Genomic DNA, 56137 nt, shown 5'->3' on the forward strand with positions numbered 1-56137 from the left:
CCCCTACCTCTTTGAATCTCAACTCGTTCCCGCTGTCCAATGCTAAGTTAGCGCCTATGGGCGTCCCGCCCGCATCACCGGCGAAAGCTTTGCTTTCGCCGGCGCGTAGCGCCAAGACATGAGCGGGCGGTACGCCCGCGCTCCCAGGGTCAGCGCAGTTCGAGCGCCATCTGCGATGGCTCGGTCGCATCGGGCGCGCTGAGGTTGGACAGCGACACGCCCAGCAGCCGCACGTGCTTCTGCAGCGGGAAGATGCTGCGTACCAGGTCGAGGCTGATGCGCTCGGCCGTCGGCTTGTCGGCGATCGGCGCCAGGCTGCTGTGGCTGCGGGTCACGATCTGGAAGTCGGCGTACTTGATCTTCACCGTCACCGTGCGGCCGACGATCTTGGTGCGCTCGCAATAGGCCCATACATCGTCGAGCATGGCTTTGACGCCGGCTTCGACGTCGGCCGATTGGTTGAGGTCCTGGGCGAACGTCGTCTCCGAGCCGACCGATTTGCGCGGCCGGTCGGCCACCACGGGCCGTTCGTCGATACCGCGCGAGATGGCGTGGTACCAGGGCCCGGCCTTGCCGAAGTGCTCCTGCAGGAAGGCAAGAGTCTGGTTGCGCAGGTCGGCGCCGGTGAAGATGCCCAGTCCGTTCATCTTGGCGGCGGTGACCGGGCCGATGCCGTGGAACTTGCCGACGGCGAGGTTCTCGACGAAGGCGGCGCCCATCGCAGGCGTGATCACGTACTGGCCGTTAGGCTTGTTCTGGTCGGAGGCCAGCTTGGCCAGGAACTTGTTGTAGGAGATGCCAGCCGATGCCGTGAGACCGGTCTGCGCCAGGATGTGGGCGCGAATTTCCTGCGCCACCTGTGTCGCGGAGGCGATGTTCTTCAGGTTGGTAGTGACGTCGAGATAGGCCTCGTCGAGCGACAGCGGCTCGATCTGCGGCGTGTACTGGGCGAAGATGTTACGGATCTCGCGCGACACCGCCTTGTAGACCTCCATGCGCGGCGGCACGAAGATCAATGTCGCGCATTTGCGGCGCGCCGTGACCGAGGGCATCGCCGAGCGCACGCCGAACTTGCGCGCCTCGTAGCTCGCCGCCATCACCACGCCACGCTCGCGCGAGCCGCCCACCGCCACCGGCTGGCCGCGCAGGTTGGGATTGTCGCGCTGCTCCACGGACGCGTAGAACGCATCCATGTCCAGGTGAATGATTTTCCTGACGTCTTTCTCGGCCATCAGACCGCCTGGTGAAAGGAGCGCGGTAGCGCGCCGATTATTATCAACTAAACCCTGAGGGGAGGAAGCTGTCATCCCGAGCGCAGCGAGGGATCTTTCCGCGACGTGTGGGCCTGTCAGCGCTGAAAGATTCCTCGCTGCGCTCGGAATGACAGCCAGGAGGACGAGAGATGACCGATCGCCTGTTCGACTTCAGCGGCAAGGTGGCCCTGATCACCGGTGGCAGCCGCGGCATGGGCCGGGAGATGGCCAAGGCCTTCGCCGAGCGCGGCGCTGACATCGTCATCACCAGCCGCAAGCTCGATTCCTGCCGCGAGGTGGCCGCCGAGGTCGAGAAGCTGGGCCGCCGCGCATTGCCCTATGCCTGCAACGTGGCGCACTGGCAGGAACTCGAGGGGCTGGCCGATGCCGCGTACGCTGCCTTCGGCAAGGTCGACATCCTGGTCAACAATGCCGGCAGCTCGCCGCTGGCGCCCTCGTCGCTGGAGACCAGCGAGCAGCTGTTCGACCGCATCGTGCACCTGAACTTCAAGGGGCCGTTCCGGCTGATGTCCCTGGTCGGCAGCCGCATGGCGGCGGGCAACGGCGGCTCCATCATCAACATCAGCAGCGTCGGCGCCATCCGGCCACGACCCTCGATCGCGCCCTATGCCGGCGCCAAGGCGGCGCTGAACGCCATCACCACGGCCTTCGCCTTCGAGTACGGACCCAAGGTTAGGGTCAACGCCATCATGCCGGGGCGTTTCCTGACCGACATTTCCAAGGCGTGGACAGAAGAGGCACGCCAGAACACCGGCGTCGCCCTGCAACGCAGCGGCAAGCCGGAGGAGATCGTCACCGCCGCGCTCTATCTTGCCAGCGAGCATTCGGGCTTCACCACGGGCTCGGTGATCCAGGTCGATGGCGGGATAGCGTAATCGCCACACTGTCATCCGGAGCGTAGCGGTCATCCCGAACGCAGCGAGGGACCCCCTGGAAACAGAGTCTCCTCTCGCGGGAGATCCCTCGCTGCGCTCGGGATGACGGCCGCTGTGCTCGGGACGACAAGAAGCGGCGTGCAGTGACGACAGGGCTGCCCTGTCAGCGAACCTCCGCACACGGCGGCGCCCATCCACTACAGTGCGCCCAGGAGTAGACGCGCCCGCAATGCACGGGCGTGCTGGATGGGAGCGGGCGTGGCGCCGGAGAGTGGTGGACTGCGGGCGTTGATGGCCGACAGTGCGTTCCGGCGGCTGTGGCTGATCGGCGCGGTGACCGGCATCATGCGGTGGCTCGACGTCGTCGTGGCCGGCATCTACGTCTTTGACGTGACCGGCTCGCCGACCTGGGTGGCGGCCGTCACCTTCATCCGCGCCGTGCCCATGATCGTGGGCGTGATGTTCGGCGCCATGGCGGCCCGCTTGCCGCTGGGCGGCCTGATGCGGGTCGGCATTGGTACCGTAGCGCTGAGCTACACGATCCTGGCCGTGCTGGCTGTCTTCGATGCCCTGGCGGTATGGCACGTCGCGATCGGCGTCTGGATCGTGGGCACCTACTGGAGCTCCGAGAACTCGGTGCGCCGCACGATGATGTGCGCCGTCGCCGGGTTGGCCAACACCGGCACCGCGATCAGCTTCGACTGGGCCACCATCAACGCCCTGCGGTTGGCCGGGCCGTTCCTCGGCGGCGTGCTGTACGATGCCTACGGCATGGCGGCGCCCTGTGCCTTGGGCGTCGTGTGCTTCGCGGCGGCACTGTTCCTGGCGCTGGGCATGACCAGCGGCAGCGCGCCGGCGCTGTCGGGGCGGCGGCGCCTGTGGGAGGATATCGCTGACAGCCTCGCCATCGCGCGCCGCAGCGCGGCGATCAAAGGTGTGCTGGGCGTCAGCATCTGCCTCAACTTCTTCGGCTTTCCCTATTCGAGCATGATCCCCGTCATCGGCAAGGACGTGCTGCGCGCCACACCGGCCGATGTCGGTTTTCTGTCCTCGATGGAAGGCCTGGGTGCGATGGTGGGTGCGGTGACGCTGACCGCCTTCGTGCGGCCGTCATGGTTCGGCCGCGTGTTCATGATCGGCTCGTTCGGTGTTGCTGCCGGTGCCATCGCGTTCGGGTTGTCGCACATCTACGCTCTCTCGGCCGTGGCGCTGGTGGTGGCCGGCGCCGGCATGTCGTGGTTCGCCTCGATGCAGAGCACCCAGGTGCTGGCGCAGACGCCGGCGGATCGGCGCTCGGGCATCATGGGCGTGCTCACCACCACGATCGGAATCGGCCAGTTGGGTGCCCTGCCCATCGGCTGGCTGGCCGCGCAACTGACGGCACCCACCGCCGTCGTCATCTACGGCAGCTGCGCGGTGGTGACCCTGGCGGTGTGCGCCTGGCGTTGGCCGGCGATGTGGCGACCAGGCTGAATCCGGGGAGCGCGGGCGTCCCGCCCGCTCATGGCCTGGCGCTACGCGCCAGTGCGGCGGGACGCCCGCGCTCCCAGGTCTCCCGTAACCGCACGATCTCGTCGTCGCTGTAGCCCGCCTCGCGCAGGATCTCGTGCGTATGCTCGCCCAGCAGCGGGGCGCCGTGGCGGTACTCGGGCTGGGTGCCGCTGAAGCGGGCGGCGTTGCGGGTCTGGCGCAGGCGGCCGGCTTGCGGATGGTCGTTCTCGACGATAATGCCGGTGGCCGTGACCTGCGGATGGTCGATCATCTGGCCGCGGGTCAGCACCGGTACGCAGGGCACGCCTTCGGCCTCGAGCCGGCGCATCCACTCGTCGGTGGTGCGCTCGATCAGCGCCGACTGGATCAGCTCCAGCCGCGCATCGATGTTGACGTCGCGCAGTTCGGTGGTGGCGAAGCGCGGATCGTCGAGCCACTGCGGGCGTTCCGCGGCACGGGCGAGCGCCTCCCACTGGTCGTTGGTCATGACAGCGACACTCATGTAGCCGTCCTTGGTCTCATAGATCAGGTCGATGAAGCTTGCCGCCCGCTGGGCGCTGACCTCGCGCCCGACATAGGTCTGCGCGCCCATGTCGGACGACCACAGGAAGGCGACGATGGCGTCCAGCATCGACAACCGTACGTGCTGGCCCTCGCCGGTGCGCTCGCGCGCCAGCAATGCCGCCGTGATCGCCTGCGCCGACGTGACGGCAGTCAGCTTGTCCGGCAGGATCGTGCGCACCAGCCGCGGGCGCGCCGAGTCGGAACCGCCCTGCACCGAGGCCAGGCCGGACAGCGCCTGGATGATGGGATCATAGACCGGCTTGTGCGCGAACGGACCGCTTTCGCCGAAACCGCTGAGCGAGACGTAGATGATCTTGGGTGCCACGGCGCGGATCGCCGCTTCACCGACGCCCAGGCGGTCGACCACGCCGGGCCGGAAGTTCTGCACGAACACGTCGCAGGTGCGCGCCAGTCGCTTCACGACCTCGACGCCCTCGGGTCGGCGCAGGTCGACGGTGATGGAGCGCTTGTTGCGGTTGTTGTTGAGGAAGCTCGCCGACAGGCCGCCGCTCTTGTTGCCGGCGCTGCGTGTGAAGTCGCCGGTGCCCGGCGGCTCGACCTTGATCACGTCGGCGCCCTGGTCGGCCAGGATCATGGTGCCGTAGGGGCCGGAAATCACGGCGCTGAGGTCGAGGATGCGATAGCCGTGCAGCGGTCCGGGCATGGGGGCGAGTCCTCTCGTTTCATCTTGAATACCTTCCCCCGCTTGCGGGGGAAGGTGGCGCGTAGCGCCGGATGGGGGTTGCCCCGAACAGATGAGGTGTTCGGCGTCCCCCCATCCGCCCTTCGGGCACCTTCCCCCGCAAGCGGGGGAAGGTAGAAACTAAGGCCTGTACGTGAAGCTCGTCGGGCCCCGCTGCTGGTCGAGCAGGGGCCAGGTGAGCTCGATCCAGTCGCAGAGCTTGGCGCGCGTCTCGCGCGGATCGATGAGGTCGTGCACCGCCAGCGCCTCGGCGCGCGGGAAGGGCGAGCGGCGGGCGGCGAACTGCTCCTCGAGCTCGCGCCGTCGCGCTGCCGGATCAGGCGCCGCCGCGATCTCGCGACCGAAGGCGACGGCGACACCGCCCTCGACCGGCAGCGCGCCGGACTCGGCCGACGGCCAGGCGAGGATGTAGCTGTTGGGGGCGTAGTGCGCGGCGGCACCCAGCCCCATGCTCTTGCGCACCATGATCGAGGCCCACGGGATGCTGGCCATCGCCACCGCCAGCACGGCGGCAGCGCCGGCCCGCACGGTGCCTTCCGCCTCGGCTTCGGCGCCGATCATGAAGCCGGGCTCGTCGACGAAGTTCAGCACCGGCAGGTGGAAGGTCTGGCAGAACTCGACGAAGCGGCGCACCTTGCGCGCGCCCGCCGCCGTCATCGATCCGGCGAGCTGGCGGCAATCGTTGGCCAGCACGCCCACCGGATGACCGAGCAGGCGCGCCAGCCCGGTGATCTGGCCCGGACCGTAGCGGCGGCCGATTTCGAAGAACGAGTCCTGATCGACGATGGCGCGCACCACGGCGCGCATGTCGAAGACACGACGGCGATCGACCGGCACGATATCGGCCAGCCGCTCGTCAGCGCGGTTGCGGTCGTCGGTGCACGGCAGCGACGGCGGCAGCTCCCAGACATGCTGCGGCAGGTAGCTCAGGAAGCGGCGGATGGCGGCGAAGGCAGCGGCCTCGTCATCGACGACGTCGTCGATCACGCCGCTCTTCTCGTGCAGGTCGGCGCCGCCCAGCTCATCCTTGGAGACCGACCGGCCCAGCGCGCGCTCGACCAGCGCCGGACCGCCCACCAGCACCTGCGATGTCTCGCGCGTCATGACGCAGTAGTGCGCCGACACCAGCCGCACCGCGGGCAGGCCGGCGACGGCGCCCAGCGCCGCGGTGGCGACTGGCACGGTGGCCAGCGCGCGGCCGACCGAGGCGAAACGGTGCGGCGCATAGACCGGCTCGGGTGGCATGGGTGCCGCACCCTTGCCGGCGCTGCCGGTCACGCTGCCGCCCGAGCCTTCGTGCAGGCGCACCAGCGGCAGGCGGTACTGGCAGGCGACGTCCTCGGTGTAGATGCTCTTGCGCAGGCCGCCGATGTTGGGCGAGCCGGCCGCGATCGTGAAATCCTCGCCGCCGGCAATACAGGGGCGGCCGGCGATCTTGCCGAAACCGAGCACGAAATTGGCCGGCGTGAAGTGCACCGTCTCGCCGGCGTCATTGCGCTCGGACGCGCCGGCGATGGGACCGATCTCGCGGAAGCTGCCGGGATCGAGCAGCGCATCGATGCGCTCACGGATAGTCAGCCGGCCCTTGGCGTGTTGACGCGCGACGGCAGACTCGCCACCCAGTCTCTTGGCGGCCTGCCGGCGCGTGGCGATCTCGTCGCGCTCCTTGTCCCAGCCCATGCGCATCCCTGCAGATATTACCGCAGGCTTGTATCACGATCGCGGCGGTGGCGGCGGGGTGCTGGCATGAGAAGTTCCAATGCGATCATCAGGGAAATGCGTGGAATGCGGGTCGCCCAAACGTCCGCTGCCGATCCTATTGGTCGTGCATGGTCTGCATCAGGATTTTCCAGGCACCGTCGCGCCTGTACAGGTTGTAGGAATAAGTGCTGTGCCAGAGCGCTTGCTCCTCTGGATTCTTGTAGGCCCAGCGCAGTGTCGCCAGACCGCCGTTGGTGCCGAAGCCTTGCCAGTCGAACGAGACGTAGTCCGTGTGGGTGTAGCCGCGGCTGCGGTACTGCTGGTCAAGCGCCACGAACAGCGCGGCCAGGTCAGCGTGCGACGCATGGAGGCGCACGACGCCCGCCCGTGCCGTGATGCATGGTTCTGCGTAGAACGTCGCGGCGATGGCTGGCGTCTTGGCAAACGCATCCCCGTAAGCGCTGAAGAGCGATTTGATCTCGGCTTCCGTTGCTGAACGGTCGTCCGGCATGAATGCCTCCGTGTGACGGTAGTGGACAGCACCGTACCGGCGGGCCTGCTCTTGCGGAAGGGGTGGGGAATCGCACTTTCATATACGCGCCGGGGAGACCAAGCCCAGGGCCTCTCGGCATCCTGACAGGAACTGTCACCAGCGGGCACCACACTTCATTAAGGTGACGCAGGAGAATCCGAATGAACCTTCATGATGAATCGTTCGTCCAGAAGATGCTGGCGGCGTGGAACGCCCATGACGTGGATGGCGCCATGGCGCTGATGATGGAGGACTGTGTTTGGGAGATTCCCAGAGGTTCGGCGCCGCATGGCACGCTCTTCCAGGGCGCGAACGAGGTTCGTGCCGCCATCGCCGATGCCTTCCGCGCGATCCCCGATATCCAGTATCAATCGCTTCGCAGCTGCTTCGGCTCGGGGCATGTGGTGATGGAATTGCTGGTGACCGGAACGCTCGCCGATGGCACCGCGGCAAGATTTCACGCATGCGACATCCTCACCATGGTGGACGGCAAGATTGCCGCCAAACGATCGTACCGGAAGGTCGCCGGCTAGGGCGGATCTCGATTCATGGAAGCAGGTGTCATCCCTCGCTGCGCGCGGGATGAGGTCTGCTACCGTGGGATGGCTCGCGGCGTTCGACATGACGGTCTGAGCGCCCCAGCACCGCCGTCAGGCGTCGCGCACCCGCTGTCCGAGCAGCACGTTCCGCGCGTCGCGCGTCATGGTGGGCTTGCCCTCGCGCAGTGCGTTGCCGGCACGAAAGCCCGTGTTGACGGCCGGGCGGGCGGCGATGGCGTCGAACCAGCGCCGCAGGTGCGGGAAGGTGGCGAGGTCCTGTTCGTGATGGCGCCACAGCCTGATCCAGACCCAGCAGGCGATATCGGCGATCGAGTAGTCATCGGCAAGCCACGCGTGGTCGCGCAGCCTGGCATTCATCACGCCGTAGAGCCGATTGATCTCGTTCGTGAAGCGCTCGATCGCATAGGGAATGACCTCGGATGCATATTCGCGGAAATGATGAACCTGACCGGCCGTCGGCCCCAACGCTGCGATCTGCCATGCCAGCCATTGGTGGACCGTGTGCCGTTCTCGCAACACCGTCGGCAGGAACCGTCCATGCTTCTCGGCGAGATAAGCCAGAATGGCCGCCGATTCGAACAGCGCGTAAGGTGCGCCGCCGTCGACCGGCGCGTGATCGACGATGGCCGGGATCTTGTTGTTCGGGCTGATGGCCAGGAATGCCGGGTCGAACTGGGCGCCCTTGCGGATGTCGACGGGCACCAGGTTGTAGGGCTCGCCGAGCTCCTCGAGCAGGATCGTGATTTTCCAGCCGTTGGGCGTCGGCCAGTAATAGACATCGAGGGCCGCCGGCCCGTGCCGTCGCGGCGGCGCGGTCATATCCCGAACGCCGCGCCGCAGCCGGTCTCGCGCAGCAGCGCCATGGTCTGCGCCCGCGCCGCCCCCGATAACGCCTCGAATTCCTGCCGCAGCCACCGCAGGCACTTGGCCTGGTAGCGGAACGGCGCCTGGGCGTAGGGCATTCCCAGCATCGTCAGCGACACCTTCTCCCGGCCGTGTTCGATGGCTGCTTCGTTGGCGAGCAGGAACGGCAGGTAGGTTTCGCCCGCCAGGCGCAGCAGATCGGTGGTGGCGCCGCTCAGGTCGTCGGTCGAAGCTACCCAGGCGCCGTCGACGCCGGACGCCTCGTCGAGCGTCTGGATCCAGTCCAGGGAGGCCGGCGATCGATCGCGCATGATGGCGCCCGGCGTCGGGTCATTGCGGCAGGTGAAGAGGGCGCCGAACACGCCGAAGTCTCCCAGCGACGGACGCGTGCCGAACAGGAACGATGATGAGGCGCGCAGATCGGTCATCGCATCGAGCACCCGGCGATAGACCTCGGCAATTAGGGGCGCGTTCTGAGGCGTGCAGCCGACCAGGGGCATTCGCGCGATCTGGCGGTCGCGGAAGGCGCGGGACGCGGCCTCGATCCGATCCTGAGGGACGCCGCCACCGAGGACTTCGCTCATGACCAGCCGGTTGGTGAAGTTGCGGTCGACCTCGTTCGACCAGCGATAGTGGAACGCGACCTTCAGGAGCCACTCGTCACCCATGTCCTCGAGCAGATGAGAGAGGAAGGCGAGTCCGGGGTTGTCGGGAACGATCGACCGTGCCGGGTGATGGCGCTCCAGCCTGTAGGCGATGGCGGTGGAGTCGACGTGATAGGACTCGTCGCCGGGAAACCACACCACCGGAATGATCCGCGGCGTGACCTGCGCCAGCTCGGGCCGCACGAGGTCCATACCCGGCACCCAGTCGAAGCTGGCCGGTATCCAACTGAACGGAATATGGCGATAGCGAAAGATGGCCCTGAGCTTGGCGGCGTAGGGCGAACCCAACACGCCGTACAGACGATATCGGCTGTCCATGAAATGCCTCTCCTGCGGCCGTGCCCTGGCCGACATGCGCCTGCCGGCCCACACGCGGCAGCACCGGAGTCATTCTAAGGATTGGTGGTGGTGCTGCTTGCGGGCGCCGGCCAACCGATATCGCAAACGCGACGATCGCGTGGTTGCGCCCACCCCCCTTCTCCCCGCGCAGGCGGGGAGAAGGGGAAGACTCTAATGGTGCAGGGCGTCGTCGGCGAAGTATTGGCCGGGGGTCTGGCCGACGGTGCGCTTGAAGGCATCGATGAAGGCGCTGGGGCTGTTGTAGCCGACCTCGAGCGCGGCGGCGGTGACCGATTGCCGGGACCCCAGCAACACCATCGCCGACATCAGTCGCAACTGGCGCCGCCAGTGGGCGAAGGACACGCCGGTTTCCTTGACGAAGCGGCGGGTCAGCGTGCGGCTGCTGGCGCACGCGATGTCGGCCCAGTCGTCCAGGGTCCGTGGATCGGCCGGGTTCGCCTTCAACGCGATGCAGATGCGCTGCAGCCGGACGTCCCTGGGCATCGGCAGATTGACTGGCGCCGCCGTGCAGATCTCCATCTCGTCGAAGATCAGCTCGGCGATGCGCCGGCGATGGGCGTCGGATTTGTACACCGACGGCTGTTCGACGACGCGCAGGATCAGCTCGCGCAGTAGCGGCGTTACCCGCACCAGGCAGCAGCACGCCGGTAGCGGCAGGCGGATGCCGGGCTGGACCAGGATGTTGCGCAGGGAAATGCCGGTCACCGGCGTGAATTTGTGCTCGACATGCTGCGGCACCCACAGTGCGCGCTGCGGCGGCACCACCCAGGACGCGCCGCCGCTTTCGATGACCATGACTCCTTCGTTGGCGAACATGAGCTGGCCGCGCAGATGGCTGTGGGTCTCGACCACGGCGCCCGCGGGTACGTCCATCGCCAGCCCAACAAGGGGATGGCGCGCCATGCCAGCTTCGATCTGCTCGATCTCTCTGGCCGAAAGGACGGTTCTTTCCATCGTACGCCCTCCGCCACCCCTGGGGTGGGACATGTGAGCGTAGTGTGCACCGGCTGTTGGTTCGAGCGCTATCCCGGCGGCGCGCCGCGTTCAGTCGCCCTGGGCGTCGCCGAAGATCTGCCAGGATTCGCCGTCAAACCGCATCAGATACAGCTGTTTGATGGGTACGTGGCTGTCTGCACTCGTGTTGAGTGTGACGCCCGGCAGAAGCATCGGCAGTGCGACGTCGCGCAGGCTGGCCGCCTGCCGGCGCACGTTCTCGGTGGTCAGATCATCGCCGCTGCGCCGCAGCACCTCGACCAGCGTCTGTGCCGACAGATAGCCATAGACGGCGAAGATGTCGGCCTTGTCGCCACCGGGATAGTACTTATCCATCCACGCCGACCATTGCTTGTAGCCGTCGTCGTGGCGCCATTTCGGGTCGGTCGGATCCTTCTGGAACTGGGTCGAAATGATGCCCTTGGCGCTCTCCAGGCCGGCCGGGCGCAGCACCGCGCCCACCGAGCTCGAGTAGTTGCTGAGAAACTGCAGCGGATGCCAGCCCAGATCATGGGCCTTGCGGATCGCCTGTGCCGCGAACTTGCCGCTGGCCGTGTTGAAGAACACATCCACGCCTGACGCCTTCAGGTCGATGATCTGCGAATCCACCGTGGCATCGGTGGTGGCGTAGCTGACCTCGCGCACGATCATGTGCTGCGCGGCGGCGCCCAGGCCTTCCTTCAGGCCCTTCAGGTTGTCCTTACCGACATCGTCATCCTGGTAGAGGATGCCGATGCGGGCCTTGGGCTTCTCCTTCAGGACGAACCGCACATACGCCTTCATTTCGGCGTTGTAGTTGGGCTGCCACCCGAACGTCCACGGATAGGCGGTCGGGTTGTCCCACTGGGTGGCGCCACCGGTCGGAAAGAGGTGCGGGATCTTCTTGGCGTTCAGGTACTTGCGGATCACAGCGTTGGTCGGCGTCCCGAAGGTGCCGAAGATGGCGAGCACCTTGTCCTGCTCGACCAGTCGGCGCGTCTGTTCGACCGTCTTGGGCGGGCTGTAGCCGTCATCCAGCGAGAGCAGGTTGATCTTGCGTCCGTTGACTCCGCCTTCGGCGTTCAGCATGGCGAAGTAGGCGAGCTCGGCCTTGCCGATGACGCCGTACGACGACGCCGGCCCGCTGTAGGGCATCGTCTGGCCGACGGTGATCTCGGTGTCGCTGGCGCCCGGGCTGTAGCGCTTTTGCGCCAGCGCCGCCGGACAGGCGGCCATCAGCGCCAACACCGGTACCAGCCGCAGCAGCGGTAGAATGCCGTTCATGCAACGCCTCCCGTGCGGCCCACGCGACGACAGTCGGCATCGGGCCACGATTGATTGTCGACGATCATAGAGATGGCTGTCCGCCGGCGCTCTTGGTCGCCCGCCAATCGATATCGGGAAAAGGACAACGGCTGCCGGGGCGTCGGATGTCCGGCCCGAGATACCGATTGGCCCGCAGCCGGGAGAGCCGCCGCCGGTCGCCTCGTATCATCCCGGTAAGAACGAAGCCACAGCCAGCGAGGTGCACCCGTCATGGTCAGCGATGCCGTTCACTTTCCCACGACCTACGCCGACATGATGGTCACCGGTCTCGACCGCTTTCCCGACCGCGTAGCCCTGATCGAAGACACCGAACGCCTGACCTATCGCGCGCTCAAGGCGCAGGTCAGTCGGACATGCCAGGCGCTGCAGGAGCTGGGCCTGCGCCGCGGCGATGGACTGGCACAGCTGTCGAACAACCGCATCGCCGCGGTGGTGACCCAGCTCGCCGCCTATGTGCTGGGCCTGCGTTACACGCCGCTGCACCCGCTGGGATCGCCGGATGACCATGCCTACATCCTGCAGGACGCCGGCATCGCGGCCTTCGTCTACGACCCGGCAGCCTTCGAGACGCACGTGCAGACGCTGCTCGCCCAGAGCGTTCGGCCGCGGCACATTCTGGCCCATGGGTCCAGCGCCATCGCGATGGACTTGGCGGCGGACGCCCGGTTACGGCCGCCGGCGGAACTGATCGTCCAGGCCGGGCCACACGATGTCGTCGCGCTGCTCTACACGGGCGGCACCAGCGGCCGGTCGAAGGGCGTGACACTGTCGAACCGCGCGATGATCATGAACGTGTTCCTGACATTGACCGAATGGGAGTGGCCGACGTCGATCCGGTTCCTCTGCAGCACGCCGATCACGCACGCGACCGGCTGCATGCTGGTACCGATCTTCCTGCGCGGTGGAACGATCGTGCTGCAATCCGGCTTTAATGCCGCCGACTTTCTGACCGCGATCGACACGCACCGGATCACCGCGACGTTTCTCGTGCCGACGATGATCTATGGGCTGATCGAAGAGCAGAAGCGCCAGCCGCGCACCGTGTCGAGCCTGGAGACCGTCATCTACGGCGGCGCCCCGATCTCGCCGGCCCGGCTCAAGGAAGCGATCGAGACGTTCGGTCCCGTCTTCCAGCAGATCTACTCCCAGTCGGAAGCCCCGAACTGCGCCACCGTGCTGCGCAAGAGCGAGCACGATCCGGTGAAGCCGGGGCGTCTGGCGTCCTGCGGCCGGCCGATGGCCGGCATCACCGTGGCCATCCTCGACGAGGATGGCCAGCCGGTGCCGCGTGGACAGGTCGGCGAGATCTGCTTTCGCGGACCATCCCTGATGGAGGGCTACTGGCAGAAATCGCAGGAGACGGCGGATGCGTTCAGCGGCGGCTGGCTGCATACCGGCGACCTCGCCCACCAGGACGACGAGGGCTTCTTCCACATCGTCGATCGCCGCAAGGACATGATCGTAACCGGTGGCTTCAACATCTATCCGCGGGAGATCGAAGACGTACTGACGGCGCATCCGGCCGTCGCCGCGGCGGCCGTGATCGGGATTCCCGACGACAAGTGGGGAGAAGCCGTCAAGGCCGTCGTGATCAGGCGCGCCGGCGCCACCGTCGCCGACCGCGACCTGATCGCTTTCGTCAAGGAGAAGAAGGGCTCGGTGGCGGCGCCGAAATCGGTCGATTTCGTGCCGCGGCTGCCGACGACGTCCCTGGGCAAGCCGGACAAAAAAGCGATCCGTGCCCGCTACTGGGGCGACCAGCAGCGGCAGGTCAACTGACCGAGTTCACGTGAGGCTGCGCAGGCGCCGCCGGACGCGCTATCCTGGCGGGCATGACGCACAGCGGGCTTAACATCGCCATCATTGGCGCTGGCATGGGCGGGCTGACCGCCGCGGCGGCATTACGCCGGGCCGGCATCACCGTGACGGTCTACGAGCAGGCCCGGCAGTTCACGCGGCTGGGCGCCGGCATCCAGATCGGCTGCAATGCCATGCATGTGCTGCGCAGGCTGGGGCTGGAGGCGCGGCTGCGCGCCCAGACGTTCTATCCGCGGTCGTGGAACAACCGCGACGGGCGGACCGGCGAGGGGCTGTTCGATATGATCTTCGGCGAGCAGGCCGAGGACAAGTACGGTGCGCCTTATCTGCTGGCCCATCGCGGCGATCTGCACGCGGCGCTGGCGAGCCTGGTGCCGGCCGACGACCTGAGGCTCAACCATCGCCTGGTCGGGCTGACGCCGCTGGCCAGCGGCCGTGTCCGGCTGGCCTTCGCCGACGGCGGCAGCGCCGAGGCTGATGCGGTGGTGGGCGCCGACGGCGTCAATTCTGTCGTGCGCCACGCGCTGTTCGGCGCCTCCGAGCCGCGCTTCGCGGGGCGTATCGCCTATCGCACGGTCTTCCCGGCGCAGCTTCTGCAGGGCGTGGCCATCGACGACTGCGTGAAGTGGTGGGGTGAGGATCGCCACATCGTCATGTATCCGGTGAAGCCGGATCGCAGCGAAGTCTATTTCGTCACCAGCCAGCCCGAGCCCGCATTCAGCGCCGAGTCGTGGTCGGCCGAGGGTGATGTCGACGTGCTGCGCGCGGCGTTCGACGGCTTCCATCCGATCGTGCGTGGTGTGCTGGCGGCCTGTCCGTCGGTGCACAAGCGCACCCTGGTCGATCGCGACCCGCTGCAACACTGGGGCGAGGGCACCGTCGTGCTGCTGGGCGATTCGTGCCATCCCATGACGCCCTACATGGCGCAAGGCGCCGCCATGGCGATCGAGGACGCCGCCATCCTGGCGCGCTGTCTGGAGGGGATCGAACGCGCAGGCATCGCCCCGGCGCTGGCGCGCTATGTGGCGACGCGCCAGGCGCGCACGGCGCAGGTGCAGCTGACGTCGCGCCAGAACCGCTGGGGCAAGGGCGCGACCGACACCGACTGGGTCTACAGCTACAACGCCTGGACTGCGCCGCTGGCACCCACGCCAGCCTAGAATGGCTTCCCGTCGAGTTGTCGCGAGGATCCGCGGTGCGTCGATCGCCCGCGGGCTTGACCGGGATGGGGAATGCTGCTCGGTGTCACAACGTCCGCCCGATTGAGAGGAGACGCAGCATGGAGCGATTCACCGGCGGTTGCCTGTGCGGCAATGTTCGACTTGTGGCGTCAGGACGCCCCTACCGGGTCGGCCTGTGTCACTGTCTCGATTGCCGCAAGCATCATGGGGCGCTTTTTCACGCCTCCGCGGCGTTTCCTCAGGACGCGGTGACGATCGAGGGCGAAGCACGGGATTACGCCGGGCGGTTCTTCTGTCCCCGCTGCGGTTCGCCCGTTTTCGGGCGTGGCGAGGGCGTCGTCTACGTTAACCTTGGGTGCCTCGATGCGCCCGACCAGCTGACGCCGACCTACGAACTGTGGACCGTCCGTCGCGAGGCTTGGTTGCCGCCGTTTCCGGACACGAAGCGATACGACCGCGATCGTGACGCCACGAGCCGCACCGAGCCGTAGATCGCACTTGGAGCGGTTCATCGATTTACGGAATCGGCCATGGCTGTCGTCCTGAGTGCAGCGAAGGACCTTGCGGTGGATCGCTCAAGGAGCGCTGGCTCTGATGAAGATCAGCGCCGGCGGTGTTGATACCAAGACCGCAAGATCCTTCGCTACGCTCAGGATGACGGGGGCAGCCGACTTGGCGTCTTCATCAATCGATGAGTGGCTCTCGTCAGGGTGCTGTCGGGGCTTTGCTGTCGCTTATGGTCTCGTATTTCAAGCGCTAGAGCGCCTGGCCGAAGGTGATCCAGAACCGGTTGAGGTCGCGGATGATGAATTCACGCATGCCGTACTCGACGTCGTGCAGATCCTCGACGATCTCGACATGCTCGCCCAACTGGCGCCGGACGGCTTCGACGTCGTTGACGTGAACATAGAGATCGACATCGCGGCGGAAGGCGGCGCGAGACCGTCCGCCGGCATTGAACATGATCTGGCTGGCACCGCAGGACAGCAGCGCCCAGTTCAGCACGCCGGCGTTCGCGTTCACCCGTTCCAGGACAAAGCCGATGGAGACGTACCACTGGGCTGCCTTGCGCACGTCGGGGACATGGATCATCGAGACAACGCTGCGAAACACGGCTTTCTCCGGAACTGGCGTTTGTGCTTGCGCCTTGGGTGGGCCGGCGGCTGCCGACCCGGTGTGGGTATACGGTATCGACAACAAACAAAAATATCGACATTGTTTGATTCCCATCGATAATAAGAGCCAAGCCGTCGTCGAGCGGCGCCATACGGGAGAAAACGATGCGCAAGACTGGAGCCGTCAAACGGCGTTCCGTCCTGAAAGGCATGGCTGCGGCCGCCGCCACAGCGCCGATGCCGCTGGGGGCTGCGTTTGCGGCGCCGCGGACCTTGAAAATCGGGCTGGTGGCGCCACAGACCGGACCGATCAGCCTGTTTTCGGAGCACATCCCCTTCGTCCTGGAGCAGGTGAAGCGGGCGACTGGCGGCAACCTCGATATCGGCGGCACCAAGCGGCCGTTCGAGATCGTGGTCAAGGACAGCCAGTCCAACCCCAATCGCGCGGCGGAGGTGGCGAGCGAGCTGATCCTGCGCGACAAGATCGACATCATGTGCGCCTTCGCCACGCCGGAGACGGTGAACCCGGTCTCCGACCAGTGCGAGCTCAACGGCGTGCCCTGCGTGTCCAACGATGCGCCGCTGGAACCCTGGTTCTTCGGCCGCCACGGCGATCCCAAGAAGGGCTTCGAGTGGACTTACAACTACTTCTTCTCGGCCGACGCCGTGATCCGCGCCATGTTGGCGCTGTGGAACAAGGTGCCGACCAACAAGAAGCTAGGCGTGCTGTGGCCCAACGATGACGACGGCAACGCGTTCTCCAAAGTCATGCCGCCGCCGATCAAGGAAGCTGGCTTCTCCATCATCGATCCCGGCCGTTTCGATCTGCCGGCCAACAACTTCGACGCCCAGATCGCGGCCTTCAAGGCGGCGGGCGCCGAAGGCGTGTTCACCGTCACGCCAGCTGCGGAATTCACGGTGTTCTGGAATGCCTGTGCCCAGCAGGGCTACAAGCCCAAGATCGTCACGCCGGGCAAGGTCGGCGAGTTCCCGCCCGGCGTCTATCCCTACGGCGATCGCGGCATCAACATCAGCATCGAGGTGTGGTGGTCGCGCCACCACCCGTTCTCCTCGGGCATGACCGGCCAGAGCTCGGCCGAACTGGCCGACGAGTACGAGAAGGCGAGCGGCCGGCAGGCGTCGATGGGACTGGGCTTCCGCCACGCCCTGTTCGAGACGGCGTTCGACACGCTGCGCCGCGCCAAGGACCTCGACAAGCGTGAGTCGATCCGCGATGCCCTGCGCGACATGGACTACAAGTCGATCGTCGGGCCGGTGAACTTCAAGAAGGGCCCGTTCCCCAACACCAGCCTTACGCCCGTCGTGGGCGGACAGTGGCGCAAGAGCGCGAAGTGGCCGCTGGAGCTGGTGATCGTCGATAACACGCTGGCCCCGATGGTGCCGCTCGGCGGACAGCCCGAGGCGATGAGCTGAGTGTTGATAGAACTTCCTCCCCAGCTTTGCTGGGGAGGTGCCCGAAGGGCGGAGGGGAGCTGACGTGGTCTCAATAATGCAAACCACGTCGGGTCCCCCTCCGGCCTTCGGCCACCTCCCCCACCTACGGTGGGGGAGTGTATGACCAACATCCTCGAGATCGCCGGCCTGGGGCGGCGGTTTGGTGGGCTGGCCGTGATCAACGACCTGGACCTCGCGGTGGATGACCGCGAGATCCTGGGCATCATCGGTCCCAACGGTGCCGGCAAGACCACGCTGTTCAACCTTGTGGCGGGTGTGCTGCTGCCGTCGGCGGGCTCGATCCGCTACCAGGGCCGCGAGATCTCGCGGCTGTCGACCTGGGACCGTTGCCGCCTGGGCATCGGCCGCACCTATCAGATCCCGCGGCCGTTCGTGCACATGAGCGTGTTCGAGAATGTCCTGACGGCGGCGGTGCATGGCGGCGGGCAGAGTATCGCGCAGGCGCGCACGCAGGCCGAAACCATGCTCGAACTCACCGGGCTGGCCCGCGATCACAACAGGCCGGCGGGTGCGCTCACCTTGCTGGACTTGAAGCGGCTAGAGCTGTGCCGGGCGCTCGCGATCGGACCGCGCCTGCTGCTGCTCGACGAGATCGCAGGCGGCCTGACCGACGCCGAGGTCGACACGCTGTTGGCCATCATTCAGCGCGTGCACGCGGCGGGCACGGCGATCGTGTGGATCGAGCATGTGATCCGCGCGCTGCGGCGCTCCTGCCATCGCATCGCCGTGCTGCACGACGGCGCCTTCATCGCCGTCGGTGCGCCGGAAGACGTCCTGAGCAATGCCCACGTCAAGACCATCTATCTCGGCGAGTAACGCGGCCATGGCATCGACCGCCGCACCGCCGCTGCTCACCATCGAAGGCTTGTCGGTCCACTATGCGCAGTTCCGCGCCCTGCACGGCATCGATATCGCGGTCGGTGTCGGCGAGATCGTGTCGATCATCGGTGCCAACGGCGCCGGCAAGTCATCGCTGCTGAAGGCCATCGTCGCGCAGGCCGGGCCGCGCGTCGAAGGCCGCATCGCGTTCGACGGCATCGACATCCGCGGTCGCGCCACGCCCGCCATCGTCGCCGGCGGCATCGCGCTGGTGCCCGAGGGGCGGCGGCTGTTCGCCAGCCTGACGGTGGAAGAGAACCTGATGATCGGCTGGCACATCGGCCGTCGCGGCGGCCTGGACCTGGCCGGCATCTTCGATCTCTTTCCGGCGCTGCGCGACAAACGGCACCAGCCGGCGGGCCAGCTGTCGGGCGGCCAGCAGCAGATGGTGGCGCTGGGACGCGCGTTGATGGCCGATCCGCGCCTGCTGCTGTGCGACGAGATCAGCCTCGGGCTGGCGCCCACCATCGTCAACGATCTCTACGAATTGCTGTTGTCGATCAACCGCCAGGGTATCGGCATCCTGCTGGTCGAGCAGGACATCCGTCGCTCGCTCGCCGTGGCGCATCGCTTCTATTGCCTGCTGGAAGGCCGCGTTTCGCTCGGCGGCCGGCCCGATGATTTCGACCGGGACACCATCACACGCCACTATTTCGGGTCGTGAGCCTCATGGTCGGCACCTACCTCAACCTCATCGTTCAGGGCGCGCTGCTGGGCGGCCTCTATGCGATCTTCGCACTGGGCTTGTCGCTGTCGGTGGGCGTGATGCGCTTCGTCAACATCGCGCACGGTGACTTCATCGTGCTGATGTCGTTCCTGCTGCTGGTGTTGAGTTCGGTGCTGAAGCTCAACGTGCTACTGGTCCTGCCGCTGGTGATCCCGCTGGCCTTCGCCGCCGGCTACGTGCTGCAGCGCCTGCTGCTGCAGCGCGTGATCGGTGACAATGCGCTGCTGCCGCTGCTGGTCACCTTCGGGCTGTCGATCATCGTGCAAAACGGACTGCTGCAAGGCGTCGGCGCCGATACCCGCACCCTGTCGGCCGGTGCGCTTGATGTCGCCAGTGTGCAGATCGGCGGCCTCAGTATCGGCGTGCTGCCGCTGCTGACCTTCGCCGTCGCGGTGGCGCTGGCATTCGGGCTCGACTGGCTGCTCTATCGATCGCGCCTGGGCGCCCATATCCGCGCCGTCACGCTCGACGTTGCGGCGGCCGACCTGATCGGCCTGTCGTCGGTGCGGGTCTATGCCATCGCCATGGGCATCGTCGGCATCACGGTGGCGATCGCGGCCTGCTTCATGGGACTGCGCATGAACTTCGACCCGACCAGCGGTCCCAGCCGCCTGCTGATCGCCTTCGAGGTGGTGGTGCTGGGCGGGCTGGGCAGCCTGCGCGGCTCGCTGCTGGGCGGCATCATCCTGGGCATCGCCCAGACGATCGGTGGCCAGATCGACGGTGCCTGGCAGACGCTGGCCGGCCATATCGTCTTCCTGACCATCTTCCTGCTGCGCCCGCAGGGCCTGCTGCCGCGATACTAGGGGGCCGTCGCATGGCGTGGATTCACCTCCTGGGAGCGCGGGCGTCCCGCCCGCATCTCCGGCGAAAGCTTAAGCTTTCGCCTCTGCGTGTAGCGCCGACGTATGAGCGGGCGAGACGCCCGCGCCCCCAGGAGAGACCAGGTGCAACACGTGCCCGCTAATCAGCCTCTCATCATTGCGGTGAGCCGGATCGTGCTGCTGGGCGGTGCGTTGGCGCTGATGGTGGCGCCGCGATTCCTCGACCCCGGCGGGCTCACCATGCTGACTGAGTTCCTGTGTCTGCTGGTGCTGGCGCTGATGTGGAACCTGCTGGCGGGTTATGCCGACATCGTGACGGTGGGGCAGCACGCGTTTGTCGGCATCGGTGCCTACGCCTTCTATGGCGCTGCCGTGCTGCTGCGGCTCGATCCGTACCTTGCCATCGCCGCCGCGGGCGTGGTGGCACTGATCATCGCGCTGCCGGCGATGCTGATCGTCTTTCGTCTGCGCGCCGCCTATCTCGCGGTCGGCACCTGGGTGGTGGCCGAGGTGCTGATGCTGGCGGCCGGCAAGCTGCCCAATTTCGGTTTCGGGTCCGGCGTCAGCCTGCCGGTGGCCGTGGCGCGCGAGTTCGGCGCCCGGCCGGCCGAGCGCTTCGCCACCATCTACTGGCTGGCGCTGGCATTGGCGATCGCCGCGTTCCTCAGCACGTGGCTGCTGCTGCGCTCGCGCGTTGGACTGGGCCTGACAGCGATGCGCGACAATGAGGAGGCGGCGGGCGCCATGGGCGTCAACCTGCTGCGCTCGCGCATCGTGTGCTTTCTGTGGACGGCACCGTTCCTCGGCCTGGCCGGTGCGATCATCACCCTGCAGAAGCTGCGCATCTCGCCGGCGGCATCGTTCAGCATCATCGACTGGACGGTGTTCGTGATCTTCATCGTGGTGATCGGCGGCATCGGCAGCCTCGAGGGGCCGATCCTGGGCACGATCCTGTTCTTCGTGCTGCGCGAGCACCTGGCCACGCTGGGCACCTGGCACCTGATCATTCTGGGCACGCTGTCGATCGTCGTCATCCTGATCGAGCCGCGCGGGCTGTGGGGATTGCTGCGCAAGGCCTTGGGCGGCGACGTCATCCCCGTCTCGCACGCCGCGCGCGCCGACTTCGGCAAGGCCGAGGCACCGTAGTGTCTGGCCGCTGTTGCTGCGTCTGGCTCCGCGATTCCTCTCGCATGGAGACGTGATTTTTTTGCGCGTCCTCACCCGCCCGGATGACGGCACCGGGCGTCGCATCGACGTAGTCTCTGTGGAGCATCGCGGCACGCGCTGCGCACCAGTGCCTGCCTGGCGCGACCGCGCCGGTGGCCTGGTCAGCCCACGCGCAAGGCGTCCTCGTCACTGCGCGCAACGATCGAGCGGAAAGCGACAACCCTGTCGAGCAGCAGCTGCCGGTAGGCCTTGATCGAGAGCGTGCGGTCATCGACCCGGGTGAGGCCGCGCGACACCGGCACCAGCAGGTCGCCGACCGTGTTGCCCCGCAAGACGCGGATGATGTTCGCATCGCCGCCTTGAGCGCCCAGGCCCGGTGCGAGAATGATGGCGTTGGGCAGCAGCCGGCGCAGACGGTTGGCCTCCTGCGGCGCCGTCGCGCCGATCACGGCACCGATCGGGCTGAGGCCCGGTGCCGTGGGATCTGGCGTGCCCAGCGTGGTGATCAGTTCGGCCAGCCGGTCGGCGATGGAACGGTTGCCGGCGATCCTGTCCTGTAGCCAGCCGGCGCTCGGGTTGGAGGTCCGGCACAGTACGAAGATGCCCTTGCCGTACTGACGGACGCAGTCCGTGAAGGGTTCTAGTGTGTCGGGCCCCAGCAGTGGATTGACGGTCAGGCAATCGGCCTCGAAGTCGCCGCTGCCGCCGGCGGCCTGCGGCGTGAGATAGGCGCGGGCGTAGGCGGCCGCCGTAGCGCCGATATCGCCGCGCTTGGCGTCGAGGATGACCCCCAAGCCGGCGGCCTTCGCGCGCTTGATGGCGGCGGATAGTGCCGTCAGGCCGGGCAGGCCGCAGGCCTCGAAATAAGCCGACTGGAATTTGACGAATCCGACCTGCCCTTCAAGGGTATCGAGGACGACATCGACGTAGCGCGCAATCCAGTTGTCCGTCCCGGCCTCGAACGCTGCCGGGATATCGGGCAGATGGGGGTCGATCCCCGCGACGAGTTCGCCGAACCGGGCGGCATTCGCCGCGACCAGGGCGCACCAGGTCCGATCCGACATCGCCTCTCTCCTCGTCTGCGCAGGCTGACCGCGGCAGGAGATAACGTGGATAGGGTGGCGAGACAAATGCCGATGAGCCGGGCCTGTGAACAGGTCTCGACGACAGCCGCGCCTAGTAGGTCGCCCGGCCGCCCGAGATGTCGAAGGTGGCGCCGGTCGAGAAGGAACAGGCCGGAGAGGCGAGCCACAAGGCGAGTTCGGCGACTTCCTCGGGCTGCACCATGCGCGCCATCGGCACATTGGCGAGCAGCCGCTGCCGATAGGCATCCGTCAGCGGGCCGAAAATCGCGGTTTCCGACGCCGACGGCGCGATGGCGTTGACCAGCACGCCGCGCTGCGCCAGCTCCTTGCCCATGGATTTGGTGAGTCCGATCACCGCCGCCTTCGAGGCGACATAGCCCGCGACATAGGGATTGCCATCCTTGCCGGCGATCGATGCGATGTTGACGATGCGGCCGTAGCCGGCGGCAACCATGTCCGGCACGGCCGCCTGGCAGCAGCGGAACGTGCCGTTGAGGTTGATGTCGAGCACGCGCTGCCATTCGTCTTCCGGATAGTCGGCGAAGGCGGCAGAGCGGCCCAGGATGCCGGCGCTGTTGATCAGGATCGCGGGAGTGCCCAACACCGCCTTGGTGGCCGCCCAGCCGGTGCGTACCGACACGGTATCGGTGACGTCGACCGTGATGGCGCACGCCGCATCGCCCAGCCGGGACGCCGCGCGCGTCGCGCCCTCGGTATCGCGATCCCACAGTGCCACGCGCACGCCCTCGGTGGCCAGCCGCTGGGCCATCGCCAGGCCCAGGCCGCTCGCCGCACCGGTGACGACGGCGACCTGGCCTGCGAGACGGGGCGCTTCGGGTAGGGACATGTGGTCTCCGTTATTGCGGGTGAAGCGGCGTACGTCAGTGACGCGCGGTTGCACGCTTTGCGGCTAGAAAGCTTCACCACGGAGGCACAGAGAGCACAGAGGATCACAGAGAAGAGGAAGGGCGCGCCTTGGCGCGCAGTCTTTTCATCCTCTGTGTCCTCTGTGCCTCGGTGGTGATGTCTTCCTCTCAGATCCGCCGGATCGGATCGCTGCCGTCCCAGCTTTCGGCTTCGCGGGCGATCTTGTCGAAGAACTTGCCTTTGTTGCCCGAGATCTCCGACAGCTCGATCACCGTGCCGGGTGGGCCGTCGCTCTCGAAGTAGAGGAAGCGGCCGCGGGCGCCGATCTGGCCGCGATGGCCGATGCGCCAACCGCGCGCCAGGCACGTCGCCAAGGTCGTATCGAAATCGGTGGTCCAGTAGGCGATGTGCTGCAGGCCCTCGTGGCCGGCCTGCAGGAAGTCGCGATACATCGAGGGTTCGTCGTTGCGCTGCTGGATCAGTTCGATCTGCAGCGGCCCGGAGTTGGCGAGTGCGATCGAAATGTCGGGTTGCGAGGGCTGGCCCTTGTACTCGAATGCCTCGATCGGCGGCTTCGCGATGTAGTACCACGGTCCGACGCCCATGACGTCGGACCAGTAGGCCATGGCTTTCTCGATGTCGTGCACGACGTAGCCGTTCTGGCGCACCGGACCCAGCACGCGGCTCATGGCCGGATCCCTGACTGGCGTGCGAGCTTGGTCAGCGCCGCCACGTCGCGGCCGGTCTGTGCCTTGAGTTCGGCGGGCGTGATCGTGGAGGGCGTCATGCCGAACTCGGTCCAGCGTTCCTTGATGTCGGGCAGCGCCAGCACCTTCATCAACTCGGCGTGCAGGCGATCGACGATCGGCTGCGGCGTCTTGGCCGGCGCCATCAGGTCATAGCGCCACACGAAGTCGAAATCGACGCCCTGCTCGACATAGCCCGGCACGTCGGGAAAGTTGATCGAGCGCCGCGCGCAGGACGCCAGCACCTTCACCTTGCCGGCCTTGGCCATCGGCACCACGGACTGAACATCGGCGAAGCCCAGCCGGATGTGGCCGGCAGCGACGTCATTCAGCACCGGCGCGGCCCCTTTGTAGGGTACGTGCGTCATCTGCACGCCGGTGGCGGCGCGCACCATCTCGGCGCACATGTGACCGGTCGAGCCGTTGCCCCAGGTGCCGTAGTTGAGTTCACCGGGCTTGGCCTTGGCGAGCGCGATCACGTCGCGCAAGGTCTTGGCCGGGAAATCGGGATGGCCGACCATCACGACCGAGGCCGAGCCGACATCGCCGACATGCTCGAAGCCGTTCACCGGATCGTAGGGCAGCTCGGGCAGCACGGCGGGATTGACCACGACGGTGCTGGCCGACCCCAGCACCAGGGTATAGCCATCCGGCGCTGCCCGGGCCGCCGTTTCCATCGCGATCACGCCGGATGCGCCGGGCTTGTTGTCGACGATGATGGTCTGGCTCAGCGCCGCGCCGAGCTTTTCGGCCAGCGCTCGCGCCACCAGATCGGTGCCGCCGCCGGCGGCAAACGGCACGATCAACCGGATGGGCTTGCTCGGCCAGCCACTGTCGTTGCCCTGGGCGAACGCGGGCGTCGCCCAGGCGATCGCCAGGGCAAACGCGGCCGTTCTGCGCGTGATCTTCATGTCTTCCTTCCCCGTGATACGATTCAGATCGTGGGTGGCGGCGCGCAAGACTCGCGCAGCACGAGATCGACCGGCAGCAAGGCGCGCGACGGCCCGCTGCCGGGACCCTGGCGCAGACGCTGCAGCAGCAGCTCGGCCGCGGCGCGGCCCACCTCTTCGAGATTCCAGCGCAACGCGGTGATCGCCGGCGCATGCACGGCGGCCAGATCGGTATCGCCGATCGAGAGCATCGACAGATCACAGGGCACGGACAGGCGCAGTTCGCGCGCGGCGCGCAGCGCACCCGCCAGGATGCGGGTGCCGAGCGCGACCAGTGCCGTCGGCCGCGATGCCATGCCAAGCAGGGCCAGCGCATCGCCGTGCGCGAAATCCATCGACGATTCCTGCACGCAGACCTGCGCGCCGGCCGGATCGATGCCGGCCTCGGCGAACGCCGCCTGGAAGCCGTCGATGCGCTCGCGCCCGGGGCGCATCCTGGCGCCGGGCGTCAGCAGCGCGATGCGCCGATGGCCCAGCCCGATCAGATAGCGGGTCGCTGCGCGCGCACCACCGCGGTGATCGACCAGGACGGACGGCCACGGGACTTCGCCGTCTTCAGCCGGCGCGTCGCGATCGAGGATGACAACGGGCGCACCGCCGGCCGCGAGATCGCGCCAGGTCTTGTCGTTGGCGTTGCTGCCTGGTGCCACCAGGATGCCGTCCAGCCGCCGGCCGCGGAATGCCGCCGCCGCGGCGCGCTCGCGCGCGGGATCGTTGCCGGTGTTGGCCACCACCAGCAGGTAGCCGGCGTCACGCAGTCGGGCCTCGGCCGCCTGCACGATGCTGGCGTAGAGCGGATTGGCGACGTCCGACACCAAGCAACCGACCATGCCACTGGAGCGTGTCCGCAGGCTGCGCGCCAGGAAATCGGGCTGGTAACCCAGCCTGTCGGCGGCCGCCGCCACGTCGCGAGCAACCCGGGCGCTGACATGCTTGCCGCCGTTGAGCGCCCGCGAGGCCGAACCAAGGGAAACCCCGGCGGCCTGCGCGACATCGCGAATCGTCACTCCAGCCATTTGGAAACGATTTCTCAATAGGATCTTGAGTTCTTATTGACTCGGATGGTGCATTTGGCAAGAAGAATTAGAAACGTTTCCAGAAAGAGCCACATGACCCGATTGCCACCTCGGCCGCGTCCCTACGAGCCCGACATCGAGACGATGATGGACGGCATGCGCTTCGACGGTCCGGCGCCGCGACATCTCATGCAGGCGTTGGCCCATGCGCCCAAGTTCCTGATGCGTTTCCAGGCGATGGGCGGCACCTTGCTGTTCAGCGGCACGCTGCCGGCGCGCGAGCGCGAGATCGCCATCATGCGCACGGGCGCACGCACCGGCTCGGAATACGAGTGGGGCATGCATGTGCGGCTCTATCAGAAGCGCTGCGATCTGAGCGACGCGCAGATCCGGGCGACCCTGCACGGCAAGCCCGACGATCCGGTGTGGACGATGCGCGACACGCTGATCCTGCGTGCGGTTGACGAACTGCACGACACGTCGACAGTCTCGGACGCGCTGTGGACCGAGCTCGCAGCTCACTGGTCGCCCGAGCAACTGGTCGAGCTGGTCCTGACGATCGGCTACTACCACATGGCGGCGTTCTTCCTGAACGCGACGGGTGTGGCGCTTGAGGATGGTGCCGCGCGGTTCGCAGCCAAGGCAGAGTAGCCGCGCGCGTCCACATCGGTCGTGCCACAATGACGGGCTCGGCAGGAGTCCGTCATGAGCAGCTCAGCACCGCCCTTGTTGGCACACGCCACGCGCGATCTCGCACGCTTTGCGGCCGGCTTGCGATACGCCGACATTCCGGCGGCCGTCGTCGATCACATCAAGCTGAGCTTTCTCGACGGCCTGGGCGTATGCCTGCAGGGGGCGACCTTGCCATGGACCCGGATGGTGCGCGACCTCGTGCTGGAGGAGGGCGGCCATCCCATGGCTGCGCTGTGGGGCACGGGACGGCGCGCGTCGCTGGCGGGCGCCGTCCTGGTCAACAGCACCGCCGGCCACGCCTTCGAGATGGACGACATCCACAAGGAGTCGATCCTGCATCCGAACTCCCTGGCGGTGCCGGTGGCGCTCGCGCTGGCGGAGGCCGATCCGATGTTGACCGGCCGCGACATCGTGACGGCGCTGGTGGCAGGCTATGAAGTCGGGATCAGGATCGGCAATGCCGCGACGACGGCCCTGTTCCTGAACGGGTTTCATCCGCAGGGAACGTCCGGCGCCTTTGTCGCCGCCGCTACGGCTGGCCGATTGCTCGGGCTGAATGCTGGACACCTGCAGCACGCGCTGGGAATCGCCGGATCGCTGGGTGCCGGGCTGATGGCGGCGCAGGAGGGCGCCATGGTCAAGCGCCTGCACGCCGGGCGCGCGGCGCAGAGCGGCCTCAACAGCGCCCTGCTGGCGCGCAAGGGCTTCACGGGTATCCCCGATGTGGTGGAGGCTGGCTACGGCGGTTTCCTGAGCGCGTTTGCGCGTACACCCAACCCGGCGCGTCTCACCGACGGCTTGGCGACGGACTGGGAAGCCGCCAAGGTCGGCTTCAAGATGTACCCCAATGTCACGAGCATTCACGCTGCGCTCGATGCGTTGAAGGCGATCCTGATCGACGCGGGGTTGTTAGGCCGGGACATTGCCGCCGTCGATGTCGGCTGCGGCCACATGACGTTCGTGCATACGGCATGGACCTACAAGCCGACGGGCGTCACGGCGGCGCAGATGAACATGTACTATGGCCTGACCGTCATGGCGCTGCGCGGCGACTTGTCGGCAGCCGATTATGTCGAGGACCGGCTCGCCGATCCGGCGGTGCTGGCCTTCATCCCCCGCATCACCGTCGCTATCGACGACGAGATCGAGGCGATGGGCGTCGCCTTTCGCCATGCCGCGCGGGTCACGGTGAGGACGGTGGATGGTCGCACCATCCGGCATGAGGTCCTGCAACGACGCGGCAGCCCGGAGAATGCCGTCGACCGCCGTGACATCGAGCGCAAGTTCCGCGGCAACGTGGATGCGCTGTTGACGCCCGCGGCGGCGGATCGACTGCAGGGCCTCGCGGCCGATCTGGAGAGCCTGCCGAACGCCGCCGACATCTGCCGGATCCTGGCGGCGCCGGTTCGAGAGGCGTGATCGTCAATCTCTCCACGCCGCCAGACCGGTCAGCATCTGATCGGTGATGGTGATCCCGTCGTTCAACGTCGCCTGGCGCCAGCTGCCGTCGTAGGGGCAGAAGGCGTCCATCATGTCGGCCTGCAGCATGGCGCGCAGGTCGGGATCGAGGTCGCTCTGGCGCCGCAGCCACTGATCGAGTCGCAACACGCGGCGCATGCCCAGGCCACGGGTGCCGAATTCGACCACGGCGCCGCACATCGGCCGGTCACCCAGGAAGCGCTGCACGCCGTGAAACACCAGGCCGGTGTATTTCGGGTGCTCCATGCCGTGCGGGCGCACGCCGTCGATGTTCTCGCGACCCCACCACTGGCAGGCGCGCGCAAAGAGCGGGCCGCTCGGCTCGTTGAAGCTGAGGAAGAACGGCTTGCCGTAATCGCCGATGCCGGTGTGCCAGTCGATGAAAGCGACACGTTCGGCGCCGGCCAGCGTCTCGGCGACGACAGTCTCCAGCGTGTGGTTCGACCACTCGCGAGCGGTACCGCCGAAGATCAGCCCGTCGGGATGCCGATACTGCCCACGCGCCAGGGTGTCGAACAGCACATCGGGTCCGTGCGCTGCGGTGAAGCGTTCCAGAGCCGCATCGACACGCGCGTTCTCGGCCTCGGTCCACTGCGCCAGTACCAGATCGCCGTGCAAGGTCTCGTAGTGGCGGTTGTCGGGCGCGCCGTTGCTGCGATCGATGAAGTTGCGGTTGAGGTCAACGTTATTTTCGGTGGTGCGCGTGAAGTGGGCAAAGCCATAGGGGTTCAGCCCGTGCACCAGCACCACGCCAACTCCATCCGCCAGTTTGGCCGCACCGCCGCTCTTGAGCCAGCCGACCTGCACAGCCGAGCCGGAGAAACCTTCCTGGCCGTGGGTGCCGCTGACGATCAGCGCCTGCCGCGGCGCGCGGCGATCGCCAAAGCAGGCGACGTCGATGGCCAGCGGTCCGCCGTCCGGCGCCGTCTCCTCGGGGTGGGTGAAGGAACGGATGTCTCCCTGTGCAGCGCGCGCCGCCGCCAGGAACTTGCCTCGCGCGGTCTTGTAGGCCGCCGCGAAGCACTCGTGGTACTGCATGATCCCTCGACCAAAGGTTTACTGAATGAACTCCAGGGTGGCGTTGAATGCCTGCGCTGCCGGAACGACCAGTCGATCGTTGCCGTCGACCACGCCGGCGATGCCGCCGTCGCGCAGCGCCCGCGCCGATTTCGCCAGCGACGTCGTGCGCAACGTCAGGCCCGCCATGTAGGCGGTACGACCCTCGGCATGGGGGCAGGCGTCGCCGAACTGGCGTCGCAGCGTTGGTTCATTGACGATATCGACGCGGGCGTTGCCGACGATCAACGCCTTGCCGCCGTCGATGTCGCGGACCAGTTCTGAACCGAACATGTCGGCATAGAGCCGTACCGCCGCGGCGGGGTCGGGCTCGACGATCATGACGCGGGCGACGGCGACGACGCCGTTGGCGTGATGGCGCCACTCGTCGCGCCACACCAGATCGCGCGTGAAATGGTGGCAGAAATAGACGCGGCCGTAGGGCGGCACGCCGGCCTTCATGCGCACCGTGCGGAAGCGCGCGTCGCGGTCCTGGCCATCGATGCGCACCGGGCGCGTGAACTCGACGGGCGCATCGATCGGCACGCCGGCGGTGCTGACGGCGGCATAGGTTGCCGCCGAATCCTCGCTGCCGAACACCAAGCCGTTCAGCCCGGTGGCATAGGTCAGCAGGTCGAGCCGGCCGCTGGTGGCCCCCTTGGGAACCGCGATCAGCTCGAGATAGTCGGTGCCGAACATCGCCAGATGGTTCATGGAACCCAGCGAATGATAGCCCCGTTCGGTGAGCGTGAAGCCCAGGCGGCGATAGGTCTCGGCGGCGCGGTCCATGTCGTCGCGTGCGTTGATCACCACATGATCCAATGTCGCTGCCGGTAAAGCCATCTCGCCATCCTCCCAGGCCACGCTCACGCCATCACCATCGGCCATCGTGGCACGACGGACGCGCAAGAATTTCTCATCTTTCGTATCAAACCTTTCAACCATGAAAAAATGTTCTACAGATCACCGCACTGTTAGGACGCCGCGCTGCCCATGGTGTTCGCTCCGGTCTAGACTGTTGCCATGAAGTCCTCATCGAGGAGATATTGACATGGCATTGGGACGTCTTGGCGTTTGGTATCCAGTCGACCGGCTGGACGGGCCGGGATTGCGGACGCTGCTGAAACTGGTGGAAGGCAGCGGCTATTCGGCTTTCTGGTATCCCGAATCGGCGGGCTATGAATCGTTGGCTTTGGGCGGCTTCCTGCTGCAGAACAGCCAGCGGCTGATGGTCGGCAGTTCAATCGCGAATATCTATGCACGCGATCCCTATACGGCGCGCCGCGGGCTCGCGACTCTAAACGGTCTCTACGATAACCGCTTCATCCTGGGCCTGGGTGTGAGCCACATCCCCTTGGTCGAGGGCCTGCGCGGCCATCGCTACGACAAGCCGATTCCGGCGATGCGGGCCTATCTCGACGGCATCACCAAGGATCAACGGGGCGCAGAGGACTGGCCGATCGTGCTGGCGGCGCTGCGGCCCAAGATGTTGGAACTGAGCGCCAAGCGGACGCGCGGGGCAGTGCCCTACAACGTGACGCCCGAGCACACCGCGCAGGCGGCCAAGGTGCTGGGTCCGTCGAAGTGGCTGGCGGTCGAGCAGAAGGTCACCCTGGAGACTGACCAGACCAAGGCGCGCGCCCTGGGGCGCAAGGAGTTGGCGCGCTACCTGGTATTGCCGAACTACCGCAACAGCTGGCTGGAGCAGGGCTTCAGCGAAGACGAACTGGCCAACGGTGGCAGCGACCGCTTCATCGATGCGATGGTGCTGTGGGGCGACGCCGATACCGTCAGGGCCGGACTGCGCCGGCACTTCGACGCCGGTGCCACGCACCTGGCCATCCAGCCGGTGCACGCCGAGGGCGACATCGCCGCCCGCGACCGCATCCTCACGGCGCTGGCGGACACCTGATTCCCTTTTCCCGCGCTGTCTTCTACTTTCCCCTGCTTGCGGGGGAAGGTAGAAGAACACCGCTCAAGTCCACATGCGATAGCCCTGCCCCCCGAGGGCAGGGCTATCGCATGTGGCCCGAGGGTGTTGGCTCAAGCCGCAGCAACACATGCCGGGGGCGCGCCGTTCCGTGGCGCGTCATGGCTTGCGCTACCGCGCGCGAGACAACGACGAAGTCGCGATGAGTGTCGCGAGAATTTTTCTGTGAAGTCGATTTTTGGACTCTTGTCCACGCCGCACATGGCGCTGTAGACGGCCGGAAGGTCGCGTCCTCGCCGCCGGAGGTATCGGGCGTTTCGTGGGCCCCGCGTCATGGGGCAAAGCCGCCGCCGGGCTCGACGGGCGTTTCGGCCGCCACCGTTACAGGCACACAGAATGATCCGCTGCCGCCCCCCTGATTCGGCAGGCCCTTCATCCAGCGTCCCGCAGCCGAACCGATGCATGGACTTCCGCAATTTCCGCAACCCCTATTGCGTCTCGCCGAGGGCTTTCTGTCGCGTTTCTGTCAGGTCAAGAGAATCGGCTCACGCCTTGGAATCGCTGCCATCAGGCGTTTCTGTCGCTTCTGTCACCGTGGTCGCAGCCACACTCATTTCCCGGGAGCGTGGGCGTCCCGCCCGCTCATGTCAGGCGAAAGCGAAGCTTTCGCCTGATGCGGGCCAGAGGTCCGCACTCCCACGAACGTCGCTTCGCTCGCGACAACAGCGAAATCGCGATGAGATGTGTGAATCCGACAGCAGCGAAGCTGGGGAGTATCTCACAGCAGATCAGCAACGGCGTTGTGGTAGCGGCGCAGCGCATCGACGTGTTCGGCCATGGTGCGGCCGGCCATGCGCTTGTGGTGGTAGCCGCCGTAGGCGTTGTGCAGGGTGATGTGGGTTACGCCGGCCTTCTTCCAGTAGAGGAATTCCTCGCGCCACTGGGCTTCGGCGCCGGTGGCCGTCGACGTCCACACCTCGATCCCGACGCTCTTGGGGTCGCGGCCTTCCTCGGCGGTATAGCGGCGCAGTGTATCGAACGCGGCCAGTGCGTCGTCGCCCGGCGGATGTGCCAGCATCATCCAGCCGTCGCCCCATTTGGCGGTTCGGCGCAGGGTGACGTCCATGTGGCCCCCGAACCACAGCGGGATCGTGCCGTGCGGCGGTCGCGGGTTGATGCCGGCATCGGGGATGGTGTGCCAGGCGCCTTTGACGTCGACGAAGGGCTGCGACCACAGCGCCTGCATCACCGTGACCTGTTCCTCGGACCGCTTGCCACGATTGCGGAAGTTCTCGTTCAGGCCGACGAATTCCACCTCGTTCCAGCCCACGCCGATGCCGAACCGGAAGCGGCCACCGCTCAGCACAGCGAGGCTTGCGGCCTGCTTGGCCGCCAGCACCGTCTGCCGCTGCGGCAGGATCAGCACCTGTGTCGACAACTCGGCCCTGGTCGTGCTGGCGGCGATGAAGGCGAACAGCACGAAGGGGTCGTGATACAGGCTCGACGCCGTCGTGCGGCCCGTGGCCGTGGCCGGGTTGCTGCCCAGCACGTGGTCGGGCAGGGACAGGCCGTCATAACCGGTGTCTTCGGCAATCTGCGCGAATTCGCGCACGACGGCAGGCTCGCCGCCGATATCGCCCAGCGGCATTGCAACATCCAGATGCATGGGTTGCGTCCTCTCTATGAGGTGGTTCCAGAGCGCCGCTCAGTCTATAGACTGCGGCCCCGGAGGCCAGGGTCGCGGGGCACAGGTCGCGACGGGCGAGGGAGTACGTCATCGTGCTGAAACTCGGATACAAGGCGTCGGCTGAGCAGTTCGCGCCGGGCGCATTGCTCGACTTTTCCACTCTGGCCGAAACGGCGGGTTTCGACTCGGTGTTCGTCAGCGACCACTTCCAGCCGTGGAAGCACAACGACGGCCATGCGCCGTCATCGCTGGCCTGGCTGGGCGCGCTGGGCGCCCGCACGTCGCGCGTGGTCATCGGTACCAGCGTGCTGACGCCGACCTTCCGCTACCATCCCTCCATCGTGGCCCAGGTGTTCGGTACCTTGGGCGCCATGTTCCCCGGCCGCGTGGTGCTGGGCATCGGCACCGGCGAATCGCTGAACGAGGTGCCGGCCACCGGCGCGCCGTGGCCCGAGTTCAAGGAACGTTTCGCGCGCCTGCGCGAGGCGGTGACCCTGATCCGCACCCTGTGGCGCGACGAGCGGGTGAGCTTCGAGGGCCAGTACTATCGCACCGAGAAGGCGACGATCTACGATCGCCCGGCGACGCCGGTGCCGATCTATGTCGCGGCGGCGGGCGCGCTGGTGGCGAAATACGCCGGCCGTACCGCCGACGGCTTCATCTGCACCAGCGGCAAGGATCCCAAGCTCTACACCGAGACCTTGCTGCCCAAGGTGGCCGAGGGTGTCGCCGAGACGGCGGGCAAGGAAGCCACATATGACCGCATGATCGAGGTGAAGGTGTCGTTCGACACCGACCGCGAGCGCGCGCTGCAGGACACGCGGCACTGGGCGGCGCTGGCGCTGTCGGCCGAGGAGAAGATGTCGGTCGAGGATCCGGCCGAGATGGAGCGCCTGGCCAATGCGCTGCCGCTGGAGCGCGCCGCCAGCCGCTGGATCGTCTCCAGCGATCCCGACGAGCAGGTCGAGAAGATCGCGACCTACGTCAATCTCGGCTTCCGGCATCTGGTGTTCCACGCCCCGGGGCCGGACCAGCCGCGGTTCCTGAAGCTCTACGGCGAACAGGTGTTGCCGCGCCTGCGCAAGCGTTTCGGCTGATGGTGATGGCATCTGTCTTCCTTCGCTTCACTGAGGACGGCAGTGTGTTGGGTCCATAGGTCGCGCACATGAGTCCAATGACATCCGTCCAGCTCCTGGCACTGCCCGGCATCCCCATGGTGCAGGCAGGCGATGACCTTGCGGCGCTGATCGACGCAGGCCTGAAGCGCGCCGGCCTGACGCTGCAGGCGGGTGATGTGCTGGTGGTGGCGCAGAAGATCGTGTCCAAGGCGGAAGGACGCCTGATCGATCTCGCGACCGTTACGCCGTCGGCCGAAGCTGCGACGCTGGCGGCCGAAGTGCAGAAGGACCCGCGCGTCATCGAGCTGATCCTGTCGGAATCGGTGCGCGTGGTGCGCGCGAGGCCAGGGCTGGTGATCACCCAGCATCGCCTGGGCTTCGTCATGGCCAATGCCGGTGTCGATCAGTCCAACGTCGACTCGACGGATGCAGCGCCCAAGGCACTGTTGTTGCCGCGCGATCCTGATGGCAGCGCCGAGGCATTGCGCGTCCGCCTTGGCGGTGGTGTGCCGATCGGCGTGATCATCAATGACAGTTTCGGTCGCGCCTGGCGGCGCGGCACCGTGGGCGTGGCGATCGGCGCCGCTGGCCTGCCGGCGCTGCTCGACCTGCGTGGCACACCCGATCTGTTCGGCCGCGCGCTGCAGGTGACCATCACCGGCTTCGCCGACGAGATCGCAGCCGCTGCCTCGCTGGTGATGGGACAGGCCGACGAAGCGCAGCCCGTGGTGCTGGTGCGCGGTCTTACCTGGAATGCGCCGTCGACATCGGTGGTCGAGTTGGTGCGGCCGCCGGCGGAGGATCTGTTTCAATGAGCGGTGGTCTGGTCGTCGCGCTATCCGGCGGCGTCGGCGGCGCCAAGCTCGCACTGGGTCTCAGTCGCGTGCTGCCGGTCGACGAACTGCTGATCGTGGCCAACACCGGCGACGATTTCGAGCACCTGGGACTCAGCATCTGTCCCGACATCGACACGCTGAGCTATGCCCTGGCCGGTCTCGATAATCCGGTCACCGGCTGGGGCCGGCGCGACGAGACATGGTCGTTCATGGAAAGCCTGGCGGCGTTGGGCGGCGAGGACTGGTTCCGGCTTGGCGATCGCGATCTTGCGGTCCATGTCGAGCGCACGCAGCGCCTGCGCGCCGGCCAGACATTGTCGCAGGTCACCGCCGATTTCAGCCGGCGCCTGGGCATCGGGCCGCGCATCGTGCCGATGACCGACGATCGCCTGCGCACGCGGTTGCGCATCGATGGCGGTTGGGTCGACTTCCAGGACTACTTCGTGCGTCAGCAGGCGCGGCCGGCAATCCGCGAGATCGCCTTCGAGGGCGCCGTCGGTGCCCGCCCGCAGCCCGATGTCATGGCCGCCCTGAAAGGTGGCGGCCTGCGGGCCGTGGTGATCTGTCCGTCGAATCCCTTCATCAGCATCGGGCCGATCCTGGCCGTACCAGGCCTGCGCGACGCCATCGCCCACTGTGGCGCACCCGTCGTTGCCGTGTCGCCGATCATCGGTGGTCGCGCCGTGAAGGGCCCGACCGCCAAGATGATGACGGAGCTCGGTCTGGAGGCGACGTCGGCCGCGGTAGCGCGCCGCTACGGCGATCTGTTGGACGGCTACATCGTCGACACGGTCGATGCCGACGATGTGGCGGGCCTGGACCTCAAGATCACCGTCGCACCGACGCTGATGACGTCGCTTGAGGACAAGGTGGCTTTGGCCCGCGTGGCGCTGGCGGCCGCCGACGCCTTGCGATGAGGCGGCTTGGCAAATCTTCCCTCCCTCACTTAGTGGGGAGGGTGGCCGTTTCGCCGCTTCGACGCCTCGCGTCGAAACGTCGTATCGGGGCGCTTCCCAGCGAAGCTGGGGAGGGATCATGACATGACCACCGACATCTGGGCCGTGGTGCCGGTCAAGGAGCTGGAGGGTGCCAAGCAGCGCCTGGCGACGCTGCTGACGCCGGCGCAGCGCTCGGCGTTGGCCGAAGTGATGGTGAAAGAGGTGCTGGACGCCATCGCCGGTGCCCGGCGCCTGGCCGGCATCATCGTCGTGACGCTGGATCCCACGGTGGCTGCTTACGCCACACGCCTGGGTGCGCGCATCGTCACTGACGGCGCCCGCGATGGCCACACTGGCAGCGTGATGGGCGGCGCACGCTACCTGCTGCGTGAGAGGCTGGGTGGTATGATCACCATGCCGGGCGACATCCCGGCGGTGGCAGCGGCCGAGGTCGACGCCGTATTGGAAGCACATCAGGCAGCGCCATCCTTCACCATCGCGCCGGCGCACGACGAGCTGGGCTCCAACGCGGTCGTCTGCTCGCCGCCCGACTCGGTGCCGCTGCGCTTCGGGGAGAACAGCTATTTCCCGCACCTCGACGCGGCGCGCAGCTGCGGCATCGAGCCCACGATCGTGCGTCAGCCCGGCATCGCGATGGACATCGACCATCCCGTCGACCTGGCCGCCTTCCTGCGCCTGCCGCAATCGGCCGGCACGCGCACCCGTGCCTTCCTCGAGGAGGCCGGCGTGCCGCAACTGCTGTTGGCGCAGGCAATTCCCTAGAGCGACCGACCGGCTGAGCCGATCAAAGTTTCGGCACCCCAATACGTCAAATCTCGCGAACGGCAAGCCACCTAACAATTGCTGCCGAAACGGCTGCACATCCATACACGACAGCGGCCAATAGCGAGTAGGGCGATGTTATCAAGCGGCCCTCGACCATCTGCAAAACGAAGATGAAAGCGGGAGCAACTGCAAGCACGACACGAACCGTCAACGGTGATGCCAGCGAAATAGCGACTTGGTTAACATAACTTGATACGACGATAAGTGCGGTTGCGGCCAGCAGCGCACCATCAATCCAGCCAAGCCCCTTCGGCAGGCTGGCCGAGGAGTATGCAGTGGCGATAGTGGCGACAATAGCCGCGCCTGGATAGCGGAATGCCAGCACGGCGCATGGTGTCGCCCCGGCGTCGTTGAGTTTGCGACAGAGCATTGTGCTGACGGAGATGAAAACTCCGCCGGCTATAGCAAGCAGCACTCCTACTACACGCTCGCCGATCGGCTGAGGGCCGCTGCCAGAGCGCCCAGACAATACGACAACAGCGGCAAATACTAACGCTGTGAGCAAGACGCCGCAGGAAACTCGCTCCGCGAGCGTCAGGCCTACCGCGCGCTTGCCTCGTGTGCGATAGCCCTCGACCCAGATGACTGACAAAGGGCCGATGCCAGAATAGAGAATTTGTACGATTGCCGGCTCAATGAGCTTCAAGGCATAGAGAAAGGTGATCCATGCGCCTGCAGACGTCACGTTCACCCATAGCAGGTAGCCCGGTCGGCTCCGGAATGCAGTCATGCTCTGACGGCTATGGAGGCCGGTGGGTAGAAACACCAGGGTACACAGAGTGAAGGCTGTTGCCGCCAAGACAAGGGGCGTGATCCGCTGCACCGCGGCTCCGAGATACACATCTCGCAAGACAGACAGGCACACAAAGACGACCGCCGCCAGAAATCCGGTAGCTTCGTGCCCGTGCTCCGCTCCGCGAAGGTCATTCTTTCCCATAGCTCCGCCGATATGCGGTGACAGACAATCTCCTGCTCTGTGGCGGTGAGCTGCCTGCGAGTGGACGGGTCCGTCTTGACCTAGGGAGAAGCAGGAGTGTGCGCTCCTTTTCTGACAAGTTCGGACAGTGAAAAGCGCAGCACGATCTCGCCGGCCTGATTGATCAGTTCCGTCAGGTTGGTAACGATTCCCCGGTCGGGTTGGCTTTTTGACGGCCGCATCGCCGTAATAGTGATGCGAACGCGCAGGCGGTCGTCGGGCAGGACGGGTTTGAGCAGCCGGAATTCATCGATGCCCAGTCCGGCGATGGGAAGAATGTCGAAGAAGCCGGACTGATGGGCGAGCTTCATGGTGATTGCCAGGGAGTGGATGCCTGAGGCGGAGAGGTCGCCGGCGAATGATGCTTTCGCCGCCTGTTCATCGACGTGATAGGTCTGCGGATCCCATTCCCGAGCGAAAGTCAGGATCGATTCGCGCGTGATGTGAAATGAGCTCGGTGATTCGAACCTGTCGCCCACGGTGACATCCTCGAAGTATCGCGTCACGGCGTTCCTCCGGTGAACTGTCTGGTAGGATGGCCGCGCGGGTTTGGGTCCGACAACTACCTGAGATGTAGTTATGAACCATGAAGCGACATTCGCGCCGCATCTGCGTTGGTGGCGCAGACACCGTGGGCTATCTCAACTGGAGCTTGCGTTACGCGCAGACGTATCTCAGCGACATGTCAGCTTCTTGGAGTTGGGTCGAACACTGCCGAGTCGCGAAATGGTCCTTCGGTTGGCCACGGCTTTGGATGTGCCTTTGAAGCAGCAGAACACCTTGCTGCAGGCGGCGGGGTTTGCGTCCGTGTGGCGCGAAAGCGCGCTGAACGAATCGGCGCTTTCGATCGTCGATCGGTCGCTCGACTTCCGGCTGAGACAACACGAGCCTTATCCAGCCCTGGTGGTGGATCGGCGGTGGAACGTTCTGCGCGAAAACGAAGCTTCCCGGCGGTTAACCCGCTTTCTCAACGGCGTGCCGGACACACCGTCGGATTCCGCCTCGCCGGTCAATCTCGCCGACGTTTTTCTCGCACCACACGGTCTTCGCCCGTTGATCTCCAACTGGTCAGAAGTCGCGCGTGCCTTCGTACAGGTCGTTCAATCCGATGCGCTGATGGATGGGTCCAAGGAGACCGCCGCGCTGCTGGCACGGCTGTTACGCTATCCGGACGTCACGACCCTGGCAGACATGCCGCGACTGCGCGAGCCGAGGGAGCCGATTCTCACGATCGAAATCGTGAAAGACTCGGTTTCGCTCAAACTGTTCACCGTGATCACGACGCTGGGAACGCCGCAGGATATCACCGCCCAGGAGATCCGGATCGAGAGTTTCTTTCCAGGCGATCCCGAAACGGCGCAATGGCTGGAGCGTACATCTCAAAAAGACGAACCGAGACGATAGCGTCGACGTGCCGTACGGAGGCACTTTCCAGCCAAGCTGGAGCGATCGTGTAGGATGATGGGATCTCCTCTCCCCGCCCTCGCGGGGTGAGGGGTGATCACCCGCCCTAAGCCGCGACGCGCTTGCGGGGCGGAGTCTGGACGATCGGGGCCAGTTCGCCGGCGACGAAGGACGCGGCGCGGCGTTCTTCGGGCACCGGGTTGTAGAGCGTGTCGCGCTGCTGCGGCATCCGCCCGATGGAGCGGATCAGCTCTTCCATCGCGGCCGGCGGGAATTCCTGGCCGTGCTGCGTGCCGGCGGCGCGCGAGATGCTCTCGTTCATCAAGGTGCCGCCCAGGTCGTTGGCGCCGGAGTCGAGGCAGATCGCGGCGCCGGCCGGGCCCATCTTCACCCAGGACGTCTGGATGTTGGGGATCAGCGGGTGCAGCGCGAGCCGCGCCACGGCATGCATCAGCACGGCCTCGCGGAAGGTCGGGCCCTTGCGGGCGCGGCCATGCAGGTACATCGGCGCTTCCATGTGCACGAAGGGCAGCGGCACGAACTCGGTGAAGCCGCCGGTCTCGGCCTGCAGGTCGCGCAGCGCCAGCAGGTGACGCGCCCAGTTGAGAGGCGTCTCGACATGGCCATACATGATCGTGGATGTCGTGCGCAGGCCCAGCCCGTGTGCGGCGCGCGCCACATCGAGCCACTGCGCCGTGTTCACCTTGTCGGGGCAGATGATGGCGCGGATCTCGTCGTCGAGGATCTCGGCCGCGGTGCCGGGCAGGGTACCCAGGCCGCCGGTCTGCAGCTGGGCCAGGAAGTCGCTGACCGACAGCTTCAGCGTGGCGGCGCCCTGCGTCACTTCCAGTGGGGAGAAGGCGTGGATGTGCATGCCGGGCACCGCCGCCTTGATGGCGCGGCAGATCCCAGCGTAGGTCTCGCCGGTGTAGTCCGGATGGATGCCGCCCTGCAGGCAGACCTCGGTGGCGCCGCGCTCCCAGGCCTCGACGGCGCGGCGCGTGATTTCCTCCAGCGCCAGGTCGTAGGGCGTGCCGCGCAGTTCCTCGTGCGTCTTGCCCTTGGAAAAGGCGCAGAAGCGGCAGCGGAAATAGCAGATGTTGGTGTAGTTGATGTTGCGGTTGACGACGTAGCGCACGATGTCGCCGCTCACCGACGCGCGCAGTGCGTTGGCGGCGCTGGTGACGTGGCGGTAGTCGGCATCGCGGGCCGCGAACAACCTTGTGATGTCGTTCGTCTCGAGCCGCTCGCCCGACGTGGCGCGATCGACGGTACGGCTCAGCGCGACGTCGACCGCCGGCAGGAAGAGATAGGGTGTCGGCGGCGGCGTGGTGTTGCCCGGCGCCCAGTCATCATCCCGCGCCAGCCCATCGGCATCGCTCATGCGGCGCACGCGCGTGGCCACCTCGGGCGCGAGCCAGGTATCAGGCTGGCGCGCATAGGCGGGGTAGACCGGCAGACGGTTCACCAGCAGCTTGCCGGTCTCGGCGCTCAGCCGCGACAGCTCGGTGATGGCCGGCCACGGCGCTTCGGGATTGACGTGGTCGGGCGTCACCGGCGACACGCCGCCCCAGTCGTTCAGTCCGGCCGCGACCAAGCGCTGATAGACGCCGGGCGACAGGTTGGGCGGCGCCTGCAGGTTCATGTCAGGACCCAGGATCAGCCGCGCCGCGGCGATGGTCCACAGCAGGTCGTCGAGATCGGGCTCCGGCGCATCGGCACGCTTGGTGTCGGGTTTGGCGCGGAAGTTCTGGATGATCACTTCCTGGATGTGGCCGTGCTCGGCGTGCAGGTCGCGGATGGCGCGCAATGCGTCCAGTCGCTCGGCGCGGGTTTCGCCGATGCCGATCAGGATCCCGGTCGTGAACGGGACTTTCAGTTCGCCGGCCAGCCGCAGGGTCTCCAGGCGCACGGCCGGATGCTTGTCGGGCGAGCCGTAGTGCACGCCGCCCGGTTCGCACAGGCGCGTGCTGGTCGACTCCAGCATGATGCCCTGGCTCGCCGTGACCTCGCGCAGGGCGGCGATCTCCTCGCGCGTCATCACGCCGGGATTGGCGTGCGGCAGCAGGCCGGTCTCGCGCAATACCAGCGCACACATCGCACGCAGGTAGGCGATGGTGCTGTCGTATCCCAGCGCGGCCAGCGCCTCGCGCGCGGCGCGGTAGCGCAGCTCGGGCTTGTCGCCCAGGGTGAACAGCGCCTCGGTGCAGCCGGCGGCAGCACCGGCGCGGGCGATCGCCAGCACCTGCTCGGGCGACAGGTACGCGGGCTCGCCATTGCGCGGCCGTTGCGCGAACGTGCAGTAGTGGCAGACATCCCGACACAGGTGCGTCAGCGGGATGAACACCTTGCGCGAATAGGAGATCAGCCGGCCGTGGCCCTGGTCACGCAGGGCGGCGGCGGCCGCGAGCAGGTCGTCCAATGGCGCCTGCTCTAATCGCCCCATGAGGGGAATCTGCGACTCGGTCATGGCGGCATCGTGTAGCATCATCCGGCATGATGCAATCGACGGAGACAGCAATGCAGATCGGCTTTAATGCGCCGACGGCGGGGCCGCTGGCGGTACCGGAAAACCTTACGCGCCTTGTGGTCGAAGGCGAGGCCATGGGCTTCGACTACGCCACCTTCAGCGACCACGTGGTGATCCCCAACGACATCCACGCGAAATATCCTTATAGCGCTACCGGCGAGTTTCCCGCTGGCGCCCGTGCCGAACGCCACGAGCAGCTGACGGAGATTGCCTATCTTGCGGGCAAGACCTCGCGCCTGCGGTTCGTGACCTCGGTGATGGTGGTGCCGCACCGGCCGGCGGTGCTGACGGCCAAGATCCTGGCCACCATCGACGTGCTGTCGGGCGGCCGGCTGACCGTGGGCATCGGCGCCGGCTGGCTGAAGGAGGAATTCGAGGCGCTTGACGTGCCCGACTTCGCCGCCCGCGGCGCGGTGACCGACGAATACCTCGACGCCTTTGTCGAACTGTGGACCAAGGACAATCCGCGCTTCGCCGGCCAGCACGTGCACTTCGACAACATCACCTTCGCGCCCAAACCGACGCAGAAGCCGCACCCGCCAATCTGGGTCGGCGGCGAGAGCGGACCGGCGCTGCGACGCACGGCACGGATCGGCAATGCCTGGTATCCCATCGGCACCAATCCGGCGCATCCGCTCGACAGCCTGCCGCGCCTGCAGGCCGGCATCGCCAAGCTGCACAAGGTGGCCCGGGACGCCGGGCGCGATCCCAAGAGCATCGGGGTGGTCCTGCGCGTGGCGCGCCACGGCGAGGCGGCGCCGGCCAAGGCCGGCGACGGCGAGCGCTATCTGTTCAGCGGCGCTGCTGCCGACATGGCGGGCGACCTGCGGGCGCTGCGCGCGGCGGGTGTGAGCAGCGTCGATTTCGATTTCGCCGGCACTTCGGTGGATGGGGTGCTGGACAAGATGCAGCGCTTCCGGCGCGAGGTGGTGTCGCAGGTTTGATCCTCCCCACGCAGTGGGGAGGTGCCCCGAAGGGGCGGAGGGGACCCCACGTGGTCTCTGTATTCCGGACCACGTGGGGTCCCCCTCCGGCCTTCGGCCACCTCCCCCAACTGTCGTTGGGGGAGGGAAATACCTTGAACAAATCGGGTCCACGGGCCATCTAGTCGGGCGCCGAAAACAGCCAGGGAAGCCACCCGACATGACTGCCGCCGATGCCGCATCGACGCAGAGCCGCCCCTTCGAAGCTGACGTTGCCAAGCTGCTGCACCTGATGGTGCACTCGGTCTATTCCGACAAGGACGTCTTCCTCCGCGAGCTGATCTCCAACGCCGCCGACGCCTGCGAGCGGCTGCGCTACGAGGCCATCGCCACGCCCGCCTTGCTGGGCGACGATCCCAAGCCGCGCATCACGCTGATCCTCGATGCCGAGCAGCGGCGGCTGACCGTCGAGGACAATGGCATCGGCATGAACCGGGACGAGATGGTCGAGGCGCTCGGCACCATCGCACGCTCGGGTACCAAGGCCTTCCTCGAGCGCCTGCAGGCGAGCGAGGGCGAGGCAGGCACGAACCTGATCGGCCAGTTCGGCGTCGGCTTCTACTCGGCCTTCATCGTGGCCGACCATGTCGACGTGATCTCGCGCCGCGCCGGCACGCAGGAAGCCTGGCTGTGGTCGTCGGACGGCAAGGGGACCTACACCGTGGGATCGGCCGATGCGGCCGACGCACCGGCACGCGGTACCCGGGTCGTGCTACATCTGATGGAGGACGCCAAGACGTACACCGAGCGCGCGGCGCTGGAGCGTATCGTCAAGGCACAGTCCGGGCATGTCCCGGTGCCGATCGCCATCGTCGACAAGCCGGGCGACGCGCCGGCCGAAATCGCCGATGGTGCCGCGCTATGGACCAAGCCGAAGTCCGAAATCACGCCGGCCGAGTACACCGATTTCTATCGCAGCATCGCTGGCCAATTCGACGATCCGGCGCTCACCATCCACTATCGTGCCGAAGGCCGGCAGGAATACACCACGTTGGTGTTCATACCGAGCACGCGGCCGTTCGATCTGTTCGACGCGGAGCGCAAGGGCCGCATCAAGCTCTACGTGCGGCGTGTCTTCATCACCGACGATGTGGAGATCCTGCCGCGCTTCCTGCGCTTCGTGCGCGGGCTGGTCGATTCAGCCGACCTGCCGCTCAATGTCTCGCGTGAGATGATCCAGGAGAGTCCGGTTCTCGAGGCCATCCGCAAGGGCGTGACCACACGCGTGATCGGCGACCTGGAGAAGTTCGCGGAGAAGGAGACCGAGGCCTACAACAAGGTATGGGATGCCTTCGGCGCCGTGCTGAAGGAAGGCCTGTACGAGAATTTCGAGCGCCGCGAGGCTCTGCTGGGTCTGTCGCGTTTCAAGACGACAACGTCACCGGAGGCATGGCGCAGCCTCAAGGACTACGTCGCCGGCCTGAAGGAGAACCAGACCGCGATCTACTACCTGGCCGGCGACGATATGGCCCGCTTGCAGGCGTCGCCGCACCTGGAGGGCTTCCGCGCCCGCGACGTCGAGGTGCTGCTGCTGAACGATCCGGTCGACAGTTTCTGGGTCACGATGGCGCCGTCGTTCGACGGCAAGCCGTTCCGCTCGGTGACGCAGGGCGAAGCCGACCTGGCGTTGATTCCGCGCAGCGACAGCAGCACGGATCAGAAGCCGGCGGATGATGCGCCGACGGCCGACTTCGTGTCGTTCGTCAAAGCAACCCTGGGTGATGCCGTGTCGGATGTGCGGGTGTCGGAGCGGCTGACCGAGAGCGCGGTCTGCCTCGTGGCGCCGACCTCAGGTCCCGACCGCCAGCTCGAGAAGATGCTGGCGGGCTCGGGGCGGCTGCCAGCCGGCGCCAAGCCCGTGCTGGAGATCAACCCGCGCCATGCGCTGGTTGAGTCGCTCATCGGCCTGAAGGACGACGACGCCATCAAGGCCGACGCGGCACACCTGCTGCTTGACCAGGCCCGCGTGCTCGACGGCGAGCCGCCCAGCGACCCGCGCGCCTTCGCCGACCGGCTGGCCCGCGTGATCGGTCGCGCGTTGCCGTCCTAGCTTCCTCCCCACGCAGTGGGGGAGGATCAATCCTTCGACTCACCGAGCATCGGGTTCGGCACCGGCGGTGAGATCCGGCGCAAGGTGTTCGTGTCGTGGTGGTTGAACGCTGGTTCCTTGCCGCGAACCGCGAGATCCGTCCGCGTCACATAGGTCCAGCTGCCGTCATCGTTGAACGTGATGTCGATGCGGTAATAGTCGGTGCGGAACGCCTCTTCGAGGAACGTCGTCGAGCAGATCCCGAACCGGGTATCGCCGCGCCGTGCCTCCACCGAAATGCGCTTGTCGTCCGGCGCCGCCGTTCCGCCTGCCAACACCGCCTGGCCGCGCGGGATGGTGATGGACTGCATGATCAGTCCGGTAGCCGGTTCCCACAACCAGTAGCCGACCTGGTCATGGAAGGTGATGGCTTCCTCCGCCGTGTTGATGTGGATGTGATAGCGCAGCCCGTAGAGCAGCTGAGGGCCGTTGGGCTGCGGATCGATGGGCTCCATCCGGATATGCTCACGGTACACGCGCCGCTCGGGGCCTTCCGCCTTGGGGCTGACGTCCACGCCTTGATCGGATTGCCACACGCCGGCCAGCCGACGCAGTGGGCCCAGGTTGGCGAGCGTATCCGGCGAGAAATCCTCGGGCTCGGTGAAGATGTCGTCGGGGATGGGCGGCATGGGGCTCCCTGTGCGTGGTTGGACGAGCCCAGAGTGCGTGCTGGCCATTGCGATGACAAGCATTGTACCTGGGAGCGCGGGCGTCCCGCCCGCTCAGGTCTTGGCGCTTCGCCAATGCGGGCGGGACGCCCGCGCTCCCGGGTCAGACGTTGCGCACGATTTCGGCCCAGCGGTCGAGGACCGGCAGGACGACATCAGCCTTGGCGGCTTCCAGCTGTAGAATGACGCGATCAATGCCGGCATCGCGGTCGCGCTTGACCTGATCGGCATCCTTGGCGCCCCAGACCGTGACCGGAACGGTGTCCAGTGGACGGTTGGCCTCGGCTGCCATCTGCTTGAACTGCGGCAGCAGGGTGGTGACGTCGTCGTATTGCTTGCGCCGGCGATGGGGCATCCAGCCATCGCCATAGCGCAGGGCCCGGCGGGCAGCGAAGGGAAACGCACCACCGACAATCACGGGCGGATGCGGCTTCTGCGTCGGCTTGGGCCACGTCATCATGGGATCGAAGTTTACGAATTCACCGTGATACTCGGGCTTCGACTGGGTCCAGATCCGCTTCATCGCCTCGACGCGCTCGCGCGCCAGCTTGTGCCGGGTCTCGAACGCGGTGCCATGGTCGGCCATCTCCTCCGCGTTCCAGCCATTGCCGATCCCGAACAGGAAGCGACCGTTCGAGACCTGGTCGATGGACGCCACCAGCTTGGCGGTCTGGATCGGATCGCGCTGTGCCACCAGGCAGACGCCGGTACCGACACGCAGGGTGGTGGTGACGGAAGCCGCCGCGGTCAGCGACACGAAGGGATCCATCACGTCGTAGTACGCCTTGGGCAACTCGCCGCCCTGCGGGAAGGGCGTCTTGCGCGACAGCGGGATGTGCGAGTGCTCGGGCGACCATACCGACTCGAAGCCACGTTCCTCCAGTGCACGTGCCAGGTCGGCCGGAGTCATCGAATAGTCCGTGAAGAACATCGCGGCGCCGATTTTCATGGTTCCTCCCGAGGGTTCGTATGTCGCGGGGATGGTGCCGCAGATGCGCGCTGCCTGTCACCCGCACGCCGCCGCCATACACAGCCGGCATGAGTCCCGTGCGTTCTCCACATGGCTGGCGCGCTCCAATGCGTGCAGCATCGAACCGACCTGCGGCACGCGACCGGCGGCTGCCGTTGCAATGATGATCATGGAAGCATCTAATTTCTTTTAGAAAGAATGGCGTTCCGGTGTCGGAACATCGGTGGGAGCGACGTCATGAAGAACCGGATGTGCGAGATGTTCGGAATCGATGTGCCGATCTTCGCATTCTCGCATTGCCGCGACGTCGTCGTTGAAGTGTCCAAGGCCGGCGGCCTGGGCGTGCTGGGCATGGCACGCATGAGTCCGGAACGCCTGCGGCGGGAACTGGCGTGGATCGACGATCACATCGACGGCAAGCCCTACGGCATCGATATCCTGATGCCGACCACCTACCAGGAAGCGGGTGACCTGAAGTTTGATCCTGACCGTCTCTTTCCGAAGGAGCATCTCGATTTCGTGCGCGGCCTGCTGGACGATGCCGGCATTCCGCCGCTGCCGGCCGCCGATGCCGACACGATCGTGCGTGACCTGTTGAGCGAGCTTTCCTTCACGCCGGCAGAAAGCGCCCGCATGCTCGAGATCGCGATGCAGCATCCGATCAAGCTGATCGTGAACGCGCTGGGCTCGCCACCCAAGGCGCTGGTCGAGGCCGCGCATGCCAAGGGCATCAAGGTGGCGGCACTGGCCGGCCGGCCCAAGCACGCGCTACGCCACAAGGAGAACGGCTGCGACTTCGTCATCGCCGTGGGCACCGAGGCGGGCGGCCACACCGGCTCGGTCACCTCGATGGTACTGTGGCCGCGCATCGTCGATGCGGTGGCGCCCTTGCCGGTGCTGGGCGGCGGCGGGGTCGGCCGCGGACGCCAGGTGGCGGCGGCGCTGGCGCTGGGCTGCGAGGGCGTGTGGTGCGGCTCGATTTGGCTCAAGACGATCCAGAGCGAAGTCATTCCCGAGATCAAGGCCCGCATGTTCGCCGCCGACTCCGACGATGCCGTGCTGACGCGCAGCGTCACCGGCAAGCCGTGCCGTACGCTGCGCTGTGCCTTCACCGACGCCTACGACAAGCCCGGCGCACCGGCACCGCTGCCGGCGCCGTTGCAGAACATCCTGTGGTGGAGCGAGGGGCGGGTGCGCGTCGAGCGCGTGCGCGCCCGCGATTTCCTGACGTATCCCGTAGGCCAGATAGTGGGTGACATGACCGAGCAGGCGGCGGTCAAGGACGTGGTCTACGAGATGATGAATGAGCTTGTGGAGGCCCAGCAGCGGCTCAGCGCAATGTTCGAGTGAAGCAGCGAGGAGGATGAGATGAGCGCAGTCGTCGTCAATCCACCCAACCAGTGGCGCCTGCAGACGCCGGGCGCCGAGGGCTGGCCGCGGACGGCCCGCCCGGAGGCGGCACGCAAGTATTTCATGGTGTCCGCCGACTGCCATGCCAACGAGCCGGTCGACCTGTGGCTCACGCGGATGGACAAGAAGTACCACGACCGCCTGCCGCACGTGATCACCGACAAGGACGGCGTGCAGTGGCGCGTGTCGGAAGGCCATCGGCCGGACCGCCTGCGCATCACGGCCATGGAAGGCGAGGATGCGCTGCGCAACAAGTCCGGTGCCACGGCTGTCGGCCGCGTCACCGACCATGACAGCGATGGCATCGACGTCGAGCTGATGTTTCCCAACAAGGGCCTCTCGATGTGGGGCACGCCCGACGCCGAATTCGCCATGGCGCAGTGCAAGGCCTGGAACGAGTGGGCTTGGGAGATGTTCGCCGACCACCAGGACCGCATCGTGGTCGCGGGCGCGATCGCCACCGGCGACCTGGAGGGCTCGATCGCCGAGATCCAGCGCTTGGCCAAGCTCGGGTTCCGTTGCCTGACCCTGCCGTGCAAGCCGGTCTGGGGATCGCACGACGTCAATCATGTGAACTACAACCTGCCGCATTTCGACCGGCTGTGGGCGGCGATCCAGGATGCCGACCTGCCGATCACGTTCCACATCTCGACCGGCCGCGATCCGCGCGCCTCGCGCGGCAACGGCGGCGCGGTGATCAACTACGTCACGCACTCGCTGTCGCCCACCATCGAGCCGGTAGCCAACCTCTGCGCCTCGGGCGTGCTGGAACGCTTCCCGCAGCTGCGCTTCGCCACCATCGAGGCCGGTATCGGCTGGATCCCGTGGCTGCTCGACGCCATGGACGAGGCCTACAAGAAGCATCATTTCTGGGTCCGTCCCAAGCTGCAGGGCCTGCCCAGCGACTACTACCGCGCCCACGGCTTCGCCTCGTTCCAGGAGGACCAGGCCGGCCTCGACCTTGCCGACTCGCACCGGCTGGCCGACAATTTCATGTGGGCCAATGACTACCCGCATCACGAGGGCACCTGGCCGCACTCGGCCGAAGCGATCGAGCGCACGATGGGCCACCTGTCGGACGCGACGCGGGCCAAGATCCTGGGACTGAACGCGGCGCGCTTTCTCAAGCTCGACGTTCCGGCGCGTTATCAGGCCTAGGTGGCATCGCCAGCTGAAACGGCCGCTTCATGGTGACGTGAGGCGGTTCGCATGGCGGTCGTGTGCGGCCTTCGTGGTTCGACAAGCACGCCACGAAGGCTATGTCTGAAGGGTGGCTGTCATCCCGAGCGCAGCGCAGCGAGGGATCTTTTTTTGTGACGAAAAGAGTCCTCGCTGCGCTCGGAATGACAGAACGACGTTGGATGAAGAGGAGGCGCAATGACCGAGCGCACGCTGCGCGGCAAGGTGGCTATCGTCGGTATCGGTGAGACGCCCTACTACAAACACGGCAAGTCGCCCGATCCCGAATTCAAGTTGGCATTGAAGGCGATCCTCGCCGCCTGTGCCGATGCCGGCATCGATCCCCGCAAGATCGACGGCTTCGCCTCCTACAGCAACGACCGCAACGATCCCTCACGCCTGGCAGCGGCGCTGGGGTTGCCGGCGCTGCGCTTCTCCAACATGCAGTGGGGTGGCGGCGGCGGCGGCGGCGCCGGCGCCGTCGGCAACGCAGCAGCCGCCGTGGCCGCCGGCCTCGCCGATTGCATCGTGGTGTTCCGCGCCCTGGCGCAGGGCCAGTTCCAGCGCTTCGGCGCCGCACCGCCGGGCGGCGTGGCCACGGGTGAGGCGGCGCTGAACGCGCCCTATGGCGTAATGTCGCCGGCGCAGCGTTATGCCATGCGCGCCATGCGCTTCATCCACGAGAACAAGATCGCGCCCAGTGCGCAGCGCGCGATTGCGCTGGCGTCCTATCACCACGCTCAACGCAACCCGCGCGCGGTGATGCACGGCAAGCCGCTGACGGCGGAAGCCTACGATGCGTCGCGCTGGATCGTCGAGCCGTGGCGGCTGTTCGACTGCTGCATGGAGAACGATGGCGCCGCAGCGCTGATCATCGTGCCGGCCGAGCAGGCGCGCGACTTTGCCAAGAAGCCGGCCTATCTACTGGCGTCGGCCCAGGGCTCTGAATACCGCAACGGCGCACGCGGGCACAACGCGCCGCTCTACGCGACGTCGAGCTTCACCACCGTGGCGCCGCAGCTCTACGCCATGGCCAAGGTGAAGCCGTCCGATGTCGACGTGCTGCAGAGCTACGAGAACTTCACCGGCGGCGTGCTGATGAGCCTGGTCGAACACGGGTTCTGTACCGCCGAAGAGGCCAGCGACTTCCTGGTACCGGAAAACCTGATGGCGCCGACGGGCAAGCTGCCGCTCAACACCAGCGGCGGCAATCTCGCCGAGTGCTACATGCATGGGCTGGAGCTGCAGGTCGAGGCGGTGCGCCAGCTGCGCGGCGAGTCGACGGCGCAGGTGCCCGACCCGCACGTATCGATGGTGATCTCCGGCCCAATGGTGACGCCGGTATCGAGCATGATCCTGGGCAGCGCGGAGACCTTGTGATGACCACCGCAACCTATCTCCGCCCGGGCCTGCCGGCGCCGGTGGCCGAGAACGACGCGCTGGATGCTCCCTATTGGGAGGGCACGCGGCGTGGCGTGCTGATGGTGCAGCGCTGCAAAGCCTGCGGTACCTGGCAGTGGGGGCCGGAGTGGATCTGCCACAAGTGCCTGTCGTTCGATGTCGGCTGGCAGCAGGTCGACGGCCGCGGCCGCATCTATAGCTGGGAGCGGCCCTGGCATCCGGTGCATCCGGCGCTCAAGGAGCAGGGGCCCTATATCGTGGTGCTGGTCGAGATGCCGCAGGCAGGCGGTATCCGCATGCTGGGCAACCTGCTGGGCGATCCCAAGCAGGAGGTGCGCATCGGCGCCGAGGTCGAGGCCGTGTTCGAGCCGCACGACGAGGCCAAGCCACCGTTCACCCTGGTGCAGTGGCGGTACGCCGCCAAGTGAGTCTCTGTCATTCCTCGCTACGCTCGGGATGACAGGCTTAGCTCGCCGCAGCCGTTTCGATCGACGCTGATTCGCGCGGCGTCGACAGCACGGTCCGTTCGGCTTCCTGCGCCATCCAGCTGACGAACAGATCGACGCGGCGGTCGCCGATCAGGCGCGGTGTCCAGCGCGCGACATGCAGCTTGCTCGATGTCATGGCGATCGAGGTGTCGGCCAGCGCCGGCACCAGGCGGCCTTCGGCGAGCGCATCGTGCACCAGCAGCGAGCGGCACAGCGCGACACCGATGCCGTTCAGCGCCGCCGTCAGGCTGAGACCGATCTCGCTGAAGCGCAACTCGCCGTTCTTCTGCTCCGGCCGCGACAGGCCGAGCCGCTGCAGCCACACCGACCAGCTCCACTCGCCGGCGCGGCCGTTGTCCTTGTGAAGGAGCGGCAGGTGCAGCAGTCCACGGGGATCAGCCAGCGGCCGCCCATTTGGCAGCAGCGAGGGGGCGCACACCGGGAAGACCCGCTCGGAAAACAACGGCCGTTGCGTCGTCGTGCGATGCGCCTCTTCGGTCGGCACCCAGAAGATCCTGATGTCGACCGGACGGGGTGCGTCGTCGCCGGTCTCGCTGGGCGCCAGCTCGATGGCGATGCCGGGATGCGCTGCGGTGAAGCGCGGCAGGCGCCGGATCAGCCACCAGTTCGACAGCGCCGCACCGGCACTGACGGTCAGGGTCGATCGATCGGCCGCGCGGCGCCGATGGCCTTCCAGCGCGCCCAGAGCGTCGAGCGCCGCACTCGTATCGGCTGCCAGCGCCCGGCCGGCGTCGGTGAGCCTGATGCCCGGGTTCAGCCGCTCGACCAGGCGCGCATCGAGATGCTGCTCCAGCCGCTTGAGCTGATGGCTGACCGCGCTTTGCGTGACGCCCAGCTCGGCCGCGGCGCGCGTGAAAGAGCCGTGCCGCACGACGGCATCGAAAGCCAGCAGCGGCGCCAGGGGCGGCAACGTTCGGACCATCCTGTCCCTCCGAACGCCATGATATCGAATCATGGGTTTTCAAGCAGCCTTCATTGGCTCGGCTGGTGGCGCGCGGGCAGGGTGACGCCACAGGCGTGAATGAGGATCAAACCCCAGTGAGCGAGTTACCTAGGCGAGGCGAGCCTCGGGTATTGCGGGTGAACGGACGCGTTCACACCGTCGATGTGCCCGATGACACGACATTGGCGACGGTGTTGCGCGACCGACTGGGGCTGAAGGGCCTGAAGGTTGCCTGCAACCAGGCGGCCTGTGGGGCCTGCACCGTGCTGCTCGACGGCCGGGCCGTGTTCGCCTGCCATACGCTGGCGGCTCAGGTCGGGGACCGCACCGTGACGACCGTGGAGGCATTGGCCACCGGTGAGACGCTGCATCCGCTGCAGGCGGCCTTTGTCGAGCATGACGCCCTGCAGTGCGGTTTCTGTACGCCCGGCATGCTGGTGGCTATCCTCGGGGCCCGCAACGCACAGGGTACCCTGGACCGCGAGCAGCTGGTGCGGGCGATCAGCGGCAATCTCTGCCGCTGCGGCGCCTATGGGCACATCATCGACGCCGCTCTCAGTGCGATGGGCGAGGCGTGGGACTGTCACCGATGAGGGCGACGACACCTCCGGCGCCATGGCCGTCGGATCGGCCGCTGCGGGTTGTCGGCCATCGCGCGGTGCGGGCATCGGCACTCGCCAAGGTTACGGGCCGCGCCCGTTTTGCCTCGGACATCGCGCCCGTTGGCATGCTGCATGCCATCCTGCTGCGGGCGCGTATCCCGCGCGGGCGCGTGCTGCGGATCGATACGGCAGCGGCTGCCATGGTGCCGGGCGTCGTGCGCATCGTGGGGCCGTTTGATTTCCCCCAGCCACCCGGCCCGCTCTATCCGGGATCGCGCAGTCGTCCGGCCATCGATGCCGAGGTGCGTTTTGCCGGCGAAGAAATCGGCGCCGTGGTCGCGCAAACGTCTGCTGCGGCCCTCAACGCGGCGCGGCTGGTCCGGGTCGACTACGAGGCCCATCCGGCGGTCCTGACGATGGACGACGCGCTGGCGCCGGATGCGCCCATCCTGGGTGGCGAGAGCAATATCGTCAGCGGCGTCGACACGCTCGCCTGCGGTGACATCGATGTCGGCATCGCGGCGGCTGATGTCGTGATCGAGGCGCGCTACGCGACTGCGGCGCAGCACCACAACGCGCTGGAGCCACACGGTTGTGTCGCGGCCTGGCAGGATGATGTGCTGACGCTGTGGGACTCCAACCAGGGCTGTCATGGGATCCGCGAGCGGTTGGCCATGGTGCTCGGGCTGCCCCACAACCAGGTGCGTGTCGTCAGCGACTATGTCGGTGGCGGCTTCGGCGGCAAGATCCACCTGAAGCCCTACCATGTCATTGCCGCGCAGCTGGCCCGCCTGACCGGTCGCCCGGTCCGCCTGTTCATGGACCGCCGCGAGGAATTCATTGCCAGCCACCAACGCGCACCGACCGCGCGCAGCATTCGGCTGGGTGCAACCCGCGACGGCCGTCTGACTTTCATCGACCAGGTGGTGCGGGGGCAGGCCGGGCCGACCGACCTGTTTGCACGCAACGCAGCCGGTGCCGCCAACGGCATGCGGCTGCACGGTTGCACCAACATGCGCGCTGAGATCCGGCGGGTTCACACCAACACGCCGCCGCCCATCCCGTTTCGCGGACCGACCGCCGCCGAGGACATCTTCTGCCTGGAGCAGGCGATCGATGAAATGGCGCATGCGCTTGATCTGGACCCGCTGGAATTCCGCCGGCGCAATATCGCCACCGTCGAGCCGTTCGCGCGGTTGCCCTATGCCGGCAACGGCTTGCTGGCCTGCTACGAGCGTGGCGCCGCGGCATTCGGGTGGCGGTGGCGGCCGCCGCGCCGTTGTGGCGAGCGCGACGTCGTCCGCGGCATCGGCGTGGGGGCCGTCGCTTATGACGGCACGCTGTTCGAGGAAAGCCATGCCGAGGTTGCCGTCCGGGCTAACGGTCGGATCGAGGTCCGCGTCGGGTTAACCGAGATCGGCTGCGGCGCCGATACCATCTTTGCGCAGATTGCCGCCGAGGCTCTTGATGTGCCGCTGCGCCTGATCGACACGCATTTCGGCGATACGCACACGACACCGCGCTCGATCGACTCGACCAACCATAGCCGTACGACGACAGTCGTCGGCCCGGCGGTACGCGCCGCCGCGCAGGCGCTGCGACGACTGTTGCTGGAACACGGCGCTCGCTTGTTGCAGGCGGCGCCGGATCAGGTCGTTCAGCACGGCGCTGCCATCGCCCAGCGCGACGATGCTGGTATTGCGATCACGTTCGGCGAGATCGCCGCGGCGACCGGCGGTGTGGTGGTCGGCGCCGGTGAACGCGAGCGGCCGCCCGACGGCGTGTTCCAGGCCATGTTCGGTGCCCATTTCGTCGAGGTCGAGGTCGATACCGGCACCGGTCGCGTGCGGGTCCTGCGTGCGGTATGCGCGCACGACGCGGGCCGCGTGGTCAACCCGCTGCTGGCCGAGAGCCAGGTCCATGGCGGCTTCTTGCAGGGCATGGGCATGGCGCTGCTCGAGGAGCCGCTGGTGGATCCCATCAGCGGACACCTGCTGAACGCCACCATGTGGGCCTATCGCACGCCGGGGTTCGCCGACCTGCCGGCTTCGATCCGTTTTGTCGATGGCTCGGTGCCCGACCGGTCGAACAGCCTCGGCGTCAAGGGCCTGGGCGAACCGCCGCTGATCGCGGCGGGCGCCGCCATTGCCAACGCCATCTTCAATGCCACTGGCGCGCGCGTGCGCAGCTATCCCATCACACCCGACAAGGTAATGGCTGCTCTCGCCGAGAGGAGCCGCGCGTGACACCGTTCCGATTGATCGACGCCCGGTCAGCTGCGCACGCCATGACGCTGTTGGCCGAGCATGGTCCTGCCGCGCGGCTCATCGCGGCAGGGGGTGATCTGCTCGACCTGCTCAAGGAGGGCGTGGCGGGTGCACTCCAGCCGGCCCCGGCCGTGCTGATCAACCTCGGCACCGCTGACATGGCCGATGTTGCCTGGTCGGATGCCAAGCTGCGGCTGGGCGCGATGGCGACACTGGCCGATCTCGCCGCTCATGGTGATGTCCGGGCGGCGGCACCGATGCTTGTCGAGGCGATCGGCCGGATTGCCTCGCCACAACTGCGCAACGTCACGACGTTGGGCGGCAACCTGCTGCAGCGGCCGCGTTGCCTCTTCTTCCGCCATCCCCTGATCGATTGCTTCAAGAAGGGCGGGCGTGGGTGTCCGGCGGCCGCCGCCGGTGATCCGCGTCTTCAGCCCGTCCTGGTTACGGCAGGGCCATGCTGCGCGGTGCATCCATCGGATCTGGCGCCCGTGCTGGTGGCGCTCGATGCCGTGATGGAAATCACCGGCCCGTCGGGACTGCGGGCGATCCCGATGGACGAGCTCTATGCCGGCGCCGAGCGCAACCCTCGGGCCGAAGCCGTCATTGCGGCCGACGCGGTCGTCACCGCCATCCAGATCGCCACCGATGTCTTCTCGGGGCAGGCTTTCGAGAAGTTCACGGTGCGTGGCGCCAACGACTTCGCCAGTGCATCAGTGGCCGTGGCGGTCGCCGTGACGGACGGCGTCGTCCGCGACTGCCGCATCGTCTTGGGTGGTGCCGCGCTGAGGCCAGTGCGCAGCCGCGAGGCTGAAACGGTTGTGATCGGCCGCAAAGCGGCGCAGATCGTGACGGCCGACATTGCCAACGCGGCTCTCCCCGGTGCGTGGGCATCGGACGCAGCCGGGCGTATCGAGGTCCTGCGCACCCTGATCGCGCGCACCTTGGCCCGGGCCATCGCGGCGTAGCCTTGGCGCATTCCGTCAAATGTTTGGCGGGAAATGTCAAATCTCCCTTGAGAGCGCCGGCTAAGAGAACCGGCATGGGCGAATCGCCTTGGGGGAGGAAAAGATGACGTTTCGTGTCGCCGTCGCAGCCCTGATCGCTGCCGGCATCCTTGCCACAACGCCGGCCGTGGCGCAGAAGAAGTACGATCCGGGCGCCAGCGACAGCGAGATCAAGATCGGCAACACCGGCCCGTATTCCGGTCCGGCATCAGCCTTCGGCACGGTCGGCACGGCGATGTCCGCCTATTTCAAGATGGTGAACGACAAGGGCGGCGTGCGCGGGCGCAAGATCAACTTCATCAGCCTCGACGACGGCTACAGCCCGCCCAAGACGGTCGACCAGGTGCGCCGCCTGGTCGAGCAGGAACAGGTTCTGATGCTGTTCAGCAACCTCGGTACCGCCACCAGCGTCGCCATCCACAAGTACAACAACGCCAAGAAGGTGCCGCATGTGTTCGTTGCCAGCGGTCTTCACAAATGGTCCGACCCGCAGCACTTCCCGTGGACGATCGGCTGGGTGCCGTCCTATTTCATCGAGGGCGCGATCTACGGCCGCTACGTGCGCGAGAACGTGCCCAACCCCAAGGCGGCGCTGCTGAGCCAGAACGACGATGCCGGCAAGGAGTTCGTCGCCGGCTTCAAGCATGGCCTGGGCGACAAGGCCAAGGCGATCGTGGTCGGCGACGTGACGTATGAGTCGACTGACGGCACCGTCGACTCGCAGGTCATCATGCTGGCGGGCAGCGGCGCCAATGTTTTCTTCAATGCCGCCAGCCCGAAATTCGCGGCCCAGGCGATCCGCAAGGCCGGCGACATCGGCTGGAAGCCGGTTCAGTTCCTGATCAACACGGCCGCGTCCGTACAGGCGACCTTGCAGC

52 protein-coding genes and 1 pseudogene (1 of these 53 cut by a window edge) are annotated in these 56137 nt (G+C 66.7%); 30 read left to right on the forward strand and 23 right to left on the reverse strand.

Annotated features, from left to right (window positions below):
• Positions 1-149: 149 nt before the first annotated feature.
• A complete protein-coding gene (gene dinB, locus FQU96_RS35105; RefSeq protein WP_146546070.1) occupies positions 150-1232 on the reverse strand; it encodes a DNA polymerase IV in 1083 nt (360 codons plus the stop codon).
• Between the two features lie 170 nt (positions 1233-1402).
• Between dinB and FQU96_RS35110 the strand changes: the two genes are divergently transcribed.
• Positions 1403-2149 (forward strand): SDR family NAD(P)-dependent oxidoreductase, encoded by a 747-nt coding sequence (locus tag FQU96_RS35110; RefSeq protein WP_146546071.1) that lies wholly within the window; start codon positions 1403-1405, stop codon positions 2147-2149.
• Positions 2150-2407: 258 nt separating this feature from the next.
• Positions 2408-3622: an MFS transporter gene (locus FQU96_RS35115; protein WP_178130935.1), complete on the forward strand. Its 1215-nt coding sequence runs from the start codon at positions 2408-2410 to the stop codon at positions 3620-3622.
• Positions 3623-3650: 28 nt separating this feature from the next.
• Here FQU96_RS35115 and FQU96_RS35120 read toward each other — a convergent pair whose 3' ends face one another.
• The 3 genes from FQU96_RS35120 to FQU96_RS35130 all read right to left on the reverse strand — a co-directional run bounded on the left by FQU96_RS35120 (position 3651) and on the right by FQU96_RS35130 (position 7119).
• Positions 3651-4868, reverse strand: a complete 1218-nt coding sequence (locus tag FQU96_RS35120) for a CaiB/BaiF CoA-transferase family protein (RefSeq protein WP_146546073.1) — start codon at positions 4866-4868, stop codon at positions 3651-3653.
• Between the two features lie 159 nt (positions 4869-5027).
• Positions 5028-6587, reverse strand: coding sequence for an acyl-CoA carboxylase subunit beta (locus tag FQU96_RS35125; RefSeq protein ID WP_146546074.1), 1560 nt, complete (start codon positions 6585-6587; stop codon positions 5028-5030).
• A gap of 136 nt (positions 6588-6723) precedes the next feature.
• Complete coding sequence (locus FQU96_RS35130; protein ID WP_146546075.1) at positions 6724-7119, reverse strand: hypothetical protein; 396 nt, start codon at positions 7117-7119, stop codon at positions 6724-6726.
• 182 nt (positions 7120-7301) lie between these two features.
• On the opposite strand from FQU96_RS35130, the gene FQU96_RS35135 reads away from it, so the two are divergent.
• Positions 7302-7673 carry a nuclear transport factor 2 family protein gene (locus FQU96_RS35135; RefSeq protein ID WP_146546076.1) on the forward strand — a complete coding sequence of 124 codons (372 nt, stop codon included), beginning with the start codon at positions 7302-7304 and terminating at the stop codon, positions 7671-7673.
• A 117-nt stretch (positions 7674-7790) separates the two neighbouring features.
• Here FQU96_RS35135 and FQU96_RS35140 read toward each other — a convergent pair whose 3' ends face one another.
• The 4 genes from FQU96_RS35140 to FQU96_RS35155 all read right to left on the reverse strand — a co-directional run bounded on the left by FQU96_RS35140 (position 7791) and on the right by FQU96_RS35155 (position 11845).
• The gene (locus tag FQU96_RS35140; protein WP_146546077.1) at positions 7791-8519 is read right to left on the reverse strand and encodes a glutathione S-transferase N-terminal domain-containing protein; all 729 of its coding nucleotides are present in this window, start codon (positions 8517-8519) and stop codon (positions 7791-7793) included.
• Positions 8516-9547: a glutathione S-transferase N-terminal domain-containing protein gene (locus FQU96_RS35145; RefSeq protein WP_178130937.1), complete on the reverse strand. Its 1032-nt coding sequence runs from the start codon at positions 9545-9547 to the stop codon at positions 8516-8518. Before FQU96_RS35145 ends, FQU96_RS35140 begins: the two co-directional genes overlap by 4 nt.
• Before the next feature lie 192 nt (positions 9548-9739).
• A complete protein-coding gene (locus tag FQU96_RS35150; protein WP_178130939.1) occupies positions 9740-10543 on the reverse strand; it encodes a helix-turn-helix transcriptional regulator in 804 nt (267 codons plus the stop codon).
• Between the two features lie 90 nt (positions 10544-10633).
• Complete coding sequence (locus FQU96_RS35155; protein ID WP_146546080.1) at positions 10634-11845, reverse strand: ABC transporter substrate-binding protein; 1212 nt, start codon at positions 11843-11845, stop codon at positions 10634-10636.
• A gap of 252 nt (positions 11846-12097) precedes the next feature.
• On the opposite strand from FQU96_RS35155, the gene FQU96_RS35160 reads away from it, so the two are divergent.
• The 3 genes from FQU96_RS35160 to FQU96_RS35170 all read left to right on the forward strand — a co-directional run bounded on the left by FQU96_RS35160 (position 12098) and on the right by FQU96_RS35170 (position 15377).
• On the forward strand, positions 12098-13666 hold the full coding sequence (locus tag FQU96_RS35160) for an AMP-binding protein (RefSeq protein ID WP_146546081.1): 1569 nt from the start codon (positions 12098-12100) through the stop codon (positions 13664-13666).
• A gap of 53 nt (positions 13667-13719) precedes the next feature.
• Positions 13720-14865 (forward strand): FAD-dependent monooxygenase, encoded by a 1146-nt coding sequence (locus tag FQU96_RS35165; RefSeq protein ID WP_146546082.1) that lies wholly within the window; start codon positions 13720-13722, stop codon positions 14863-14865.
• 119 nt (positions 14866-14984) lie between these two features.
• Positions 14985-15377 carry a GFA family protein gene (locus FQU96_RS35170; protein ID WP_146546083.1) on the forward strand — a complete coding sequence of 131 codons (393 nt, stop codon included), beginning with the start codon at positions 14985-14987 and terminating at the stop codon, positions 15375-15377.
• Between the two features lie 265 nt (positions 15378-15642).
• Here FQU96_RS35170 and FQU96_RS35175 read toward each other — a convergent pair whose 3' ends face one another.
• The gene (locus FQU96_RS35175; RefSeq protein ID WP_146546084.1) at positions 15643-15999 is read right to left on the reverse strand and encodes a VOC family protein; all 357 of its coding nucleotides are present in this window, start codon (positions 15997-15999) and stop codon (positions 15643-15645) included.
• 167 nt (positions 16000-16166) lie between these two features.
• On the opposite strand from FQU96_RS35175, the gene FQU96_RS35180 reads away from it, so the two are divergent.
• The 5 genes from FQU96_RS35180 to FQU96_RS35200 all read left to right on the forward strand — a co-directional run bounded on the left by FQU96_RS35180 (position 16167) and on the right by FQU96_RS35200 (position 21053).
• Complete coding sequence (locus FQU96_RS35180) at positions 16167-17435, forward strand: ABC transporter substrate-binding protein (RefSeq protein WP_146546085.1); 1269 nt, start codon at positions 16167-16169, stop codon at positions 17433-17435.
• Positions 17436-17576: 141 nt separating this feature from the next.
• Positions 17577-18293, forward strand: coding sequence for an ABC transporter ATP-binding protein (locus FQU96_RS35185; RefSeq protein ID WP_146546086.1), 717 nt, complete (start codon positions 17577-17579; stop codon positions 18291-18293).
• A gap of 7 nt (positions 18294-18300) precedes the next feature.
• Positions 18301-19020 carry an ABC transporter ATP-binding protein gene (locus FQU96_RS35190; RefSeq protein WP_146546087.1) on the forward strand — a complete coding sequence of 240 codons (720 nt, stop codon included), beginning with the start codon at positions 18301-18303 and terminating at the stop codon, positions 19018-19020.
• Positions 19021-19025: 5 nt separating this feature from the next.
• Positions 19026-19889 carry a branched-chain amino acid ABC transporter permease gene (locus tag FQU96_RS35195; protein ID WP_146546088.1) on the forward strand — a complete coding sequence of 288 codons (864 nt, stop codon included), beginning with the start codon at positions 19026-19028 and terminating at the stop codon, positions 19887-19889.
• Positions 19890-20030: 141 nt separating this feature from the next.
• The gene (locus FQU96_RS35200) at positions 20031-21053 is read left to right on the forward strand and encodes a branched-chain amino acid ABC transporter permease (protein ID WP_255468741.1); all 1023 of its coding nucleotides are present in this window, start codon (positions 20031-20033) and stop codon (positions 21051-21053) included.
• A 182-nt stretch (positions 21054-21235) separates the two neighbouring features.
• Here the strand turns inward: FQU96_RS35200 and pyrF are convergent, their stop codons facing one another.
• From pyrF to FQU96_RS35225, 5 genes are all read right to left on the reverse strand, one after another.
• Positions 21236-22138 (reverse strand): orotidine-5'-phosphate decarboxylase, encoded by a 903-nt coding sequence (pyrF, locus tag FQU96_RS35205; protein WP_146546090.1) that lies wholly within the window; start codon positions 22136-22138, stop codon positions 21236-21238.
• A gap of 112 nt (positions 22139-22250) precedes the next feature.
• Positions 22251-23006, reverse strand: coding sequence for an SDR family NAD(P)-dependent oxidoreductase (locus tag FQU96_RS35210; protein WP_146546091.1), 756 nt, complete (start codon positions 23004-23006; stop codon positions 22251-22253).
• Positions 23007-23193: 187 nt separating this feature from the next.
• Entirely contained in the window at positions 23194-23715 is a 522-nt protein-coding gene (locus FQU96_RS35215; RefSeq protein WP_146546092.1) for a VOC family protein, read from the reverse strand.
• Positions 23712-24683 (reverse strand): tripartite tricarboxylate transporter substrate binding protein, encoded by a 972-nt coding sequence (locus tag FQU96_RS35220; RefSeq protein ID WP_146546093.1) that lies wholly within the window; start codon positions 24681-24683, stop codon positions 23712-23714. The genes FQU96_RS35215 and FQU96_RS35220 overlap by 4 nt, the downstream gene beginning before the upstream one ends.
• A 23-nt stretch (positions 24684-24706) precedes the next feature.
• Positions 24707-25738, reverse strand: a complete 1032-nt coding sequence (locus FQU96_RS35225) for a LacI family DNA-binding transcriptional regulator (protein ID WP_146546094.1) — start codon at positions 25736-25738, stop codon at positions 24707-24709.
• Between the two features lie 93 nt (positions 25739-25831).
• Between FQU96_RS35225 and FQU96_RS35230 the strand changes: the two genes are divergently transcribed.
• Entirely contained in the window at positions 25832-26389 is a 558-nt protein-coding gene (locus FQU96_RS35230; RefSeq protein ID WP_178130941.1) for a carboxymuconolactone decarboxylase family protein, read from the forward strand.
• A 54-nt stretch (positions 26390-26443) separates the two neighbouring features.
• A complete protein-coding gene (locus FQU96_RS35235; RefSeq protein ID WP_146546096.1) occupies positions 26444-27850 on the forward strand; it encodes an MmgE/PrpD family protein in 1407 nt (468 codons plus the stop codon).
• A 3-nt stretch (positions 27851-27853) separates the two neighbouring features.
• Here FQU96_RS35235 and FQU96_RS35240 read toward each other — a convergent pair whose 3' ends face one another.
• Complete coding sequence (locus FQU96_RS35240; protein WP_146546097.1) at positions 27854-28948, reverse strand: M14 family metallopeptidase; 1095 nt, start codon at positions 28946-28948, stop codon at positions 27854-27856.
• An 18-nt stretch (positions 28949-28966) separates the two neighbouring features.
• On the reverse strand, positions 28967-29875 hold the full coding sequence (locus FQU96_RS35245; protein WP_178130942.1) for a VOC family protein: 909 nt from the start codon (positions 29873-29875) through the stop codon (positions 28967-28969).
• A 142-nt stretch (positions 29876-30017) separates the two neighbouring features.
• Here FQU96_RS35245 and FQU96_RS35250 point away from each other — a divergent pair, with 142 nt between their 5' ends.
• Entirely contained in the window at positions 30018-30878 is an 861-nt protein-coding gene (locus FQU96_RS35250; RefSeq protein WP_146546099.1) for a TIGR03620 family F420-dependent LLM class oxidoreductase, read from the forward strand.
• A 796-nt stretch (positions 30879-31674) separates the two neighbouring features.
• Here the strand turns inward: FQU96_RS35250 and FQU96_RS35255 are convergent.
• Positions 31675-32562 carry an LLM class F420-dependent oxidoreductase gene (locus FQU96_RS35255; RefSeq protein ID WP_146546100.1) on the reverse strand — a complete coding sequence of 296 codons (888 nt, stop codon included), beginning with the start codon at positions 32560-32562 and terminating at the stop codon, positions 31675-31677.
• Between the two features lie 113 nt (positions 32563-32675).
• Here FQU96_RS35255 and fgd point away from each other — a divergent pair, with 113 nt between their 5' ends.
• The 4 genes from fgd to cofC all read left to right on the forward strand — a co-directional run bounded on the left by fgd (position 32676) and on the right by cofC (position 36258).
• Positions 32676-33680, forward strand: a complete 1005-nt coding sequence (gene fgd / locus FQU96_RS35260; RefSeq protein WP_146546101.1) for a glucose-6-phosphate dehydrogenase (coenzyme-F420) — start codon at positions 32676-32678, stop codon at positions 33678-33680.
• Between the two features lie 68 nt (positions 33681-33748).
• Entirely contained in the window at positions 33749-34516 is a 768-nt protein-coding gene (gene cofE / locus FQU96_RS35265) for a coenzyme F420-0:L-glutamate ligase (RefSeq protein WP_146546102.1), read from the forward strand.
• On the forward strand, positions 34513-35454 hold the full coding sequence (cofD, locus tag FQU96_RS35270) for a 2-phospho-L-lactate transferase (protein ID WP_146546103.1): 942 nt from the start codon (positions 34513-34515) through the stop codon (positions 35452-35454). Before cofE ends, cofD begins: the two co-directional genes overlap by 4 nt.
• A gap of 123 nt (positions 35455-35577) precedes the next feature.
• Positions 35578-36258, forward strand: coding sequence for a 2-phospho-L-lactate guanylyltransferase (gene cofC / locus FQU96_RS35275; RefSeq protein ID WP_146546104.1), 681 nt, complete (start codon positions 35578-35580; stop codon positions 36256-36258).
• Between the two features lie 46 nt (positions 36259-36304).
• Here cofC and FQU96_RS35280 read toward each other — a convergent pair whose 3' ends face one another.
• Both FQU96_RS35280 and FQU96_RS35285 read right to left on the reverse strand, forming a co-directional pair.
• Entirely contained in the window at positions 36305-37258 is a 954-nt protein-coding gene (locus FQU96_RS35280) for a hypothetical protein (RefSeq protein WP_146546105.1), read from the reverse strand.
• Positions 37259-37338: 80 nt separating this feature from the next.
• Entirely contained in the window at positions 37339-37803 is a 465-nt protein-coding gene (locus tag FQU96_RS35285; RefSeq protein ID WP_178130944.1) for a MaoC family dehydratase, read from the reverse strand.
• Positions 37804-37876: 73 nt separating this feature from the next.
• Between FQU96_RS35285 and FQU96_RS43215 the strand changes: the two are divergent.
• Both FQU96_RS43215 and FQU96_RS35290 read left to right on the forward strand, forming a co-directional pair.
• Positions 37877-38050 (forward strand): annotated as a pseudogene (locus FQU96_RS43215) (helix-turn-helix domain-containing protein); the annotation flags it as partial.
• Positions 38051-38059: 9 nt separating this feature from the next.
• Positions 38060-38701: a hypothetical protein gene (locus tag FQU96_RS35290; RefSeq protein WP_255468743.1), complete on the forward strand. Its 642-nt coding sequence runs from the start codon at positions 38060-38062 to the stop codon at positions 38699-38701.
• Between the two features lie 106 nt (positions 38702-38807).
• Here FQU96_RS35290 and cofH read toward each other — a convergent pair whose 3' ends face one another.
• Positions 38808-41171, reverse strand: coding sequence for a 5-amino-6-(D-ribitylamino)uracil--L-tyrosine 4-hydroxyphenyl transferase CofH (gene cofH / locus FQU96_RS35295; protein WP_255468744.1), 2364 nt, complete (start codon positions 41169-41171; stop codon positions 38808-38810).
• Positions 41172-41221: 50 nt separating this feature from the next.
• Between cofH and FQU96_RS35300 the strand changes: the two genes are divergently transcribed.
• Positions 41222-42175 carry a TIGR03619 family F420-dependent LLM class oxidoreductase gene (locus tag FQU96_RS35300; protein ID WP_178130946.1) on the forward strand — a complete coding sequence of 318 codons (954 nt, stop codon included), beginning with the start codon at positions 41222-41224 and terminating at the stop codon, positions 42173-42175.
• 199 nt (positions 42176-42374) lie between these two features.
• On the forward strand, positions 42375-44264 hold the full coding sequence (htpG, locus tag FQU96_RS35305) for a molecular chaperone HtpG (RefSeq protein WP_146546110.1): 1890 nt from the start codon (positions 42375-42377) through the stop codon (positions 44262-44264).
• 26 nt (positions 44265-44290) lie between these two features.
• Here the strand turns inward: htpG and FQU96_RS35310 are convergent, their stop codons facing one another.
• Both FQU96_RS35310 and FQU96_RS35315 read right to left on the reverse strand, forming a co-directional pair.
• Positions 44291-44932, reverse strand: coding sequence for an FABP family protein (locus FQU96_RS35310; protein ID WP_146546111.1), 642 nt, complete (start codon positions 44930-44932; stop codon positions 44291-44293).
• Positions 44933-45074: 142 nt separating this feature from the next.
• Entirely contained in the window at positions 45075-45920 is an 846-nt protein-coding gene (locus FQU96_RS35315) for an LLM class F420-dependent oxidoreductase (protein ID WP_146546112.1), read from the reverse strand.
• A 258-nt stretch (positions 45921-46178) separates the two neighbouring features.
• Here FQU96_RS35315 and FQU96_RS35320 point away from each other — a divergent pair, with 258 nt between their 5' ends.
• The 4 genes from FQU96_RS35320 to FQU96_RS35335 all read left to right on the forward strand — a co-directional run bounded on the left by FQU96_RS35320 (position 46179) and on the right by FQU96_RS35335 (position 50359).
• A complete protein-coding gene (locus tag FQU96_RS35320; RefSeq protein ID WP_178130948.1) occupies positions 46179-47291 on the forward strand; it encodes a nitronate monooxygenase in 1113 nt (370 codons plus the stop codon).
• 18 nt (positions 47292-47309) lie between these two features.
• The gene (locus tag FQU96_RS35325; RefSeq protein ID WP_146546113.1) at positions 47310-48509 is read left to right on the forward strand and encodes an amidohydrolase family protein; all 1200 of its coding nucleotides are present in this window, start codon (positions 47310-47312) and stop codon (positions 48507-48509) included.
• A gap of 219 nt (positions 48510-48728) precedes the next feature.
• On the forward strand, positions 48729-49910 hold the full coding sequence (locus FQU96_RS35330) for an acetyl-CoA acetyltransferase (protein ID WP_146546114.1): 1182 nt from the start codon (positions 48729-48731) through the stop codon (positions 49908-49910).
• Positions 49910-50359 (forward strand): Zn-ribbon domain-containing OB-fold protein, encoded by a 450-nt coding sequence (locus FQU96_RS35335; RefSeq protein ID WP_146546115.1) that lies wholly within the window; start codon positions 49910-49912, stop codon positions 50357-50359. Before FQU96_RS35330 ends, FQU96_RS35335 begins: the two co-directional genes overlap by 1 nt.
• A gap of 37 nt (positions 50360-50396) precedes the next feature.
• Here FQU96_RS35335 and FQU96_RS35340 read toward each other — a convergent pair whose 3' ends face one another.
• Positions 50397-51362 carry a LysR substrate-binding domain-containing protein gene (locus FQU96_RS35340; protein WP_178130950.1) on the reverse strand — a complete coding sequence of 322 codons (966 nt, stop codon included), beginning with the start codon at positions 51360-51362 and terminating at the stop codon, positions 50397-50399.
• A gap of 158 nt (positions 51363-51520) precedes the next feature.
• Between FQU96_RS35340 and FQU96_RS35345 the strand changes: the two genes are divergently transcribed.
• From FQU96_RS35345 to FQU96_RS35360, 4 genes are all read left to right on the forward strand, one after another.
• A complete protein-coding gene (locus tag FQU96_RS35345) occupies positions 51521-51976 on the forward strand; it encodes a (2Fe-2S)-binding protein (protein WP_255468747.1) in 456 nt (151 codons plus the stop codon).
• Positions 51973-54231, forward strand: a complete 2259-nt coding sequence (locus FQU96_RS35350) for a xanthine dehydrogenase family protein molybdopterin-binding subunit (protein ID WP_146546118.1) — start codon at positions 51973-51975, stop codon at positions 54229-54231. Before FQU96_RS35345 ends, FQU96_RS35350 begins: the two co-directional genes overlap by 4 nt.
• Complete coding sequence (locus tag FQU96_RS35355) at positions 54228-55220, forward strand: xanthine dehydrogenase family protein subunit M (protein ID WP_146546119.1); 993 nt, start codon at positions 54228-54230, stop codon at positions 55218-55220. The genes FQU96_RS35350 and FQU96_RS35355 overlap by 4 nt, the downstream gene beginning before the upstream one ends.
• Positions 55221-55323: 103 nt before the next feature.
• Positions 55324-56137, forward strand: partial view of an ABC transporter substrate-binding protein gene (locus tag FQU96_RS35360; protein WP_146546120.1) — the 5' portion only. 398 nt of this gene lie beyond the right edge of the window; the window shows 814 of its 1212 coding nt (coding positions 1-814); it begins with the start codon at positions 55324-55326; its stop codon lies beyond the right edge, outside the window.

It is taken from the genome of Reyranella sp. CPCC 100927 (genome assembly GCF_007859315.1).
In the GTDB taxonomy this organism is placed as follows: domain Bacteria; phylum Pseudomonadota; class Alphaproteobacteria; order Reyranellales; family Reyranellaceae; genus Vineibacter.

Bases quoted from the DNA above. Each gene is read 5' to 3' on its own strand.
- FQU96_RS35280 (WP_146546105.1), bottom strand. From the start codon at position 37,258: ATGGGAAAGAATGACCTTCGCGGAGCGGAGCACGGGCACGAAGCTACC.
- FQU96_RS35185 (WP_146546086.1), top strand. From the start codon at position 17,577: ATGACCAACATCCTCGAGATCGCCGGCCTGGGGCGGCGGTTTGGTGGG.
- FQU96_RS35225 (WP_146546094.1), bottom strand. From the start codon at position 25,738: ATGGCTGGAGTGACGATTCGCGATGTCGCGCAGGCCGCCGGGGTTTCC.
- FQU96_RS35170 (WP_146546083.1), top strand. From the start codon at position 14,985: ATGGAGCGATTCACCGGCGGTTGCCTGTGCGGCAATGTTCGACTTGTG.
- FQU96_RS35140 (WP_146546077.1), bottom strand. From the start codon at position 8,519: ATGACCGCGCCGCCGCGACGGCACGGGCCGGCGGCCCTCGATGTCTAT.
- FQU96_RS35130 (WP_146546075.1), bottom strand. From the start codon at position 7,119: ATGCCGGACGACCGTTCAGCAACGGAAGCCGAGATCAAATCGCTCTTC.
- FQU96_RS35215 (WP_146546092.1), bottom strand. From the start codon at position 23,715: ATGAGCCGCGTGCTGGGTCCGGTGCGCCAGAACGGCTACGTCGTGCAC.
- FQU96_RS35255 (WP_146546100.1), bottom strand. From the start codon at position 32,562: ATGCATCTGGATGTTGCAATGCCGCTGGGCGATATCGGCGGCGAGCCT.
- FQU96_RS35145 (WP_178130937.1), bottom strand. From the start codon at position 9,547: ATGGACAGCCGATATCGTCTGTACGGCGTGTTGGGTTCGCCCTACGCC.
- FQU96_RS35320 (WP_178130948.1), top strand. From the start codon at position 46,179: ATGAAGAACCGGATGTGCGAGATGTTCGGAATCGATGTGCCGATCTTC.
- cofE (WP_146546102.1), top strand. From the start codon at position 33,749: ATGAGTCCAATGACATCCGTCCAGCTCCTGGCACTGCCCGGCATCCCC.
- FQU96_RS35120 (WP_146546073.1), bottom strand. From the start codon at position 4,868: ATGCCCGGACCGCTGCACGGCTATCGCATCCTCGACCTCAGCGCCGTG.
- FQU96_RS35210 (WP_146546091.1), bottom strand. From the start codon at position 23,006: ATGTCCCTACCCGAAGCGCCCCGTCTCGCAGGCCAGGTCGCCGTCGTC.
- FQU96_RS35330 (WP_146546114.1), top strand. From the start codon at position 48,729: ATGACCGAGCGCACGCTGCGCGGCAAGGTGGCTATCGTCGGTATCGGT.
- FQU96_RS35310 (WP_146546111.1), bottom strand. From the start codon at position 44,932: ATGCCGCCCATCCCCGACGACATCTTCACCGAGCCCGAGGATTTCTCG.
- FQU96_RS35230 (WP_178130941.1), top strand. From the start codon at position 25,832: ATGACCCGATTGCCACCTCGGCCGCGTCCCTACGAGCCCGACATCGAG.
- FQU96_RS35250 (WP_146546099.1), top strand. From the start codon at position 30,018: ATGGCATTGGGACGTCTTGGCGTTTGGTATCCAGTCGACCGGCTGGAC.
- FQU96_RS35165 (WP_146546082.1), top strand. From the start codon at position 13,720: ATGACGCACAGCGGGCTTAACATCGCCATCATTGGCGCTGGCATGGGC.
- FQU96_RS35150 (WP_178130939.1), bottom strand. From the start codon at position 10,543: ATGGAAAGAACCGTCCTTTCGGCCAGAGAGATCGAGCAGATCGAAGCT.
- pyrF (WP_146546090.1), bottom strand. From the start codon at position 22,138: ATGTCGGATCGGACCTGGTGCGCCCTGGTCGCGGCGAATGCCGCCCGG.
- FQU96_RS35110 (WP_146546071.1), top strand. From the start codon at position 1,403: ATGACCGATCGCCTGTTCGACTTCAGCGGCAAGGTGGCCCTGATCACC.
- FQU96_RS35135 (WP_146546076.1), top strand. From the start codon at position 7,302: ATGAACCTTCATGATGAATCGTTCGTCCAGAAGATGCTGGCGGCGTGG.
- FQU96_RS35335 (WP_146546115.1), top strand. From the start codon at position 49,910: ATGACCACCGCAACCTATCTCCGCCCGGGCCTGCCGGCGCCGGTGGCC.
- dinB (WP_146546070.1), bottom strand. From the start codon at position 1,232: ATGGCCGAGAAAGACGTCAGGAAAATCATTCACCTGGACATGGATGCG.
- FQU96_RS35235 (WP_146546096.1), top strand. From the start codon at position 26,444: ATGAGCAGCTCAGCACCGCCCTTGTTGGCACACGCCACGCGCGATCTC.
- cofC (WP_146546104.1), top strand. From the start codon at position 35,578: ATGACCACCGACATCTGGGCCGTGGTGCCGGTCAAGGAGCTGGAGGGT.
- FQU96_RS35195 (WP_146546088.1), top strand. From the start codon at position 19,026: ATGGTCGGCACCTACCTCAACCTCATCGTTCAGGGCGCGCTGCTGGGC.
- FQU96_RS35220 (WP_146546093.1), bottom strand. From the start codon at position 24,683: ATGAAGATCACGCGCAGAACGGCCGCGTTTGCCCTGGCGATCGCCTGG.
- FQU96_RS35315 (WP_146546112.1), bottom strand. From the start codon at position 45,920: ATGAAAATCGGCGCCGCGATGTTCTTCACGGACTATTCGATGACTCCG.
- FQU96_RS35300 (WP_178130946.1), top strand. From the start codon at position 41,222: ATGCAGATCGGCTTTAATGCGCCGACGGCGGGGCCGCTGGCGGTACCG.
- FQU96_RS35180 (WP_146546085.1), top strand. From the start codon at position 16,167: ATGCGCAAGACTGGAGCCGTCAAACGGCGTTCCGTCCTGAAAGGCATG.
- FQU96_RS35190 (WP_146546087.1), top strand. From the start codon at position 18,301: ATGGCATCGACCGCCGCACCGCCGCTGCTCACCATCGAAGGCTTGTCG.
- FQU96_RS35240 (WP_146546097.1), bottom strand. From the start codon at position 28,948: ATGCAGTACCACGAGTGCTTCGCGGCGGCCTACAAGACCGCGCGAGGC.
- FQU96_RS35160 (WP_146546081.1), top strand. From the start codon at position 12,098: ATGGTCAGCGATGCCGTTCACTTTCCCACGACCTACGCCGACATGATG.
- FQU96_RS35155 (WP_146546080.1), bottom strand. From the start codon at position 11,845: ATGAACGGCATTCTACCGCTGCTGCGGCTGGTACCGGTGTTGGCGCTG.
- FQU96_RS35340 (WP_178130950.1), bottom strand. From the start codon at position 51,362: ATGGTCCGAACGTTGCCGCCCCTGGCGCCGCTGCTGGCTTTCGATGCC.
- FQU96_RS35350 (WP_146546118.1), top strand. From the start codon at position 51,973: ATGAGGGCGACGACACCTCCGGCGCCATGGCCGTCGGATCGGCCGCTG.
- FQU96_RS35125 (WP_146546074.1), bottom strand. From the start codon at position 6,587: ATGGGCTGGGACAAGGAGCGCGACGAGATCGCCACGCGCCGGCAGGCC.
- FQU96_RS35325 (WP_146546113.1), top strand. From the start codon at position 47,310: ATGAGCGCAGTCGTCGTCAATCCACCCAACCAGTGGCGCCTGCAGACG.
- cofD (WP_146546103.1), top strand. From the start codon at position 34,513: ATGAGCGGTGGTCTGGTCGTCGCGCTATCCGGCGGCGTCGGCGGCGCC.
- cofH (WP_255468744.1), bottom strand. From the start codon at position 41,171: ATGACCGAGTCGCAGATTCCCCTCATGGGGCGATTAGAGCAGGCGCCA.
- htpG (WP_146546110.1), top strand. From the start codon at position 42,375: ATGACTGCCGCCGATGCCGCATCGACGCAGAGCCGCCCCTTCGAAGCT.